The 57367-nt window shown below is 70.8% G+C and carries 51 protein-coding genes and 3 pseudogenes (2 of these 54 only partly in view); 28 read left to right on the top strand and 26 right to left on the bottom strand.

The features are described from left to right. On the top strand, positions 1-1543 hold the 3' portion of the coding sequence (locus tag AB0N17_RS21550; RefSeq protein ID WP_366013022.1) for an SWIM zinc finger family protein. The gene continues 344 nt to the left of window position 1, outside the view; only the last 1543 of its 1887 coding nucleotides appear in the window; the start codon falls outside the window, past its left edge; it ends in the stop codon at positions 1541-1543. 67 nt (positions 1544-1610) lie between these two features. On the opposite strand, the gene AB0N17_RS21555 is transcribed toward AB0N17_RS21550, so the two are convergent. Then, a complete protein-coding gene (locus AB0N17_RS21555; RefSeq protein ID WP_366013023.1) occupies positions 1611-2492 on the bottom strand; it encodes a DUF6424 family protein in 882 nt (293 codons plus the stop codon). 451 nt (positions 2493-2943) lie between these two features. Here AB0N17_RS21555 and AB0N17_RS21560 point away from each other — a divergent pair, with 451 nt between their 5' ends. Continuing rightward, the gene (locus tag AB0N17_RS21560; protein ID WP_366013024.1) at positions 2944-3555 is read left to right on the top strand and encodes a lasso peptide biosynthesis B2 protein; all 612 of its coding nucleotides are present in this window, start codon (positions 2944-2946) and stop codon (positions 3553-3555) included. A gap of 1 nt (position 3556) precedes the next feature. After that, positions 3557-5335 (top strand): asparagine synthase-related protein, encoded by a 1779-nt coding sequence (locus AB0N17_RS21565; protein ID WP_366013025.1) that lies wholly within the window; start codon positions 3557-3559, stop codon positions 5333-5335. Here the strand turns inward: AB0N17_RS21565 and AB0N17_RS21570 are convergent. From AB0N17_RS21570 to AB0N17_RS21590, 5 genes are all read right to left on the bottom strand, one after another. Next, positions 5319-6548: a hypothetical protein gene (locus AB0N17_RS21570; RefSeq protein ID WP_366013026.1), complete on the bottom strand. Its 1230-nt coding sequence runs from the start codon at positions 6546-6548 to the stop codon at positions 5319-5321. The two genes, AB0N17_RS21565 and AB0N17_RS21570, sit on opposite strands and share 17 nt — an antisense overlap. Positions 6549-6786: 238 nt before the next feature. Continuing rightward, positions 6787-7452, bottom strand: coding sequence for a peptidoglycan DD-metalloendopeptidase family protein (locus AB0N17_RS21575; RefSeq protein ID WP_366013027.1), 666 nt, complete (start codon positions 7450-7452; stop codon positions 6787-6789). 9 nt (positions 7453-7461) lie between these two features. Continuing rightward, the gene (locus tag AB0N17_RS21580; protein WP_366013028.1) at positions 7462-8175 is read right to left on the bottom strand and encodes a peptidoglycan-binding protein; all 714 of its coding nucleotides are present in this window, start codon (positions 8173-8175) and stop codon (positions 7462-7464) included. 38 nt (positions 8176-8213) lie between these two features. After that, on the bottom strand, positions 8214-9755 hold the full coding sequence (locus AB0N17_RS21585) for an alpha/beta fold hydrolase (protein ID WP_366013029.1): 1542 nt from the start codon (positions 9753-9755) through the stop codon (positions 8214-8216). Positions 9756-9798: 43 nt separating this feature from the next. After that, positions 9799-10515, bottom strand: a complete 717-nt coding sequence (locus AB0N17_RS21590; RefSeq protein WP_366013030.1) for a BTAD domain-containing putative transcriptional regulator — start codon at positions 10513-10515, stop codon at positions 9799-9801. Positions 10516-10689: 174 nt separating this feature from the next. On the opposite strand from AB0N17_RS21590, the gene AB0N17_RS21595 reads away from it, so the two are divergent. Beyond that, entirely contained in the window at positions 10690-11244 is a 555-nt protein-coding gene (locus AB0N17_RS21595; protein WP_366013031.1) for a PASTA domain-containing protein, read from the top strand. Positions 11245-11550: 306 nt separating this feature from the next. Continuing rightward, complete coding sequence (locus AB0N17_RS21600) at positions 11551-12486, top strand: SDR family oxidoreductase (RefSeq protein WP_366013032.1); 936 nt, start codon at positions 11551-11553, stop codon at positions 12484-12486. A gap of 131 nt (positions 12487-12617) precedes the next feature. Here AB0N17_RS21600 and AB0N17_RS21605 read toward each other — a convergent pair whose 3' ends face one another. The 3 genes from AB0N17_RS21605 to AB0N17_RS21615 form a co-directional block, all read right to left on the bottom strand. Beyond that, positions 12618-12983: a transglycosylase family protein gene (locus AB0N17_RS21605; RefSeq protein ID WP_366013033.1), complete on the bottom strand. Its 366-nt coding sequence runs from the start codon at positions 12981-12983 to the stop codon at positions 12618-12620. Between the two features lie 589 nt (positions 12984-13572). Then, positions 13573-15054 carry a HAMP domain-containing sensor histidine kinase gene (locus tag AB0N17_RS21610; RefSeq protein ID WP_366013034.1) on the bottom strand — a complete coding sequence of 494 codons (1482 nt, stop codon included), beginning with the start codon at positions 15052-15054 and terminating at the stop codon, positions 13573-13575. Beyond that, a complete protein-coding gene (locus tag AB0N17_RS21615) occupies positions 15051-15812 on the bottom strand; it encodes a response regulator transcription factor (RefSeq protein WP_366013035.1) in 762 nt (253 codons plus the stop codon). The genes AB0N17_RS21610 and AB0N17_RS21615 overlap by 4 nt, the downstream gene beginning before the upstream one ends. 409 nt (positions 15813-16221) lie before the next feature. Between AB0N17_RS21615 and AB0N17_RS21620 the strand changes: the two genes are divergently transcribed. The 4 genes from AB0N17_RS21620 to AB0N17_RS21635 are packed head-to-tail and all read left to right on the top strand — an operon-like array spanning position 16222 to position 22022. Beyond that, entirely contained in the window at positions 16222-17796 is a 1575-nt protein-coding gene (locus tag AB0N17_RS21620; RefSeq protein WP_366013036.1) for an IucA/IucC family protein, read from the top strand. Positions 17797-17833: 37 nt separating this feature from the next. Then, positions 17834-19543, top strand: a complete 1710-nt coding sequence (locus AB0N17_RS21625) for an IucA/IucC family protein (RefSeq protein WP_366013037.1) — start codon at positions 17834-17836, stop codon at positions 19541-19543. Further along, a complete protein-coding gene (locus AB0N17_RS21630; RefSeq protein WP_366013038.1) occupies positions 19540-20748 on the top strand; it encodes a type III PLP-dependent enzyme in 1209 nt (402 codons plus the stop codon). The genes AB0N17_RS21625 and AB0N17_RS21630 overlap by 4 nt, the downstream gene beginning before the upstream one ends. After that, a complete protein-coding gene (locus tag AB0N17_RS21635) occupies positions 20745-22022 on the top strand; it encodes an MFS transporter (protein WP_366013039.1) in 1278 nt (425 codons plus the stop codon). Before AB0N17_RS21630 ends, AB0N17_RS21635 begins: the two co-directional genes overlap by 4 nt. A gap of 26 nt (positions 22023-22048) precedes the next feature. On the opposite strand, the gene AB0N17_RS21640 is transcribed toward AB0N17_RS21635, so the two are convergent. Together AB0N17_RS21640 and AB0N17_RS21645 are read right to left on the bottom strand one after the other, a co-directional pair. Further along, the gene (locus AB0N17_RS21640; RefSeq protein WP_366013040.1) at positions 22049-22801 is read right to left on the bottom strand and encodes a polysaccharide deacetylase family protein; all 753 of its coding nucleotides are present in this window, start codon (positions 22799-22801) and stop codon (positions 22049-22051) included. Continuing rightward, positions 22798-24132, bottom strand: coding sequence for a glycosyltransferase (locus AB0N17_RS21645; protein WP_366013041.1), 1335 nt, complete (start codon positions 24130-24132; stop codon positions 22798-22800). Before AB0N17_RS21645 ends, AB0N17_RS21640 begins: the two co-directional genes overlap by 4 nt. A gap of 763 nt (positions 24133-24895) precedes the next feature. On the opposite strand from AB0N17_RS21645, the gene AB0N17_RS21650 reads away from it, so the two are divergent. Next, positions 24896-25573 carry a phosphatase PAP2 family protein gene (locus AB0N17_RS21650; protein WP_366013042.1) on the top strand — a complete coding sequence of 226 codons (678 nt, stop codon included), beginning with the start codon at positions 24896-24898 and terminating at the stop codon, positions 25571-25573. Positions 25574-25771: 198 nt separating this feature from the next. Here the strand turns inward: AB0N17_RS21650 and AB0N17_RS21655 are convergent, their stop codons facing one another. The 3 genes from AB0N17_RS21655 to AB0N17_RS21665 are packed head-to-tail and all read right to left on the bottom strand — an operon-like array spanning position 25772 to position 28069. Beyond that, positions 25772-26797 (bottom strand): M56 family metallopeptidase, encoded by a 1026-nt coding sequence (locus tag AB0N17_RS21655; protein WP_366013043.1) that lies wholly within the window; start codon positions 26795-26797, stop codon positions 25772-25774. A 4-nt stretch (positions 26798-26801) separates the two neighbouring features. Beyond that, positions 26802-27230 (bottom strand): BlaI/MecI/CopY family transcriptional regulator, encoded by a 429-nt coding sequence (locus AB0N17_RS21660; RefSeq protein ID WP_366013044.1) that lies wholly within the window; start codon positions 27228-27230, stop codon positions 26802-26804. Positions 27231-27283: 53 nt separating this feature from the next. Next, positions 27284-28069 (bottom strand): hypothetical protein, encoded by a 786-nt coding sequence (locus tag AB0N17_RS21665; protein ID WP_366013045.1) that lies wholly within the window; start codon positions 28067-28069, stop codon positions 27284-27286. Positions 28070-28573: 504 nt separating this feature from the next. On the opposite strand from AB0N17_RS21665, the gene AB0N17_RS21670 reads away from it, so the two are divergent. The 6 genes from AB0N17_RS21670 (at position 28574) to AB0N17_RS21695 (ending at position 34405) form a co-directional block, all read left to right on the top strand. Then, entirely contained in the window at positions 28574-29242 is a 669-nt protein-coding gene (locus tag AB0N17_RS21670) for a DedA family protein (RefSeq protein ID WP_366013046.1), read from the top strand. Positions 29243-29358: 116 nt separating this feature from the next. Further along, positions 29359-30012 carry a response regulator transcription factor gene (locus tag AB0N17_RS21675; protein WP_366013047.1) on the top strand — a complete coding sequence of 218 codons (654 nt, stop codon included), beginning with the start codon at positions 29359-29361 and terminating at the stop codon, positions 30010-30012. Then, complete coding sequence (locus tag AB0N17_RS21680; protein ID WP_366013048.1) at positions 30003-31271, top strand: HAMP domain-containing sensor histidine kinase; 1269 nt, start codon at positions 30003-30005, stop codon at positions 31269-31271. The genes AB0N17_RS21675 and AB0N17_RS21680 overlap by 10 nt, the downstream gene beginning before the upstream one ends. Before the next feature lie 38 nt (positions 31272-31309). Next, a complete protein-coding gene (locus AB0N17_RS21685) occupies positions 31310-32584 on the top strand; it encodes a hypothetical protein (RefSeq protein WP_366013049.1) in 1275 nt (424 codons plus the stop codon). 149 nt (positions 32585-32733) lie between these two features. After that, entirely contained in the window at positions 32734-33567 is an 834-nt protein-coding gene (locus AB0N17_RS21690; RefSeq protein WP_366013050.1) for a hypothetical protein, read from the top strand. Between the two features lie 127 nt (positions 33568-33694). Beyond that, positions 33695-34405: a lysylphosphatidylglycerol synthase domain-containing protein gene (locus AB0N17_RS21695; protein ID WP_366013051.1), complete on the top strand. Its 711-nt coding sequence runs from the start codon at positions 33695-33697 to the stop codon at positions 34403-34405. A gap of 31 nt (positions 34406-34436) precedes the next feature. Here the strand turns inward: AB0N17_RS21695 and AB0N17_RS21700 are convergent, their stop codons facing one another. From AB0N17_RS21700 to AB0N17_RS21720, 5 genes are read right to left on the bottom strand one after another with little or no spacing between them, the layout of a single operon-like run. After that, complete coding sequence (locus AB0N17_RS21700; protein ID WP_366013052.1) at positions 34437-35186, bottom strand: response regulator transcription factor; 750 nt, start codon at positions 35184-35186, stop codon at positions 34437-34439. A 56-nt stretch (positions 35187-35242) separates the two neighbouring features. Continuing rightward, positions 35243-37894 (bottom strand): ABC transporter permease, encoded by a 2652-nt coding sequence (locus AB0N17_RS21705; RefSeq protein ID WP_366013053.1) that lies wholly within the window; start codon positions 37892-37894, stop codon positions 35243-35245. Further along, positions 37891-38553 carry an ABC transporter ATP-binding protein gene (locus tag AB0N17_RS21710; RefSeq protein WP_366013054.1) on the bottom strand — a complete coding sequence of 221 codons (663 nt, stop codon included), beginning with the start codon at positions 38551-38553 and terminating at the stop codon, positions 37891-37893. The genes AB0N17_RS21705 and AB0N17_RS21710 overlap by 4 nt, the downstream gene beginning before the upstream one ends. Then, complete coding sequence (locus tag AB0N17_RS21715) at positions 38540-39274, bottom strand: ABC transporter ATP-binding protein (RefSeq protein WP_366013055.1); 735 nt, start codon at positions 39272-39274, stop codon at positions 38540-38542. Before AB0N17_RS21715 ends, AB0N17_RS21710 begins: the two co-directional genes overlap by 14 nt. 7 nt (positions 39275-39281) lie before the next feature. Further along, the gene (locus tag AB0N17_RS21720; protein ID WP_366013056.1) at positions 39282-39917 is read right to left on the bottom strand and encodes a hypothetical protein; all 636 of its coding nucleotides are present in this window, start codon (positions 39915-39917) and stop codon (positions 39282-39284) included. Positions 39918-40071: 154 nt separating this feature from the next. Here AB0N17_RS21720 and AB0N17_RS21725 point away from each other — a divergent pair, with 154 nt between their 5' ends. Beyond that, complete coding sequence (locus AB0N17_RS21725; RefSeq protein ID WP_366013057.1) at positions 40072-41394, top strand: HAMP domain-containing sensor histidine kinase; 1323 nt, start codon at positions 40072-40074, stop codon at positions 41392-41394. 204 nt (positions 41395-41598) lie between these two features. Then, complete coding sequence (locus tag AB0N17_RS21730) at positions 41599-42066, top strand: SRPBCC family protein (protein ID WP_366013058.1); 468 nt, start codon at positions 41599-41601, stop codon at positions 42064-42066. A gap of 36 nt (positions 42067-42102) precedes the next feature. On the opposite strand, the pseudogene AB0N17_RS21735 reads toward AB0N17_RS21730, so the two are convergent. Beyond that, positions 42103-42288, bottom strand: a pseudogene (locus AB0N17_RS21735) (IS256 family transposase); the annotation flags it as partial. A gap of 203 nt (positions 42289-42491) precedes the next feature. Between AB0N17_RS21735 and AB0N17_RS21740 the strand changes: the two are divergent. Next, the gene (locus AB0N17_RS21740) at positions 42492-42695 is read left to right on the top strand and encodes a cold-shock protein (RefSeq protein ID WP_266963435.1); all 204 of its coding nucleotides are present in this window, start codon (positions 42492-42494) and stop codon (positions 42693-42695) included. 258 nt (positions 42696-42953) lie between these two features. On the opposite strand, the pseudogene AB0N17_RS21745 reads toward AB0N17_RS21740, so the two are convergent. Further along, positions 42954-43115: pseudogene (locus AB0N17_RS21745) on the bottom strand (transposase); the annotation flags it as partial. Positions 43116-43730: 615 nt separating this feature from the next. On the opposite strand from AB0N17_RS21745, the gene AB0N17_RS21750 reads away from it, so the two are divergent. After that, positions 43731-44141 carry a hypothetical protein gene (locus AB0N17_RS21750; RefSeq protein WP_366013059.1) on the top strand — a complete coding sequence of 137 codons (411 nt, stop codon included), beginning with the start codon at positions 43731-43733 and terminating at the stop codon, positions 44139-44141. 163 nt (positions 44142-44304) lie between these two features. Here the strand turns inward: AB0N17_RS21750 and AB0N17_RS21755 are convergent, their stop codons facing one another. Continuing rightward, complete coding sequence (locus tag AB0N17_RS21755; RefSeq protein ID WP_366013060.1) at positions 44305-45423, bottom strand: acyl-CoA desaturase; 1119 nt, start codon at positions 45421-45423, stop codon at positions 44305-44307. Between the two features lie 7 nt (positions 45424-45430). Next, entirely contained in the window at positions 45431-46495 is a 1065-nt protein-coding gene (locus AB0N17_RS21760) for a ferredoxin reductase (RefSeq protein ID WP_366013061.1), read from the bottom strand. Positions 46496-46582: 87 nt separating this feature from the next. Between AB0N17_RS21760 and AB0N17_RS21765 the strand changes: the two genes are divergently transcribed. The 7 genes and pseudogenes from AB0N17_RS21765 to AB0N17_RS21795 all read left to right on the top strand — a co-directional run. Continuing rightward, positions 46583-47722 (top strand): helix-turn-helix domain-containing protein, encoded by a 1140-nt coding sequence (locus AB0N17_RS21765; protein WP_366013110.1) that lies wholly within the window; start codon positions 46583-46585, stop codon positions 47720-47722. Between the two features lie 715 nt (positions 47723-48437). Beyond that, positions 48438-48944: a transposase gene (locus AB0N17_RS21770; protein ID WP_366013062.1), complete on the top strand. Its 507-nt coding sequence runs from the start codon at positions 48438-48440 to the stop codon at positions 48942-48944. 32 nt (positions 48945-48976) lie between these two features. After that, a complete protein-coding gene (gene pcaC / locus AB0N17_RS21775) occupies positions 48977-50266 on the top strand; it encodes a 4-carboxymuconolactone decarboxylase (protein WP_366013063.1) in 1290 nt (429 codons plus the stop codon). Positions 50267-50321: 55 nt separating this feature from the next. Beyond that, a complete protein-coding gene (locus AB0N17_RS21780) occupies positions 50322-50957 on the top strand; it encodes an MBL fold metallo-hydrolase (RefSeq protein ID WP_366013064.1) in 636 nt (211 codons plus the stop codon). 45 nt (positions 50958-51002) lie between these two features. Continuing rightward, on the top strand, positions 51003-51782 hold the full coding sequence (locus AB0N17_RS21785) for an exodeoxyribonuclease III (protein WP_366013065.1): 780 nt from the start codon (positions 51003-51005) through the stop codon (positions 51780-51782). A gap of 15 nt (positions 51783-51797) precedes the next feature. Beyond that, the gene (locus AB0N17_RS21790) at positions 51798-52214 is read left to right on the top strand and encodes a DUF6278 family protein (RefSeq protein WP_366013066.1); all 417 of its coding nucleotides are present in this window, start codon (positions 51798-51800) and stop codon (positions 52212-52214) included. A gap of 258 nt (positions 52215-52472) precedes the next feature. Continuing rightward, positions 52473-52711: pseudogene (locus AB0N17_RS21795) on the top strand (amino acid ABC transporter permease); the annotation flags it as partial. Between the two features lie 78 nt (positions 52712-52789). On the opposite strand, the gene AB0N17_RS21800 reads toward AB0N17_RS21795, so the two are convergent. After that, positions 52790-54355, bottom strand: a complete 1566-nt coding sequence (locus tag AB0N17_RS21800) for an alpha/beta fold hydrolase (protein WP_366013067.1) — start codon at positions 54353-54355, stop codon at positions 52790-52792. A gap of 106 nt (positions 54356-54461) precedes the next feature. After that, a complete protein-coding gene (locus AB0N17_RS21805) occupies positions 54462-55211 on the bottom strand; it encodes a hypothetical protein (RefSeq protein WP_366013068.1) in 750 nt (249 codons plus the stop codon). 141 nt (positions 55212-55352) lie between these two features. Here AB0N17_RS21805 and ggt point away from each other — a divergent pair, with 141 nt between their 5' ends. Next, positions 55353-57155, top strand: coding sequence for a gamma-glutamyltransferase (gene ggt / locus AB0N17_RS21810; RefSeq protein WP_366013069.1), 1803 nt, complete (start codon positions 55353-55355; stop codon positions 57153-57155). Positions 57156-57195: 40 nt separating this feature from the next. Here the strand turns inward: ggt and AB0N17_RS21815 are convergent, their stop codons facing one another. Next, on the bottom strand, positions 57196-57367 hold the 3' end of the coding sequence (locus AB0N17_RS21815; RefSeq protein ID WP_366013070.1) for an ATP-dependent Clp protease ATP-binding subunit. 2393 nt of this gene lie beyond the right edge of the window; only the last 172 of its 2565 coding nucleotides appear in the window; the start codon falls outside the window, past its right edge; the stop codon is at positions 57196-57198.

Below are 57367 nucleotides of genomic sequence, written 5' to 3' on the forward strand. Positions count from 1 at the left end.
GGCCGCCCGGGTCAAGGCCGTCCACGACATGCGGCACTACCTGACGAACGCCTTCCGGATGCCCGCCTGGCCGGACACCCCGGAGTCGCACATCGTGGACTCGGACACCCCCGAGCCGGGGACCCCGCAGGAGGAGCCGCAGGCCGGCAGCACCGGCGACACCGCGGTCCCGTCCGCCGACCCGCAGCCCGCACCCACCACCACGGCCCCCGCCCCGCACTCCCGGGCGTTCCAGGCCCCCGCTTCGTCCTCCCCGCACGTGCCCACCACGATGGCCACCCCCCACCGTGACAGCGAACTCCGCCGCACCTTCCCGGCGTTCCCGCCCCGTGAGCCGGGCAGCGAGACCGCCGCGTTCGCCGGGACCTGGTGGGGGAACGCCTGGGTCGGCGCGCTGGAGCGGGGCGCGCTGGACGGCAAGCGGCTGACGCGCGGGCGGGGTTACGCGGACCAGGGGCATGTGGACGCCATCACCGTGACGCCGGGACTCGTGCTGGCCTACGTGCGCGGCAGCCGTCCGCGCCCCTATCGCGTACAGATGCGGGTCCGTACGCTCGCGGACGAGGACTGGGAGCGGTTCCTGGACGCCGCCGCCGACCGGCCGGGACACATCGCCGCACTGCTCGACAAGGAGCTGCCGCACTCCCTCGCCGACTGCGGGGTCCCCCTGCTGCCCGGCCCCGGCGACCTCGCCCCGCGCTGCAGCTGCCCCGACTCCGGGCACCCCTGCAAGCACGCCGCGGCCCTCTGCTACCAGACGGCACGCCTGCTCGACGCCGACCCGTTCGTCCTGCTCCTGCTGCGTGGCCGGGGCGAGAAGGAGCTGCTCGACGCGCTCTCCCGGCGCAGCGCCGCCCGCGCGGCCCGGGCCGCCCAGGAGCGGCAACCGCAGTCCCTGCCCGGCGTACGAGCCACCGACGCCCTCGCGCCTCGGCAACTCCCGCCGCTGCCCGCTCCGTTGCCGGCGCCGCCGCACCCCGAGCAGCCCCCGGTGTATCCGGCGGCCCCCGGCGGCCCCGATCCCTTCGCGCTGGACCAGCTCGCCACCGACGCCGCCGCCCGCGCGCACGCACTGCTCGGTACCGGACGCGACCCGGTCGGCGAGCTGACCCTGTGGCAGGACGCGGTCCGGCTGGCCGCCGCCCGCCCCGGTTCCGGGCTCACGGCCGCCACCCGCGCCCTGTACGCCACGCTCGCCACGGCCGTCGCCCGCACCCCGGCCGACCTCGCGCGCGCCGTCGCGGCCTGGCGGCAGGGCGGCCTGGAGGGGCTGGCCGTCCTGGAGGAGCCGTGGGACCCGCCGGCCGGCCGCTTCGACCGGGCCCGCCCGCTGCTGCTCGCCGCCGACCTCCCCGCGTTCCGCCCCTGGCGCAACCGCCTCACCCACCCGCGCGGCCACCTCCAGCTCCGCCTCGGCCGCGACGGCCTGTGGTACGCCTACGAGTCCGAGCCCGCCCAGGACGACTGGTGGCCCCGCGGCACCCCGGACCTGGACCCGGTGGGCGCCCTGACGGGCCTGGGCGCCCTGGACGACCTCGCGTGAACAACACCCGCCGCGAGGAGCGCCGTTGGGGTGTCACGACCGGCGGTGCGCCGGCGAGCGGCCCCCGCTAGGGGGAGCTGCGGCCCGCGCGCCGTGGTGCGTGGGACGACAGCGGACCGGACGCGGTGCGCCGGCCCGGGGCGACCTGCCGGGCGAAGGCCTGCAGGGCCACGTCGCTGTTCGCCGGGAGGACGGCCATCAGCCCCCGGTCCTGGGCCTCGGCGACCGCGGGGGCGGCGGCGCTTCCCTCCGGCACGAAGGTCAGGCGGACGTGCCCGTCACCGGAGCCGCGGCGGTCCACCGGCGCGACGGCGCCATGGGTGCCGTCGGGCAGGGTCACCCACAGCTGGAAGTCGTCGTACCGGACGAAGTCCGCGCCCTTCACCGGCCACGGGTAATGGTGTTCACCGGGCACGCTCGGAAGGATCCCCTGGTGATTGCCGTGACTCAGGGGCACGCACGAGTTGAACAGGGAGTCGGTCCACGCCTCCACGCCGTCGGCGTCCTTGATCGGCGTGCGCAGCAAGTCCTCGGCGTGGTCGTAGCCGAGGTCCGCCAGCGCGGGCAACGTGAGCGGGAAGGCGTCGACCAGTTCGGCGGCCTCCTGGCGGAGCCGGTCCACCTTCGCCGGGTCGGCGCAGAACTGCATGCTCCACTCGATGCCGACCCGGGCGCGGTACATGAGCCAGTCGCGGGCCCCCTTGACCCACAGGCTGCCGCCGTGGTGCATCTCCCAGCGCTCGGAATTCTGCGCCCCCTGCTGCCCGTCCACGGGTCTCGGCCCGTACGGCAGGTCGGCGTCCTCCATGGCGTGGAGGATCTTGTGGGCCGTCTCTTTGGCGGCCCGGAACTGTGACGATTCAAAGCGCTTCGGGTGCTCGACGAGGCGGATCTTCCACGGATGGTTCTCCGATTCGATGCCGCCCGGCCGGGGTTCGGGGTGGCCCATGACTGACCTCCTTGGCTCGGCCTCACGGGCCGGCCACCGGCTCGCGGGGCGGAATCCCCCTGCGTCCAGCGTGCGCCGCCGGCCGGCCGGACGCGACCTGGGCGGGCGACGGTGATCGTGAGCAACACCCCTGCTTCCACGTCTTGTTGACGGTGTGTGGCCCCGTGCGGCGCTCGGTTGTGCAAGGCCGGCCCGAGTGGCGTCGGCAGTCCGGTTGCGGGGCATTCCGGGCAGAGTAGCCTGGAGTTGATTCGGCCCTGCCTGATCTGGAGGTGGGCGATGTTTCTCCGATTCCTGCGGCGTCGTCAGCCGCATCGGCTGGTCCTTCTCGGTGACGGCCGTCTGATCCGGGGCTTCAGCGGCGGACTCTACGACGGTCACGGCTATCTGTCCTGACGCCGTTCACGGTTGAACTGTTGGAGGAAGTGCGGTGACGGAGGACACCTGTGCCATGGCTGCCATGGCAGCCATGGCGAGGATCCTGTCACCGCACTGCCGTGTGACCGGGATGTCCGACGGAGCGCTGATCGCGGACTGGAAGCGGACCCGCTTCCTCGGGATGGCGACGGCGGACCTCGTCAAGTTCGCCGACGGAACCCCTGAGGAACGCGCCGAGCTCGTCACCGTTCTCCTGCGCGCCGGGTGTGTCCGGGGCCGCCGGGAGCGGCACGCGGACGCCGGGGTCGGGCCCTGGTTGCGCGGAGTGCACCTGCTGATCCGGACCGTGGGATTCGGTCGGGTCCTGCGGCTGCTGTCCCTGGCCGCCCCGGAGTACGTCCGCGCGGACGTCCCCTGCGCGGAGGAGGTCCTGCGGCTGAAACGGGCGGTGCAGACACACAGCCGCGGCAGCTGGCTGGTCGACGGCGACTGCAAGTCCGAGGCGGTGACGGCCTTCGTCCTGCTGCGCCGGTCCGGTCTGGAGGCCGTACTCCACGTCGGTGTGCGCGAGCACCCGTTCGCCCTGCACGCCTGGACGGTCTCGGCCGGTCTGTGCATCCCGGACGCCGATCCGCAGGGGCACGCCTTCGACCCGGTGCTCTCGATCGACGGCGGGGGACGGTGACATGGACGCCCTCCGCCTCGCATGGGCGGGCGGCGCCCCGAGACTGCGGGCCGCCGACGCCATGGCGCGCCGGGGACTCGTGACGACGGTCTCCTCGCCCGCCGGTACCGCGGCCGTCGTCGGCTGGGTGGGCTCGGCCCGCGGTCGGGTGACGGGCGCACGCGCCCTCCTCGACGCCTGCGACCGGCACGGATCGGCCCCGCCGATGCCGGCCGGCGACTACGCGGCCGTACTGGTGTGCCGCGACCGCATCCTCCTGACCCGCGACGAGCAGGCACGCATCCCCCTGTTCTTCAGGGAGTCCGGGGGCCGCGTGAACGCCGTGAGTACCTCCGCCCGCGCCCTGGGCGGCGCCGGCGAGCTGGACCCCCGCTACTTCTGCCGGTACCTCACCGGGAACATGGCGCAGCCGCACACGGACCTCACCCCGTTCACCGGCGTGCACCGCGTCCTCGGCGGCGAGGTGGTCGAGCTCTCCCTCGCCGGGCAGCTGCGCGGCCGTACGCCGCAAAGCGCCCGTCCCGCCACCGGCGCGCCCGCGCCGGCAGCCGGCGGTCCCTGCCTCGACGAAGCCGCGCTGGACCTGCGCCTGGCCCTGGAGAACGCCGTCGGACGCCGTATGGGCGCGACGACGGCATGCCATGTCTCGGGCGGCACCGACTCCACCGGGGTCGCGCTGCTCGCCGCGCGCCTGCTGGCCTCGGGGACCGACGGCCCCGGGGAGCTGGTCCTGCTCGCCGGGCGCTTCTCCCAGGGGGAGCTGGCCACGGAGCAGCCGTACCTCGACGTCGCGCTGGAGGCGATCCGCCGCCACGCCCCCGCCGCCCGCCCGGTGATCGTCGACGCCGACGACGTGGCCGACTTCGACGACTTCCGGCACCACGCGGGAGACGCGGACGAACCTCATGCGCACGCGTTCCGTGCCCCGTTCTGGAGCAGACTCCACGGCGAGGCCGCGCACCTGGGCTGCGACACCCTCCTGACCGGCTGCGGGGCCGATCCGGTCGCCGACGCCAACCCGTTCCACCTGCACAGGCTCGCCCGCACGGGCCGGCTCCGGCAGATGACCCACCAGGCGCGCGCCTGGGCCGAGGGGAGCGAACGGGGCCTGCGGGACGTCGTCCACTCCTACGTGGTCCAGCCGACCCTCCCGCTCACGACCGAACGGATCACCGCGCTGTCCCGCGGCGGAACGCTGCTGGGCGGACTCGGCGCCTTCGCCCGCCCCCCATGGCTGCGGCCCGGATTCGCGCGGGCTCACGGGTTCCGGGAGGCCCGCGTCGCGGAGAGCCGCTTCGTGTTCGGGCGCAGACCGGAACAGTCGCTCTACGACGCCGCCAACTACCTCGCCGCCCCCGACCCGCTGTCCTGGCACCGGGCCGGACAGGACGGGTTCTTCCTCTCGCACCCCTTCCTCGACCCCGAGGTGGTCGCCACGATGAGCCGCCTCCCCACGGCGGCCGCCTTCCGCCCGGGCCGTCCGAAGGCGGTTCTCCGCACGGCTCTGGCGGACCTGCTCCCGGCCCCGATCCGCGGCAGGGCGGTCAAGGTCCCCTTCGACGACCTCTACGCCCGTGGCCTGCGCAGACACGGCGAGGAACTCATCACCCTGTGCCGCTGTGCCCGGCATCCGCTGGTCACGGAGATGTTCGACACCGAGACGCTGTGCAGGGCCGTGCGGGAGGCACAGCTCGGCATCGGCGACGCGCACGCCTGGGACCGGTTGAACAGCTCACTCGCGCTGGTGGCTTGGCTGGAGGGGCTCAGCGCTGGGTCTTGATGTCCCAGAGGTTCTGGACGTAGGGGCCCGTGGTCAGGTCGGTGAGGCCGTACCGGTTGTTCGTCTTGCGTTGCTCCGTCGAACTGGGGATGCGGCCCTCGTCGCCCAGGCGTGCAATGGACGACGCCACCGAGGCACCGTGCGCGCCGAATCTCCAGTAGACGGTGACGTACCGCGCATCCCTCGTGTACTCGTCGATCGCGTTGTCCTCGCGAACCCTGGCACGGTAGACAAGGAAATCGGAGTCCTTCTCCTTCTGTTGTTGTTTCTTCACCCATTCGGGGATATTTTTTCCGCCCCAGGATTTCGTCAAGAAGTTGAGCGGTGGCTCCAGCACGAGCCGGTCCTTGCGTGCCAGACTCGCGGTGGCATAGAACGTCACCTGGTCATACGGCGTGTTGAGAGGTAGTTGCGCCACCACTCGTGTGGTGAAGGTGTCGCTCGACTCGATCCACTGTCCGAAGTCGATCCACGGTTTCGCCTCCACCAGTTCGCCAGGCTGGTGGATCTCCCAACGGGAGAGTGGGTTCACTTCCGAGGGTTTGGTCCACTGGTCGGCATCCTTTCGCCACTGCTGGCGAAGCCGGCCCTTGGGGCTGACCGAAACCTGTTGCGCCATCGCATGGAATTCGGAGCCGAGTACATAGAAACTCCTGTCACCGCGGTTCTCCAGGGTGATGTCGACCGGTACGGCGAAGGCCTTGCGGTCCTTGCTGAGCACCGCTTTTCCCACGGATAAAGTGATGACAGGGCTGGTTTCGCGTTCGTTCGGGTGCCAGAGATTCTGGTAGCCGTAATTGGCGACCGCGATGACCGAGGGGATGATCACCGCGGCGGCCACGTGTTTGGGAGTGGGGACCATGACCGACGTCCGCCAGACGAAGTAGGTAGCCGCTGCGGAGCCCGCCGCGAGGACGCTGAACACCACCTTGTAGAAGGTGGAATCGCCGTCGTTCCACGTCGTGAGCAGGAGCATGACGTTGGCCAGCAAGGCCGTGAATGTGCCGACCAGCGCGACCAGGCCGGAGTAGGAGAAGCAGTGCCGGATCCAGTGGTCCAGGACGGCGGCGGCGCCCACCAGCGTAGTCAGTGAGACCGCGAGAAGAACGGCGCCGGTTAACCGACCCGGGAAGTTCAGGGCATGGAAGAAGTCCTCGCGGCCGAACCGGGCCAGCACCACCGTCGTCATGAGAAGGACCAGCTCGATCAGCACCAGGGCCACCCGTGACCGCCGGCTGTTCAACGTGGGCCGTACCACTTTCGGGCGCAAGCCGACCTGCGGCTTGGGAGGAGTCCGCACCCGATCACCTCCAGAGACCGAGACCGAGACCGTGCCGGGACACACGTGTGCGGCGCGGCCGCGGGGGGCTCCGCTGCCGTGCCGAGGGTTTCGTCACCATCGTCCGTCGTGATCCACGGGGGCGCCATCGGACGCCCCCGGACGTGGGACCTCACCAGGCGGGTTTCGCGACCTTGCCGTAGGACCAGTGGGAGCCCGTGGACATCTCGAAGTGCAGGTGCGGCCCCGTGGCGTTGCCCGTGGCCCCGACCCGGCCGAGCTGCTGACCGGCGGTCACCTTCTGACCGTCGTTCACCTGCCGCTGTGACAGGTGGCAGTAGGTGTAGACGTGACCGTTGTCGGCGCTCAGCCCGATCCACTGGCCGTACGCCCCGCCCTTGCCGTTGGACCAGGCGACGGTGCCGTTGCGGACGGCGACCACCGGGGCGCCCGCCGGCGCGGCGAAGTCCTCACCCGTGTGGCGGCCGACGCCGTCCGGCTTCCAGGCGTACGGGCCCCGCGAGAAGAACTCGAAGGTGACCATGTGCCCCGGCACGGGAGACGGCACCCGGCCGCCGCCGGAGGCCTTCACGGGGGTGACGGTGAAGCCGGCGTGTCTGCCGAGCGTGCTGAGGGAGGTGTAGCCGGGGATGCCGTCGGCATCGGCTCCCCTGTAGCCCTGGGCGAGTTGTTCGGCGCGGTAGGCGGCCCTGGTCTGGTCGCCGAAGAATCCGGTGGGGCCTTCGGGGATGGGGTGGCCCCGGGCGATCAGGGCCTTCTGCACGATGCGGACGTCGTCGTTGCGTGCGCCGGGGTGGACGTTGGCGAGGGAGACCATGACCGGCTCCTAGTATCCGTGCGGACGGCGGTGGGGGTCCGCCTGCTGCACCCGGGCCGCGAAGTCGGAACCGGAGTGGTTCACGTGGTAGCGGTCGCGGACGTAGTTGATCGTGGCGCACATGTCCGCCACGACGTCGTACGGGGTGGTCGCGGTACCCGCCTGGTGGTAGGTGGCGAAGGTGGTGGGAATGCACTGGGTGGCGCCCCGCGAGCAGTTCTGCGGATGGCCGTCGGGTGCTCTGCGGCCCCGCGCGTTGATGTCGTTGAGGTTCACCCGCCACTGCGGGGCGTTGTAGGCGGACTCGCGCTCGGTGATGGTGACCAGCGCCGGGACGCCGTACCGGGGGTCCATGCCGGTCAGGTCGCACGCCTTGCGCGCGTAGCGCCGCATCGCCTCCGGCCCGGAGTCGTCGTGCGGGTCGTTGTAGGTGACCTGGCCGAGGCCGAGCCGGCCGTTCCCCGTCGCGGTCGTGGAGCCGGTGACGGTGAAGCCGGCGTGTCTGCCGAGCGTGCTGAGGGAGGCGTAGCCGGGGATGCCGTCGGCGTCGGCTCCCCTGTAGCCCTGGGCGAGCTGTTCGGCGCGGTAGGCGGCCCTGGTCTGGTCGCCGAAGAGGCCGGTGGGGCCTTCGGGGATGGGGTGGCCCCGGGCGATCAGGGCCTTCTGCACGATGCGGACGTCGTCGTTGCGTGCGCCGGGGTGGACGTTGGCGAGGGAGACCATGACCGGTTCGCTTCCTTTCGTGTCGTCGGCTCGTGTCGTCAGCCCCAGGGGGTCACGGTGAGCCTGATCCGCGCGTCCTCGCCGAGGATCGGGGCGGCGGTGGCGGGCAGGGGGACGTGGCCGGTCCAGGAGCCGGGGGCGGGGTCGTCGTCGTGGAGGGCGTGGCCGTCGGGCCGGTAGGCGCTGATCGGTCCGGTGATGGCGGAGTTCCAGGTGGCCGAGACCGCGGGTACCGGGGCGGCGGGGTCGGGGCGGACGTCGATGACCAGAATGTCGTCGAAGTCGGCGGTCTGCTCCAGATGGTCGGCGAAGCGCAGCAGACCGGCACGGCGCCGCAGCGACAGGATCCGCAGGTGCAGCGCGTACCGCATGCTGCCCATGTCGTCCGGGCTGAGGCCGCTGCACAGGAACGTCTGCACCAGAGGGACCGTCACCCCGCCGTCCGTCCCGCCGTCCGTGCCGCCGTCCGGCAACTGCAGGGGGCACCAGTGGGCGCTCGTCCGCTCGTGCGTGACGATCTGCAGGCCGCGGACCGACAGCCGGACCTCGGCCTGCCACACCGTGTCGTCCCGCTGCGGCAGCCGGACACCGACGAGCGCGGCCTGCGCCCTGCAGTCCCCGAACAGGAAGCGCCGCAGATTCTGGTACCCCTCCTCGGAGTTGACGAGTCCGTAGCATCCGCTGTGACTGCGGTGGACGTACGCCTGGCAGGTGTCGGGAACGTAGGCGTTGTCGATCTGCACCAGTCCGTCGCTGCGCGGCCCGACCGTGGCCGCCGACAGGCCGTGCGCCACGTCGTAGTCGGTCGGGTCGGTGCCGATCAGGCAGAAGACACGGTCGCGGGGGTGGAACTCCCCCTCGTCGGGCATCGCGCGGGCGTCCCACCCCGGCGGCGGACCGTCGGGGTCCGTCCGCGCCTTCGGCGTGAGGTACTCGTACATGCGCTCACGCCCGAAGATGTCCGCGCCGTTGATGCCGGTGAGGTCACGCAGCCGCTCCAGCACGCCGAGGCCGACGTCGAACGCGATGCCGCCGTGCGGGGTGCCGTAGGTGAAGAGCTTGCCCACGCAGTCGGCCGGATCGCGGCCGAGGTCCGGGAGGATCTTCTGGATCAGGCAGCGGCACACCAGGCCGCCCATGGAGTGGGCGACCAGATGCACCCGCTCCGCCCCCGACTTGGCCCTGATCGTGTCGATCAGCCGCAGCAGGTCCTCGGCGGCCGTCTCCAGCCGGAACGCCTCGGGGCGGCCGCCCCAGGTGGTCGCGGACGCGTCGTAGAACCGGTGGATCCAGATGGTGTCCGGCGGGATGCTGTCGTGGCCGGCGAGGTAGAGCGCCTGGCCGCCCTCGACGAGGATCCGGTAGCCCTCGTCCAGGTGGAGACGGAGCAGAGGGCTCTCGAACTCGTAGAAGCACGGTGCGTCGTCCGGTCCGATACGGATGTGTGTGGAGCCCTGGTTGAACCCGTAGAAGGGGTCCGTCACCACCTTGTCGATGCCGGCGGTGTCACCGGCGTATCCCCGGACGTAGACGATCGGCGTTTTCGGGGTCGGTGCCATGCGGTCCTCCAGGATCGGCATGTCGAGGCTACGGACGTGCCGTCAGCCCGGCGTCAGCCCGGCGTCACCCGTCCGGAACGCGCCACCCGTGCCGGGCCAGCATCCGGGTGAAGCGGGGCGACGGGTCGACCCCCAGCTCCTCCCGCAGCAACCGCTGGAACGAGCGGTAGTGACGGACCGCCTCGATGAGATTGCCTTCCGCGAGATGCGCCGAGACGGCGGCCCGGTGCGCGCTCTCCCGCAGCGGCTCCGTGCGCACGCTCTCCCACGCCGCCTCCAGGGCGAGCGCCGGCCTGCCCTCGCGGACGAGCGCCTCGGCCAGCGCGTCGAGGGCGTGCAGCCGCAGCTGCCGCAGGCGTTCGCGCTCCAGCAGCACCCATTCCTCGTCCCAGCCAGGCAGCAGGTCCTCTCCCCGCAGCAGCCCGTGCGGGAGCTGGGTGGTGAGCGGCGGCCCGCCGCCCTGGACGACCCCGAGCGCCGTCTCGGTGAAGGCGTGGACGTCGACGTGCAGGGTGTCGGCGGTCACGAGCGAGTCCCCGGAGCACCGGATCAGCGGCTGCTCACCCCGCGGAAGCTTCCACAGGGTGGTGCGCAGGCTGCCCCTGGCGCGCTCCTCGGTCACCTCGGGCCACAGCGACCCGGCGAGGACCGTGCGGGACACGCGCCGGCGCAGTGCGACGAATGCCAGCAGGCGCTGCCCGTTGCGGCACAGCTCGACGGGCTCGGTATCGCATTCCAGCCGGAAATGGCCGAGCAGTCGCAGTTCGGGAGAGTAAGACACCGTGAGCCTCTCGACTTCAGTCTCGGCCGGTGCGGCCGGGCCGCGCAACTTCGCGGTTTGCGGACCCGTCGGCCGACGACCAGACTTGACCTGGGGGGTTGCGCGGGGGATTGCCACGGGGGTTTCCACAAGGGCACGGTCCGGCTTCCGGAGTGCCGGCGGGAGGACGGAACCATGGGCGTTCTCCGTTTGCAGACGAACGACCCGGCGACCATCGCGTGGGGGCACGTCCAGGTCCTGCTGTGGATCCTGCTGTCCGCCGTCCTGGCCATCGGGATCGTCCTGGTCGCCGCCCGGCGCATGGTGCCGGGCCGCACGGCGTCGTCGAGCAGCATCGTCCGCAGCTGGGTCGCCCTGGCCCTCGTCACCGGACTCGTGGTGTTCTGCGCGGTGGCCTTCGCCGTACGGGACACCAATCTGCGCAGCACCCTGATCGGGGCGCTCGCCGCGGCCGTCGGGTCGGCGGTGGCCTTCTACTTCTCGGGCAAGGGCGCCGAGGCCGCCCGCAAGGATGTGCTCAGCGCCGCGTTCGGGGGCGAGGAAGTGGTGCCCGACCTGATCAAGTGCACCAAGGACCAGGCCGCCCTGAAGCTGGGCGCGACCACGCTGAAGCTCGAACTGGCACCCGACTCGGGACCGTCCGCGCCGCCGGCCGCCATCTCCCGCCAGGACCCCGCCAAAGGGGCGACCGTTCCGAGGGGCACGGCGGTGAAGGTGACGTTCCCCTGAACGCGGTTTTCCCGACGGCTCGTCATATTTGGTTGAAGCGTCAGCTGTTGATGATGGAAATGCTCGCTGCCGCGTCGGGCTCCGGTGGAAGGAGGACGTCGCCGGGGTGAAAATCGGGGGAGGGGCGAGAGCGCACGGACGGCGCGGTTCGCTCGGCGGACGAGGCTGCCGGCACGGACGCCGACGCCGTCACCGCCCGCTGTCTTGCCGTCACCGAGCCGCCCCGATGCCTCGGCGCCGGAACACGTCCACCGGCAACGGCGGCGCCGCCTCGGCGCCCGCGCCCCGGGAAGAGCGAGGATCGCGATGGGCACCGACCTTGGCGGATCCGCACCCGCCGCAGTCCCCGACTCGCCCCTGCGGGGGCGGACCGCGGTCGTCACCGGCGCTGCCCGCGGGGTGGGCGAGGCCCTGGCGCGACGCCTGTCCGAGGCCGGTATGCGGGTTGCGCTGCTCGGCCGCGAAGGGCAGACGCTGCGCAGCGCCGCGGCCTCCCTCGTCTCCCCGAGCCTCTGCGTCGAGGCGGACGTCACCGACCGGGCGGCGCTCGACGGCGCCGCCCGGCAGGTGGAGGACCGACTCGGAAGCGCGTCCGTCGTCGTGGCGAACGCGGGGATCGCCGTCGGTGGCCCCTTCAGCCGTACCGACGCCGATCTGTGGCAACGGGTCATCGACGTCAACCTCGTCGGGGCGGCCAACACCGCCAGGGCCTTCCTGCCCCAGCTCACCCGTACCCGCGGCTACTTCCTGCAGATCGCGTCGACCGCGGCCTTCGGCTCGGCGCCCATGATGAGCGCGTACTGCGCGTCCAAGGCGGGAGCCGAGTCCTTCGCGCAGGCCCTGCGCGGCGAGGTCCAGCCCGACGGTGTCGCCGTCGGCATCGCCTACCTGCACTGGACCGGCACCGACATGATCACCGGCATCGACGACCACCCGGTCCTGCGCTCGCTGCGCGAGAACCAGCCCTGGTTCGCACGCCGCGTCCACACCCCCGCACAGGTGGCCGACTGGCTCGCGAGCGGCATCGCGCACCGCGCCCACCACGTCTACGCGCCGCCGTGGCTGCGCTGGTGCCAGCCCTTGCGCCCGCTGTTCCCGGCGCTGGTGGGCCGGGTGGCACGGCGCGAACTGCGCCGCACGTCCGCCGGCACGCTCGCTTCCGCCACCGGGGTCATGGGAGCGGGCGGGCGGGTCGACTGGGAGCTGTTCAGGTCCGCGGAACGTCGGCGGACCGACCCGTGACGCCCTGGCCGCCCCTCAAGCGGGCTCGTGGGCGGCGGCAACAGGAGGGAGGCCGGGGCCTGCTCCGGGCCGGCGTTCTGGGGGGGGCGGGTGAGCCGTGGGCCCCCGTGCCGGGCAGTGCGCGTCGCCGCTCAGGCGCAGCCCCAGGCGGACATCCCCTGGATGGCTGCCAGGCGTCTGGCCACGGCGATCTGTTCCCTGCGCGTGGCCCGGTCGGCCCGGCTCGCGTACTGCAGGCCGCCGGCCGCCACCCAGCTCGACTGCTTGAACTGCAGCCCGCCGAAGTACCCGTTGCCGGTGTTCGCCTTCCAGTTGCTCCCGGACTCGCACGCCGCGATGGTGTCCCAGTCGGCCTCGAGGCGGTCGGTGGTCAGGGCGGTCGCCGTCGGCCCGTTCGCGAGAGCCGCGACGGCGGTGAGGGTGAGCAGCGCGGCGCGCAGGGCCTGCGGAGAGGTGCGGCCACGCGCGGTCGTGCCGATGGAGTCTTGATGCGACATGCGCAAACCGTTACATAGTATGTACGTTTAGTAGTGCAGGCACGCCGTCCCGTGAAGGATCTCCGGCAGGCTCGAGGTCTTCGGCCTGGTCAGGCCGGTGTCCGGCGTCCCCCCCGTTGGAGGGGTGTCCGTGACACGTGAGAGGTTCTGGGGCGTGAGCGGGCGCGAAATCGCAGGTCAGGGCCTCCTGGTCTTTGGGGGATCGCCGCCCCGCCGGGCCCCTCCTGACGGGACCTCTGCACGGAGCCGTGAGACGACGAAGCCGCGCCGGAACGCTCCGGTGCGGCTTCGTCGTGAGATCGCCCGTGGATACGCGGCAACGGCACCCCCCCCACGCGGGGGCCGTCTCCCGCTGGGCCTACCGGCATAACGCCGCCCCAGCGTCGCGCCGAGCACTGGCACCCGCGCCCCAAGCCCCGCAAGATCGGGCAGAAGCCCTGCCTGCGCGACTTCATTCAGCACCGTCTCGGACCGTGCTGGAGCCCGGTGCAGATCCGCAACGCTCTACGACCGCCTTCGCCTTCCGGGCGAAGCAGGCTCAACCCGACATTGCTGCCCAGCACTCCACCGACCTGTAGCCAGGGTCGACCTATGAAGCGCCCGCGCTCCACCGTGCAGGTCTGGGTCGGGCTGCCGAGTCGACGTCCGCTGTGGTGACAGTGCGATCCTGCTGGGTGCGGCATTCGGCGTGCCGGAGGCGGACGACGGCGTCGAGTCCGCCGCCGGGAGCTGTCTCCAGGGTGACCTCGCCACCTCCGGCGCGGGTCAGATGCCGGACCAGTGGCAGACCGAGGCCGGTGCCGTCGTGGTCGGCATGGGGGGCTCGCCAGAAACGGTCGAAGGCCCTGTGCCGTTCGGCCTCTGTCATGCCGGGGCCCTGGTCGATCACATGCAGCTCGACCGTTGGCGGGGTGCGGGTGTCGTGTGCGGGGGTGGTGGTGAGGGCCAGCGTGACAGAGGTTCCTGGGGCGGACACGCGGAGCGCGTTGGAGAGCAGGTTGTCGATGATCTGCTCCAGAGCACCGGGGACTGCCAAGACCGGAACGGACGTGCCTCCGGACACGATGATGTCGACCTGCTGTTCTTCGGCGAAGGCGGTCCAGATGCCCGCGCGATCGGCGACGACGCTATTGAGGTCGGCTGTCTCTGCCCGGATCTCGGTGTTTTCCATCCGTGCGAGAGTGAGCAGCCCCTGCACCATGCGGCTGAGCCGCTCCAGCTCCCCGAGCGCCGTGTCGAGGCTGCCCTGCGCGCAGGGGGCGAGATGCGGCTCGAAGTTCTCCAGGCGCAGGCGTAGCGAGGTCAGGGGCGTCTTGAGCTGGTGTGACACGTCGGAGGCGAACGCTTGCTGAGCCCGGAGCAACTGCTGGAGCCGGGACGCGGTCCAGGTGAACGACGCGGCGAGCCGGCGCAGTTCCGGCGGCCCGCGGTCGGCGGCCGGTGGATCGGTGATCCGACCTTCGGCGAGTTGAGCGGTGGCGCGTTCCAGGGCCTGCACGGGTCGGGTGATCGAGCGTGCGAGAGCGAACCCGATCAGGGAGGCCGCGGCGAGGACTCCGAGCCCGGCCGCGGCGAGAACCAGCCAGGTGGTGTGCACCCTTGCCTTGAGCGGGCCCAGTGCGTACACCGTTCGCACCACACAGGCGACCGCGGCGTTGGACCCGCCGGGGACCGTGACGAAGAGGAATTCACCGTCTGTGGGCGGGGTCCTGCGCGTGCCGACGGCCGGGTGATCGTGCAGTGCCGTGGCGATGTCCGGCTCGGCGGACAGGTCCTTGCCGACCATGGCGTGAGCAGCGGTGTCGGTGAGGACGACGCCCCGGCGGTCGGCGACGAGCACGGTGCCGCCGGTCCGCTCCCCGTACGCGATGGCGAGTTCGGGCAGGTCAGCTGTCAGTCCGTGCTCCATCTTGTCCTCGCAGACTTCGGCGAGGGTCATCGCCCCTTGCTCCGCGGTATGGGAGAAGCGGGACAGCTCGCTGCGGGCGTAGAAGACTCCGAAGGGCACTTCGAGCGCGAGCAGGACGAGCAGTATCAGGCTCAGGTGGCTGAGCAGGAGGCGACGAGTCACCGGATCTCTCCGCCGCGCCCCTGCACCGCGGCGGACGTGGCGTCGAGGTCTGCCGGGAGGACGAGGCGGAAGCCGATTCCGCGGATGTTCTCGATCCAGGACGCGTCGCCGAGTTTACGGCGCAGCGCGGCGATGTGGACGTCCAGGGTCTTGGTGGGGCCGAAGAAGTTGGGCTCCCAGACCGTATCGAGAATCTGCCGGCGGGAGCAGACGGCGCCGGGGTCCCCGGCGAGGCAGGTGAGCAGGTCGAACTCCTTGGGCGCGAGGGCGATGGACGACTGGTGCAGGCGCACCTGCCGGGTGCGGCAGTCGATGGTCAGAGGGCCGATCCGCTGGATGTCGGGTGCGCCGGGATGCCTGAGGTCGTCCGAGGGCTTCGAAGAGCCGCACTGGGCGTCCGGAAATGCGGGGCGGGCGCGGCGGGTGACCGCACGGATCCGGGCGACGAGTTCACGTACGCCGAAGGGCTTGGAGACGTAGTCGTCCGCACCCAGTTCGAGCCCGAGCACACGGTCCACCTCGTCGTCTCTGGCTGTGATCATGATGATCGGCACTGACGAGCGGGATCTCAGCTCCCGGCAGACGTCGATGCCGTCCATATCGGGCAGCCCCAGGTCCAGCAGCACCATCGCCACTTCCGGCGCGGCGAGACCCTCGGCTCCCGTTCTGGCGTGGTCCACAGTGAACCCGAAACGGCGCAGCCCCTCCGTCAACGGCCCGGCCACCCGGTCGTCGTCCTCGATCAGCAAGACACGCATGCCAAGAGGCTCACAGACGCCGGCGACAGCGCGTGGCGCAAACGCCGCGAGCTCCCCCGAGCCAGTGATCTTCCACGATCGGCTCATTGGATCGGGTGCGGCGTGTTGACGACATCAAGGACGTGGTCAGCGTGGTGCAAGCCGAGAGTTAAGACGTAGGACGCCGGCACTCGGTCTCCCAGGTGGCGGGCGGAATCCGATCCAAGGCCGGCCCGCGGGCCCCGGCGTCCTACGTGGGCGGATCGGCCAGACACAGGTATGGCGAAACGTGGTCTCAGGGGAGTCAGAGACCTCCCGCTGTATTTGCTCTGGCAATTTGCTTGATCGTCTTCCCGTAGCGTCGGTTGCGCGGCAGGTGCCACCGGAGCACCACCGGACAACCCGCCACCGCAAGAACCAGGGACACCCCATGCCCATCGACGAACTACGCCGCCTCCGCCCGGACCTGGCGGAGCCCTTCGAGACCGCGCTCCCGGGCGCACGCGCCACCGTGCTGAGCCGTCTGTGGGGCGCCTTCGTACGAGAACCCCTGCCCGGTGTGACCGCGCGTCGACGCGTGTCCGACTCCCTGGTCGTCGAGTTGCGGCGGGGCGGAGGACTCTCGGCAGCCGAGGCCGGTGCGCGACCGTTCGCCGTGGTCCCCGATGACTTCGCGGTCTCGGGGCCGGAGGGGCCGGTCAACGGTCCGGCCGAGTTGCTGGCGCAGCTCGGCCTGCGTACCCCTGCGGCGGAGCGGTTGGCGGCCGAGCTCGACAACAGCGTCGTCAACCTGGCCTTGGCCAGGGCCGCGAACGCGGGCCGGCGAGTCCCTCCGGCCGACTCGGCGGATGCTGAGCAGGCGGTCGTCGACGGCCACCCGCAGCACCCCTGCTGCCGGACGCGCACCGGCATGTCCGTCGCCGACGTGCTCGCCTACGCGCCCGAGCACCACCCCGTCGTCCGGCTTGCGCTGATCCGGGTCCCGGCCGACCGCTGGCAGGGCGCCGGAGACTGGCCGCGGACACTGCGGGACGGCGATGCATACCTGCTGCCGGTGCACCCCTGGCAGCAGGACCATGTGCTCGGGCACCACCCCGACCTGGTCGTCGTGGAGGAGACGATCCCGGCCCGCCCGCTGTTGTCGCTGCGTACCCTCGCGCCGCTGGGTGTCCTGTCCGGCTGCCACGTCAAGACCGCGCTCGACGTTCAGGTCACCAACTACCGGCGCACCATCTCCCCGGCCGAGGCAGCCGACGGGCCCCCACTGTCCGACCTGGTCGCGGCCGTCATCGACAAGGCCGGACACAGCGGCAGCCTGCGGGTTCTGCGGGAGCTGGGCGGTGGCTCGGTGTGCGTGGAAGGACAGCCCTCCGCGAGCCTGACCGCCATGATCCGCGAATCGACCGAATGCCACCTCGACGCCGATGAGATCGCGGTACCGCTCACCGCCGTGCACGCGACCGGAGCCGCCACGGTGTCGGGGGACCCGGTGCGCTGGCTGGAGGACCTGGCCGGCCTCGTCCTGCCGCCGGCCCTGACCCTGCTGTCAATGGGCGTGGCACTGGAGGCGCACGGTCAGAACACCCTGGTCGTCCTGCGAAACGGGCGGCCGGAGCGGGTGCTGTACCGGGACTTGGACGGCGTACGGGTCAGCCCGCACCGCCTGGCCCGATACGGCTTCACGCTGCCGCCGCTGCTCGGCACCCGCGCCGGCGACGACGTGGGCGCCTTGCACACCAAGCTCTTCGGCGGCCTGATCAGTGGGGTCTTCAGCGAACTGGTGGACGTCCTCAGCCGGGCCCGGGCGGCTGATCCACGGGCGCTGTGGGGTGCGGTGGCCCAGGTCGGCCGCAGCGTTTTCGCCGGTTTGCCGGATCAGGAGGACGCGGCAGCGTTCTTCGCGGACACGATGCCGCTGAAGGCGACCATCGCCATGCGCCTGTCCGAGACCCCGGGCGTCGCGCAATGGACGTCCGTTCCCAATCCCTTGGCGCTGTGCCGTTGACCCCTGACACCGACCGCTGTCCCACTGGAGCGACCACATGACCACCAGCACAGCCCCCTACACCGACATCGCCGCCACCGTCCTTGCCCAGACCGCAGAGCCGTCGCGGACAGCCGACATCGTCACGACCCATACGCTGCTCAACTGCCTGATCCGCGAGGTGTCCGCCCCCGAGCACCAAGTGACGGTCGTCGACGACCACCTCCTGCTACGACTGCCCCGCCGGGGCCTCCTGCTGCGTACGGCGCTGCGTCGGGTCTCGCTGATCGGAGCGCACCGCTTTCAGGGCTCGGTGCAACGGCTCGACGGCGACGCCTGGGTGACCGTGGACTGGCGCGAGCTGGCCGGCCTCATCCGGGACGAACTGGAACAGCGCACGGGTCTCGGCAACGAGGAGTTCCTGAGCCAGGTGGCGGACAGCAGGGAGACGATCCGCGTCGTACTGGAAAAGCGGGCGGGCGCCCAGGCGCATGCGGACCCGTACGTGGCCTCGGAGCAGTCGCTGGTGTTCGGCCACCGCTTCCACCCCACTCCCAAGGCCCGTACCGGCGATCCGGCGGACTGGCTGGCATTCGGCCCGGAGACCGGCACCCGCTTCCGTCTGCGCTACCTGGCCGTACGCCGCCGCCTCGTGCGGGAGGAGGGCGAGCCGCACGCGCTGGACAAGCTGCATCCGTTGGCCGACCCGGAGTTCGCCGTCCTTCCGGTCCACCCCTGGCAGTACCGGCTGCTGAAGGACCACGACCGACTGCGCGAGGCGGTCGCAGCCGGAGATGTCGTGGACATGGGCCCGGGCGGCACGGAGCTGGTGCCGACCGCGTCGGTGCGGACTCTGTACGACCCTGAGACCGACGCGTTCCTGAAGTTCAGCCTCAACGTCCGTCTCACCAACTGCGTTCGCAAGCATGCCAGTTACGAATTGTCCGGCGCAGTCGCCCTCACGCGGCTGCTCCAGCCCGTCTTCGCCGAACTCGCCGGCCGTTTCCCGGGGTGCGCGCTCCTGGCCGAGCCCGGCTACCGGACTCTCGACTTGGCCGGCGAGACCTCCCTTCTGGAGGGTCTCGGCGTCATCGTCCGCTCCGGTCTGCGCCACCATGTGCGTCCCGGCGTCACCCCCCTGCTCGCCGCCGCGGTGGCGGACGAGTATCCGACCGGCGCGGCCCATGTCTCGCAACTCCTCGCCCGCGGCGACGGAGATGTCCTGGCTTGGTGGGACGCGTACCTCCGGCTGTTGCTGCCGCCGGTGCTGGCCGCCTACTTCGAGCACGGTGTCGTGCTCGAACCCCACCTGCAGAACGTCCTCGTCGGCGTAGAAACCGACGGCACGCCTACGCAGATGCTCTTCCGCGACCTGGAGGGCACCAAGCTCCTGCCCGGCCGCCACCGCCAGGCCCTCGCCGACCTCCCGGCCGACGTGCGAGATCCCCTCACCTACGATCCCGAACACGGCTGGAACCGGGTCGCGTACTGTCTCCTGGTCAACCACACCGCCGAAGTGCTCGGTGCCCTCGCCGACCTCGACCCGACACTGGAACCCGCCCTGTGGGGCCTGGTCCGCGACCACCTCGCCGCCTACGCCCGCACCGCCGCCGAACCGCCGCGCCTGTGTGCTCTGTTGTCCGGCGTACCGCTGCCGGCCAAGGCCAACCTTCTGCTTCGCTGGTCCCGTAAGGCCGATCGGCACGCGACCTACGTTCCCCTGCCCAGCCCGCTCGGTCAGGACTTCCCCCGCGAGGTGGTCCGGTGAGGCCCGAGACACTCGGCCTCGTCGCCGCACTGCCCGACGACGACCTGCCCGCCTACATCTATGACCTGCCCGAACTGCGCGAACACGTGCGTACGATCCGGGCAGCACTACCGGAACGCGTCGAGCTGCTGTACGCGGCCAAGGCCAACTCCGACCCGGCGGTCCTGCGAACCCTCGCCGAACACGTCCACGGCTTCGAGGTGGCCTCCGGCGGCGAACTGGACCACGTCCGCGCCATCGTCCCCGAAGCACGGATCGCCTTCGGCGGCCCAGGCAAGACACAGCCGGAGCTGACCCGCGCGCTGGACACAGGAACCGAGCGCCTGCACATCGAGAGCGAACACGAACTCCGCCTGCTCACCACCCTGCTGGGCGACCGGACCGTGGACATCCTGCTGCGCGTCAATCTGCCCGTCGACGTGGGCCGAGTCGCCCTGACCATGGGCGGCGGGGCGTTCGGCATGGACCCCGCTCAATTGGACCGCTGTCTAGAGGTGATGGATTCAGCGCCAGGCGTCCGACTACTCGGCCTCCACTTCCACCTTGCCAGCGGCCTCCAGGCCCCGTCCCATCTCCAACTCGTGGACAAGGTCTCCGCCTGGGCCGAGAACTGGGCGCGTGATCGCGGAGTCGACCTGCGCGAAGTCAACGTCGGCGGTGGGATGGGCGTCGACTACACACATCCGCCCAGAGTGTTCGACTGGGCCGCCCTTGGCGCCGGACTGCGCCGGATCCTCGACCGCCATCCCCGCCTCACCCTCCGGATCGAACCAGGCCGCTCGGTCACGGCGTACTGCGGCTGGTACGTCACCGAGGTACTGGACATCAAGTTCAGCCGAGGTCACGCGTTCGCCGTACTGCGCGGAGGCACCCACCACCTGCGTACCCCGGCAGCGAAACAGCACGACCAGCCTTTCGAGGTGATTGCCGACGACATCTGGCTCCGCCCCTGGAACCGTCCGGAGGTCCGAGACGAGCCGGTGACGCTGGTCGGTCAACTGTGTACGCCCAAGGACGTCCTCGCCAGCCGGATCATGGTCGAACGGCTGCGCGTCGGCGACCGGGTCGCCTTCGCCATGGCCGGCGCCTACGCATGGAACATCTCCCACCACGCGTTCCTCATGCACCCCCACCCAACCTTCCATCACCTCGACTACGCCGGCGCACCCGACGCATGCGACACCTATGCCCGCCAGACCTCATGAGCGCCGTCTTTCGCATGCCGGTGATGCACCCCCTGGCCGTCCGGAACTTCCGGCGCTACCTGCTCGGACAGCTGGTCTCCAACATCGGCACATGGATGCAGCGCGCCGCCCAGGACCTGCTCGTCCTCCACACCACCGGCAACAGCGGCAGCGCGGTCGGCATCGTGACCGCGCTGCAGTTCCTGCCGCAGACCCTGCTCGGCCTGACCGGAGGCGTTCTGGCCGACCGGTACCCCAAGCGAAGGACGCTGCTCCTGACCCAGACGGCGATGGCCGCCCAGTCACTTCTCCTGGGACTGCTCACGGTCACCGGGGCGGTGAACCTGCTGTCCGTCTACGCCCTGGCCTTCGCCCTCGGCACCGCCACCGCCGTGGACAGTCCCGCCCGCAACGCCTACATCTGCGAACTCGTCTCCCGAGAGCGCACCGCCGGTGCGGTCAGCCTGAACGCCGCCCAGTTCAACGTGGCCCGTGCCATCGGCCCGGCCCTCGCCGGCCTGACCGTCGCAGCCTTCGGCACTGGCCCGGTGTTCCTCCTGAACGCCGCCTCGTACCTGGCCGTCCTCTACGGGCTGATCACCATCCGTACCGACGCACCGGACGCCGCTGCCCGCCCGCGAGCAGGCCCCATCCGAGCGCGCGAGGCGCTCCGCCACATCGCCACCACCCCGGAACTGCTCCTGCCGATCAGCCTCATCGCCTTCGTCGGCACCTTCGGCCTCAACTTCCAGGTCACCATCTCGCTCGTCGCGATCACGGTGTTCCACACGGGCGCCGCTACCTTCGGCTACCTCTCCGCCGCCTACGCCGTGGGCAGTCTCCTCGGCGCGATCTACTGGGCCCACCACGGCCAGCCGCCCACCGCACGCCGTCTGACCTCCACCACGATCGGCTTCGGCGCACTGGAAGTAGCGCAGGGCCTCATGCCGAGCTACGGCTCGTTCCTGGCCCTGCTGTTCTTCACCGGGTGTGCCGCGGTGACCGTGACCACCACCGCCAACGCGCTGATCCAGCTTCATGCCGACCCACATGTGCGCGGCCGCGTCCTGTCCGTCTACTTCCTGGTCCTCCTCGGCGGCACCCCCGTCGGCGCCCCGCTGGTCGGCCTGGTCTCGGACACCCTCGGCTCCCGTTTCAGTCTGATCCTGGGCGGCCTCATATCGCTCATCACCGCGCTCGCGCTCTCCGTCTGGTGCACAAGCCGAAGCCGACCGCGTATCCGCATCACAGAACCGACACCTGTGACCAGCTCACCACCGCGACCTTCTCCGTAGCGACACCACCTCGCCGAGGGGCGAACTCACCGACCAGGCACGCCCGGGACGCCGTGTTCGCGCAGGGGGCCGACCTGCCAGCCGCGTTCCTGGCACGTGTCGAGGATGCGGGGCAGTGCGGCGAGGGTGGTGTGCCAGGAGCCGGTGGCGGAGGTGCAGTCGGAGTCGTGCAGCAGGATGGTGCCGCCACCGCGCAGGTCCCTCAGGACGGTGTGCTCGACGGACTGGGGGGTGGCCCGCCTGCGCCAGTCCTCGCCCCAGCAGGTCCACAGCACGGGGGTCAGGTCGAGGCGCCGGCAGGCCAGATGGGCGGCGGTGCTCATCACCCCGTAGGGCGGCCGGAAGAGCGCGGGTGACCTGCCGGTGACATCGGCCACGGCGTCGCGGGCACGGGCGAGGTCGTCGTAGGCGGCGCGGGGACCGCGGAGCAGCAGCGGGCGGTGGTGCCAGCCGTGGACGGCGATCTCGTGCCCGGCCGCGGCCATCTCCTTGGCCAGCCCCGGTGAGCGGGCCATCATCGAGCCGAGCAGGAAGAAGGTGGCACGCAGCCCGCGTGCGTCGAGGACGTCGAGGAACCGCGGGGTGGACAGGTGGTCCGGGCCGTCGTCGAAGGTGAGCGCGACGTGATCCGGCCGGCCTCGGCCTGCCAGACGCGGCATGACCGCGTTGCGCAGCGGCCCGAACGTGGAGATCACGGGTGCCGCGTGCAATGCCGCGAACGCGGGCACCGTCGCTGCCGAGGCGAGCGCCGTGGCACGGGCGAGACGGGCCGGGGTCATCGCCCGTCTCCGTCCAGGTAATGGGCGACGGCGGTGAAGCGGTCTGGCGTCTCGTTGTAGGCGTAGGCCAGCGGGGCGGCGACGCCCAGACCGGCCGTGGCCGCCACGGTGACAGCCGTCAGGGCGATCCGCCGTCGGCCGAGGAAGCGCCTTACCGCGGGCTGCGCGTCCGGTGTGGGCTGCGGCTCGGTTCTGGCCGCGACGGCGGTCACCGGTCCGGGAGCCAGGCGGTGCAGATCGAGTCCCGCCGCGCGCTGGACCCGACCGCGCGGTCCGTGGAGGAGGTCGGCCAGTACCGGGCCGAGGTCCGCCGGGTCGCGGATCCAGGCCGCCAGGCCCGCCTCTTCCAGGGCGTCCGCGTTGGTCTGGCCATGACCGGGGATACAGCGGTAGCTGGCCACCGGCAGCCCGGCGGCGAACGCCTCCAGCGAGGTCAGTCCGCCCGCGTTCTGCACCAGGACGTCGCAGGCATGCATCAGCGCGGGCATGTCGTCCACCCAGCCGAAGGCGTGCTCGATGCCGTCGCCGCGCAACTCCTTCACGAGGGCCTCGTTGCGTCCGCACACCACCACGGGCACCGCGACCCCGGTCTCCTTTATCTCGGCGGCGGCCCGTCGCACCGGCCCGACCCCCCACGACCCCGCGACCAGCAGGGCCAGGGGCGCGTCCGAGGGCAGGGCGAACCGCCCGCGGGCGGCGGTCCGTTGTCCGGTGGTGGCGGGGGTGAAGCGCGTACCCGTGACCGGACCGACGACGGTGGTGGCGGCCGCGCCCTGTACGTGGGCCTGGGCCGCGGGCACCGGGTGCACGGCCAGGTGAGCGTCGATGCCGGGGGCCACCCATAGGGCGTGGACGGAGAAGTCGGTGAGGTAGGTGAGGGCCGGCACCCTCAGCTTGCCGCGCCGGCGCAGGGCGCCGAGGACCTGGCTGGCGCCGGGGTAGGTCGAGACGACCGCGCGGGTGTCCGGCGCGAGCGCTCGCAGTGTGCGCTGCTCGGCTGCGCGGAACAGTGCCCGCCACAGCGCGCCAGGGCGTGTGGCCCGGTCGGTGGACGCGTACAGGCGTTGGTAGCCGTTCGGCATCCAGGTCAGCATGCGGTGGTAGGCACCGCAGAGCAGTCGGCCCGTACCGGTGGGCAGCAGGTCGAGGAAGTCGTGCCGGTCCACCAGATACCCGTGCTCGGCCAGCCGCTCGGCCAGTCCCGCGGCCGCACCGTCGTGTCCCGCGCCGACACCGGCCGAGATGATGGCTATCCGCCCGGCACCGCCCTGCGGCAGTGCGGCCGACAGCGAGGGCGCCGGCTCCGGCACCAGGTCGTCACGGTGGACCACGGTGGATCAGCCTCCTGATGGGTTACGGGGCACGCCGGGCATGCCCCGGACCAGACGGCGCTGCGGGCAGGCCGAGGCCGCGTCTGCGCGCGGGCCAGGGCCACGACTCGACCGCTGCGGTGCCGAGAAGCGAAACTACTACATGATGTAGAACTTGGGAACCGATCGCCGCGGGACGGGAATTCGCCGGCGGTCCGGGCTCCGGCATCTCGGCTGGTGCCGGTCAAATTACTACGAGATGTAGAACCACTGGTGGTTCGCTGAGGGGGCGCCGATGGCGTCAGGTCTCACGGTCATTGCGGCAGCGCTGGATCCGCAGGCGATGCTCACGAGGTTCGGAGCGTGGGCCGTACTGATCCTGGTCTTCGCCGAGACCGCCTTGCCCGCAGTGGGCGTCTTCCTGTCCGGTGACACTTTGCTGCTGCCGGCCGGACTGGCGTGCGCTGGGGCGGCGCGGCGGCCGGTTGATGCGGCTTCGCCTATCGGGGGGGCCGGGGTACGGCCCGCGCACGGCGGGCCGAGGCGCTGTTCACACGCTACGGCCCCCAGCGGGCGGTATTGCTGGGGCGGTTCGTCCCGGCCCAAACCCTAGGGTCTACAAGATGTAGTAGCTTTTACGGGCGGTCACACCCGCGTCGTCGCCATGTCATCCGAACGTCGCCTCACACGTGCGAGGCGGCCGGCGAAACAGCTCGAACGCCCATGCCGCTCGCTCATCCCATGAGCACTGAACCCGCTCATAAGGACGGAAGGACGTCTCCCTATGGCCGCGGCCGCCACCGCGCAACTGGCCTTCGACGGATCCGTCATCGACGGCTCGATGTTCGCCTCGGTGACCGATTTCGCCCGTGATACCAGGTGGCTCAACACACCTATGGAGGTGTGGACCAACCTCGGTCTCGGGGTCTTCGCGATCCTCATGATTGCGGGCTGGTGGACCGCACGGAGCCGTGGCCCGCAGGCGATGACCGCCGCGCTGGCCTCGCCGGTCGCCGTCCTGACCGCCTTCGCCGCCACCGAGGTCGTGAAGAAACTCGTCGCGGAGGTGCGGCCCTGTCGGTCGATGCCTCACACCTACCTCGTCGACACCTGCCCAGCACCTTCGGACTACGCCTTCCCCAGCGGGCACGCCACCGTCGCCGCCGCGACCGTCGCAGCGCTCTTCCTGCTCGACCGCCGGCTGAGCGCCGTCGCCGCCGTGTTCGCCGTACTGGAGGGCTTCAGCCGGGTCTATGTTGGCGCCCACTACCCCCACGACGTCCTCGGCTCCGCTGCCCTCGCCCTCCCCGTCGGCTTCCTGATCAGCTGGGCACTGCGCCGCTGGGCCGCCCCGCTGGTCGGCTCCCTGAGTCATGGCGCGTTGCGCCCCCTGCTGACGACCGAGCTCATCGCCACCACCCCGTCGGCCCGGCAAGCCGCTTCGACCGGGGATCCACTATGACCGCCCGTCCGACAGCGCAGCCGCACAACATTCGCCGCCAGGTAGGCCAGTCCGACTGCCGCGGACTGCGGCAGCGTTAGAGCGCGGACGCCCACCCGGCGTAGAAGGCTATCGGGGTCGCAGGCGCCGCCGATCAGGTTCACCGTGCTCCTGCCGGTCCGCCCGGGTGACCGCGGGGGAGCACCGGCGCCGGGGAGGTCAGAAGTGCCACTCTCCGTGCTTCGGACGACTGGGGTCGGCACAGCAGCCGTCCCGTCCGTGACCTGGGGCATCGTTGCGGTCGGTCGACGCCACGGGGGTGGTGTCGGGGTGTTCCGTGCACAGTGCCCACTGCGCGCTGTCCAGCAGGCGGTCGCTGTCCGAGGCGGCGTTGGCCAGGCTCGCGCAGCAGACCGCCAGCAGCAGACCGCCCACCAGCAAAGGCAGGCTCCGGCGGGCGGGCGGCGGCGCCAGCAGGGCCCGTACCCGCTGGGGCACCACCCCGCCGGTCGCGGCCAGCGCGGCGGGACGGGACGAGCCGGCGGATGCCAGGGCGGCGCGGCCCACGGCGTGAGCGACGACCCTACGGTCACCGACCCGCGCGGCGGCCTCCTCGTCGGCCCAGCGCTCCAGGACGAAGTTGCCCGCGACGGCCACCGGCCGCAGCAACGGGTTCAGAGCGGCCGTGAGCCGCCACACGCTCTGGAAGACGTGATGACGCCCGCGCAGGTGCGCCCGCTCGTGGGCGAGCAGCGCCTCGCGCTCGGCGTCACCGAGGTGGCGCAGCATCCCCCGGGAGACGACGATCCGGCCCGGCGTCCCAGGCAGCGCGAAGGCCAGCGGAACATCGTCATCGAGTACGGCCAGCTCCGTGTGCCCGGGCAGCTCGGCGCACTCCCGACGGGCCCGGAGCAGGTGGCGGCCCTGCCGGACGGCGGCCACGCCGAGGGAGACGACGCATACCGCGAGCACCAGGGTGCTGACGGCCGCGACCACGGCAGACACGGGGTCCTGGGAGCGCAGCGCGGACACGGACCAGCGGCCCTCCTCGGCGATCTGCGGGATCTGCGCCACTCCGGTGAAAGCCAGCAGGGCGAGTGATCCCGCCCAGCCTGCCGCGGTCACGAGCGCGGCGCAGGCCAGCGCCACGGCCGCTGGGCGCGGGGGCAGCCGGTGCGCCATGGGGGGCGCGAGCACGGCGAGTGCCACCGTGACGAGGAACGGGATGTAGACGCTGATCAGCACCGGCTCACCGGTTCCCAGGTGAGCGCCGGCTCTCGGGAGGCAGGTCGTCGTGCCCGGACAGCAGCCGCTGGAGCAGGTGCTCGTCCTGTTCCGACAGTTCCGAGACGAAGCGGGTCAGCACCGCCTGACGGTCGGCGCCGCCCTTCAGCAGGGAGTGCATGCGCTGGGCGGTGTGCGATGCCTCGTCGCGGGCCGGTTCGTAGGCATAGCCGCGCCCCTCGCGGTGCCGTACCAGCATGCCCTTGTCGTGCAGCCGGGACAGGATGGTCAGTACGGTCGTGTAGGCGAGGTCGCCCGAAAGCCGCTCCCGGACCTCCCGCGCGGTCAGCGGACCGTCGGCGGCCCAGAGCGCGGCGAGCACGTCGCTCTCCAGCTCGCCGCGCGCCCGCCTGCCGGTCGCCTCGTGGGCTTCCTCGTGTCCTCGGCCCGCCACCTCACCGTCCGCCTTCCCTCGCCGTCGTTGCGGACAGGCTACTCGCCCACGTCCTACTCGTCGTAGGACGTGTCCGTGCGCGAGACCGCCAGGTAGCCGACGAAGCAGGCGATGGCGACCGTCCACGCGAGGGTGACCGGACCGAGGCCGAACCCGAGGCCGCCACGGGCGTGCCCGAGTGCCATCCAGTCGGCGAGTGATGCGCCGAGGGGGCGGGTGATGACGTACGCCGTCCAGAAGGCGGGCACAGCGGCCAGGGCGCCGAAGCGGTGGGCGAGTGCGGGAACGCAGATCGCTGCCGCGAAGAGGACGGCCGAGCCGAGGTAGCCGAATCCGGCCGTCGCGGTGAGGTCGCCGGCGGCGGTGCCGAGGGCGAAGGTCGCCAGGACGGCCGCCCAGTAGAAGAGCTCGCGGCTGCGGCTGGTGATGCTGTGGATGGAAAGGGTGCGCTCGACGGCGTACCAGAGGGCGAAAACCGCAGCCAGCGCGACGAGGAAGAGCGGGGTGGACACGGTGTATGGCACGCCGAGACCGACGTGCAGCACGTCGGCGGCCATCGTGCCGAAGACGCTGACCATGACGACGGCCGTCCAGTAGACCCAGGCGACGTACCGGCGTACGGCGAACTGCACGGCCAGGGAGAGCGCCAGGGCGAGACCGCCGAGACCGACCGCCGGCACCGGGCCGAGGAGCTTGGCCAGCAGGTCCGACGCGGTCTCGCCCATCCCGGTGGTGAGCACCTTGATGATCCAGAAGTAGGCGGTCACTTCCGGCACCTTGTTCGCCATGGTGCGCAGGGGGTTGAGGGGGCGGTCGTCGAGGAGACGTTCTGTGGTCATGGTCCGCACCATGACATGACCGTCTCCCGCCGCCTCAGGCTCCTTTACCGTCGCTTGGGGGCTTCTGGTGCACGAATTTCACAACCGCGCGGTCAACCTGACCGCAACCTGAACGTCTGGCTGAAGTGCCTGGTCAGCATGGTTGCGAGGATGATACAAGCGGCACGCGGTCGGCGTGATCACGCCCAGGCCCTTGCTCGCGGCCCGAGCGAAGGCCGTCGGACGTGACGCCCCATTTCCGGTCTCGGCCGGTTGCGCGGCGGTATGTGAGATTTCGGACGATTGGCGAATTGCTACTACGGCATGTAGAGGCAGGGCGTATCGTGAGAGCGCCGCAGGGGTCGGCCCCTTCGGTCTGTGCCGACGGGCCTCGTGTCAGCCGCCTTGAGGTGTCGTGCGGGAACAGGTCTCCCCGGCGGACGTCTGGAGTTCCAGAAGGCGTCTACAAAGCTGTAGTCACATAGTTGTCTGTCCCATCTCATCCCTCCGAAAGGACCTTGCCCCATGACGGCACCGATTCCGGCGGCGTCCCAGCTGGCTGTGAACGTGCTCGACGCCCACTCCCTGCTGGCGGCCTTCGGGGTGCTGGGTGTCGCGGTGGTGATGTTCGCCGAGACTGGACTGCTGGTCGGATTCTTCCTGCCGGGGGACTCCCTGCTGTTCACCGCCGGCCTGCTGTGCACGGGGTCGGCGCAGGGGAGCCTGCATATGTCTCTCGGCCCCTTGCTCGTGGCGGCGGTGTCGGGGGCGCTGGTCGGGGCTCAGTGCGGATATCTGCTCGGGCGGAAGGCAGGCGGAGCGCTGCTGGCTCGCAGTCACTCCCCGCGACTGCACGAAGGAGCGAAACGCGCCGAGGAACTCCTGGAGCGCTACGGGTATGCCAAGGCGATCGTGCTGGCCCGCTTCGTGCCTGTGGTGCGCACGGTCCTCAACCCGGTGGCCGGCGCGCTGGAGGTGCCGGCACGGACGTTCACCCTGTGGCAGGTCGTGGGTGGGCTCGTGTGGAGTGTCGGCCTCACCCTCGCGGGGTACGCGCTCGGCTCGTCGATCCCGAACGTCGACCGGTATCTGCTTCCGATGGTGGCATTGATCGTCGTCGTGTCACTGGTCCCCCTCGTCGCCGAGATGTACCGCGGGCGCCGGGCCGCCAGGTCCGAGCAGGGCCGCGGGTGATCAGCGCCTGGGGACCGGTGCCCTCCACCGGTCGAAGCCGTTATGGATCTCGCGGACGACCCGGCGGCCGGCCAGGGACAATGGAGAACTCTTGCTGGAGTACCTAGGGTCAGCCTGTGGCTTTTATTGTGGTATGTGAGGATGACGCAGCGGTCCGTGACGTCCTCAAGCGTGCACTTGAGCAAGACGGCCATACGATCGCAGTCGCTCCTACGGCGGACAGTCTGCTGCGGCAACTTGAACCGGTCCCTCACCTCATCGTCCTGGATCTAGGGCTCCCGGACGCGGACGGCCGTGATGTCTGCATGGCGTTGCGGGCACGCGGTGTTGACGCCCCGGTACTGATGCTCACCGCTCTGGATGGCATGCATCACAAGGTGGGCGGCTTCGAGGCGGGAGCCGACGATTACATGACGAAACCCTTTGACATCCCGGAGTTGCTGGTGAGGGTCCGCGCCCTGCTACGCAGGACAACCGCGACGAGCCCCGCAAGCGGCGTCGTTCTCGATCCGGCGAAACATGTCGTGATCTACGGTTCGACAAGCGAGAGTCTGACGCCGACCGAGTTTCGGTTGCTGGGCAGGCTCATCGCCTCGCAGGGCGACGCTGTACGCCGCCACGCCCTCGTTGCTGCCGGTTGGCCGCATGGCGCGCAGGTCAGCGACAACACCCTTGACTCCTTCGTTCGCCGGCTACGGACCAAACTCGATGCACTGGGCGTGGCCGATCGCCTGGCGACGGTCCGCGGGGTGGGCTATCGATGGCAGTGACGGGCTTCCGTGGACGGGTCGTCGCGCTTGCGGTGCTGATCGCGACTGCGGTGGTTGCAGTGCTGGTGGTGGTCTCACACGTGTTGCTGAGCCAGGTGACCGACGCCGACGCGAACGCTCTGGCGCATACCCGTGCAGAGGCGGTGGCGGCGAACGTAGCCGTACGCGGTGGCCACGTCGTGCTGATCGAGAGCGGTAACGAAGCGCTGGACACGGTCTCATGGGTGTATGCCGATGGACGCCTCATCGACGGGATCGTGCCGGGCAGCGTCCTCGACCGCGTCGACGCGCTTGTCGGCTCCAGGCAGTCCCAAACCACCACGGTCGGCAGATACCTGCTGTATGCCCAGCCGATCCGGCTGAAAGGCCACCACGTCATGGCGGTCGTGAAAGTGGATCTGACGCCGTACGAGACGTCGGAGCAGCGCAGTCTGACGATGTCGCTCGTGTTGGGTGGCATCTCGATCCTGCTCGCAGGCGTCGTCGCACACCTCGTGGTGAGCCGTGCGTTGCGGGTGGTCCACGAAATGGCCGCTCTCGCCGACGACTGGGGCGATCACGAACCCGGGCGCCGATTCGACCTCGGCGTTCCTCGCGATGAATTCGGGGAGCTCGGGCGAACCCTCGATCGCCTACTTGACCGCGTGGACAACGCGCTCGCGGATGAGCGCCGGCTCACTGATGAGATCGCCCACGAGTTGCGGACGCCCTTGACGGCCCTGCGCGGCGAGGCACAATTGGCGCAACTTTCCGGTCACCATGTGGCACCGGAGACCGTTCTGACCGAGGTCGACCGCCTGAACACGGCGATCACGACGATTCTGAGTACCGCCCGGACACGGATCGACGGCGGTACCCGCTGCGATCTCAGGGCGGCGGCGCGACAGGCGATCGCCGGCCGCTCCATCGAACTCGCCGTCCCGGCCGACGTCGATGTCGCCGTGGCAACGGAACTCGTGGTGGCTGTGCTGTCACCCCTGCTGGAAAACGGCCTGCGGCATGCGAGTTCGCGTGTCTGGGTCACGGCGCGCATCCAGCCCCAGGGGGTCGTGATCGATGTCCTCGACGATGGCCCGGGGTTCGATCCGGCGGAGGTCGATCGGGTCTTCGAAGCGGGCGTGACCAGCGGCGACGGGCACGGGTTGGGGCTGGCCGTGGTAAGGCGTCTCGCCGCGTCCGCGGGAGTGGCCGTCCGTGCGATCGCGGAAGGTCACGGTCGCGTCGAGGTGACCTTCCCCGCGGCGGAGGCGATCGCGTAGTCAGGTTATGTGCAGGTTGGCCGAGCCAGCCTCGTCGCATGACAACGACAAGCGAAGCCCGCACAAGCCGCAGTGGGCGGCTGATGCTGAACAAGGTTCCCGAGGTCACCGTCTGGTTCTGGGTGATCAAGATCCTGTGCACGACCGTCGGTGAGAGTTTCGCCGACTGGATCAACATGAAGCTGGGCGTCGGCCTCGTGAACACTGCCTGGATCTTCACCGCGGTGTTCGTGGTGGTCCTGGGCGTCCAGCTGCGGCTGAAGCGGTACGTCCCGTTCCCGTACTGGCTGACCGTGGTCGTTGTCAGCGTCACGGGCACGTTGTACACCGACATCCTGACCGACCAGCTCAACGTGCCGTTGTGGATCAGCTCCGCCGTGTTCTCGGTCATGCTCGCCGTGGTCTTCGGCGTGTGGTGGCTGCGCGAGCGCACCCTCTCGATCCACTCGGTCACGACGCTGCCCCGTGAGTCGTTCTACTGGCTCGCCGTTCTCGTCACCTTCGCGCTCGGCACCGCGACCGGCGACTGGACCCTTGAGCTCACCGGCTGGAGCCCGGGAGTCTCGGTCCTGCTGCCGCTCGGCCTCATCGCGGCGATCACGCTGCTGTGGAAGTTCGGCGCCAACCCGGTGCTGTCCTTCTGGCTCGCCTACATCCTGACCCGCCCGCTCGGGGCGAACATCGGCGACTGGCTCGCCTCCCCGAAGGTCGCCCAGCCGGGCGAGCCGACCGGTCTCGCGCTGGGCACCTTCACCACCAGCCTGATCTTCCTCGGCCTGATCCTGGCGACCGTCGTCTACCTGACGGTGACGCGCTCCGACGTGACCGAGACCTACGACGCCACGCACACCCCGCAGGGCACCGCCAACCCGCAGAGGGAGCGCGTCGCGCTGGCGGGCTTCGGCCTCCTCGCTGTCTTCACCGGAAGCCTGTTGGTCTGGGCACACAGTCAGCCGCACGTCGGCCCGGCGCCGGAGACCGACGCCACCTCCACCGTTCAGCTCGCCCCTGGCCAGGCCGTGAAGAAGTTCCCGCCCGCCAAGGTCGACGCACTGAGGAAACTCGCATCGACCTCGCTCAAGGACGCACGGTCGGGCAACGCGACCGGGGCCCACGCCGCGGCCCAGTCCCTGCGCGATCTCTGGGATGCCGACCAAGCCTCGTTGCAGCCGCTGGACAACACCGGATGGACGTTCCTCGACGCCCAGATGGACCAGGTCCTGAAGACCTTCGGCATCGACCACCCGAACTCGCCGATGTCGCCGGCACGTCAGGAGGCTGAACTCAACACCCTTCTCACGGATATGCGCTGACCGACCTGATCGGCGGCGCCTCTCCTGAGGCCGCCGCCGATCACGCTCTCCCGGAGCACGGGACCGTGCCGCAATCGTCGTCGACGCGCCCGCGTATGCCGCACTGCAGTCAGGACGCGTTCAGGTGGTCCGTGGCACCGTCGGGCCTCATGGCATACGAGACATCAGAAACCTCGGTGGCCTCATCGGTCGTCGCCGCGGCGTCCTCGGACCGCAGGTTGCGCTGGAACAAAGTGCCCGAGGTCACCGTCTACTTCTGGATCATCACCGTGCTGTGCACGACGGTCGGCGAGACCGCTGCCGACCTGCTCGACGAGAAGGCCGGGCTCGGCCTGACCGGTGTGTCGGTGTTGATGAGCGCCCTGCTGGCGGTCGTCATGGTCGTGCAGTTCCGCACCAGCGCCTACCGCGCCGGCGTGTACTGGCCGGTCGTCACGCTGATCAGCGTCGTCGGCACACTGGCCAGCGACAATCTCGACAACATGGGTGTGCCGCCGGAGACCAGCACCACCGTCTTCGCGATCGTCCTCGCGGTCGTCTTCACGGTCTGGTACCGCCGCCAGCGGACGCTGTCCATCCGCAGCATCGACACCACGGGCCGCGAGTCCTCCTACTGGCTTGCCGTCCTGTTCATGGGCGCGCTCGGCACCGCCGCCGGTGACCTGGTCTCAGAGCGGATGTACTTCGGCCACTGGCTGTCCGCGGTCCTCTGCGGCCTGGTCATCGCCGCAGTCGCCCTCGCACACTTCGGGCTTGACCTGGACGCGGTGTGGAGCTTCTGGGCCGCCTACATCCTCACCCGTCCGCTCGGCGCGTCCATCGGCGACTACCTCTCCCAGCCGACCGGTGACGGCGGAGCGGGCCTGGGCACAGTCGTCACGAGCGCGCTGTTCCTCAGTGTCATCCTCGCTCTGGTGGTGTATCTGGCGGTGGCCCGGAAGGACGTCGCGCAGCCGCAGCAAACCGCCCGTCCCGCCGTATGAACACGGAAGGGGACGGGCTCAGGCCTCGGGAGCTGTGTGGCCGCCGCCGACGGAGAGTGGCTGGTGCTCGCCTGCCTCGCCGCCACGGCCACATGGGGTGTGCGCGGCTCTGGCGCAGCAAGGGGCGGTGACCGAACGGTCCCCCTGGGGGCGGCTGGTGGCGGCGCAGTTCGCGGCCGGCGCCGCCAATCACCTGCTTCCGGCAGGGGCCGGAGCGACGGTGGTCAACCTGCGGTTCCTGACACGGTGCGGGCTGTCCACTCGGCGCGCGGCGACCGCGCCGGCGGTGAAGGCGGCCGTCGGCGGGACGGTCCGGTGTGCGCTGGGTCTGGCCCTCCTGGCCGCCTCGCCCGGCACGGTCCGTCTCGCCGCGCGGGTCCCGCACGTGTCGCTCCTGCTGTCGGTGGCGGCCGGAGTCGTCGTCCTGGCGGTCGCGATCAGCGGCCGCCTCAGACGAGTAGTGGCCCGGGCCGTCGCCGACGTGCGTGACGTGCACCGGTACCGGGCACGGGCCTGTGCGCTGTGGGGCGGGTCGGTCGCGTTCGCTCTGCTGCACGCAGGGGTGGTCGTCGCCGTGGTCCACGCCATCGGTCTCGGCCTCCCCGTGAGCCGTGTGGTCATGGCCTACCTGGTCGCCGGCGGCGCGGCGGCACCACTGCCCACGCCGGGCGGACTGGGGTCGCTGGACGCCGCGCTCGCCCTCGCACTCACGGCGGCCGGAGCGCCGGGACCGGCGGCGGTGTCGACGGTCCTCGGCTACCGCCTGCTGACCGGATGGCTGCCGATGGCCCCCGGGCTCCTGGTGCCGGCGATCCTGGTCCGCCGCTCGGCGCTGTGAATCTGCGAGGTCCGGGGGCGCCGTGCGCGCGTCATCGATCCGGCGGCTCCGGTTGCCGTTCCAGCCGGTACCCGTGCCCCCGCAACGTGGTGATCCGGGGCAGCCGGGCCTGCCGCCCCTCCACCTGTGCCGCCTCGGTGAGTCGGCGGCGCAGGCCCGCCAACGTCACGTCGAGGGTCTTGGTCGAGCCGAACCAGTTCTCGTCCCACACCTCGGCCATCAGCGTCTCGCGCGAGACCGCCTCGCCGGCCCGCTCGGCCAGCACCGCGAGCAGATCGAACTCCTTGGCGCGCAGCGGGACGTCGACGCCGAGCAGTGCGCAGCGACGGGCCGTCACATCGACGACGAGATCGCCCAGCCGCACCGGATCCCGGGCCGGTACAGCCACCACGTGCCGTCTGAGGTGAGCCCGCAGCCGAGCGAGCAGCACGGTCAGGCTGAAGGGCTTGACCAGGTAGTCGTCGGCTCCGGCGTCCAGCCCGGCGATGATGTCGATGTCGTCGGTCCGGGCTGTCAGTACGACGATCAGCAGGTCGGGGAGGCGGGCGCGCAGCTGCCGGGCGACGTCCAGGCCGTCCATGTCCGGCAGCCCCAGGTCCAGCAGCAGTACCTCGTACGGTGCCTGCTCGGCCTCCGCCAGTGCGCCCGCTCCGGTGCGGCACCACGTCGGGGCGTAGTCGTTGCCGCGGAGACCGGTTTCAAGATGGCGGCCGATGGTGTCGTCGTCCTCGACGACGAGGACGCGGAGTCGGCTGCGTTCCGGAGCGGCGGGCGTGCGCATGGTCGACAGCCTAGAAGCCGCCGAGGCCACATGCCTGTCACGGGTGCACGCCGGGTTCACAGGTCGCGGAGCTCCTCCACGGCGGGGCGGTGGCTGCCGCGGACGCCGTTGAGGGCCGCGGCCATGATGGCGGCGACGGCGGCCGCCCCGGTGAGTGCCAGGTAGGCACCAGGGACCGACAGGGCGGCGGGTGGCGGATCGAAGACGCCGGTCAGGACCTTGACCAGCATCTCCGACAGGGCCCAACCGATGAGGGCGCCTCCCGCCAGGCCACAGACGGCCAGCAGCAGGGCCTCGGAGAGGACCATGCCGCGCAGGTGGCGTGGCCGCGCGCCGAGCACGGTGGCGATGGCGAAGGTGCGGCGGCGTTCGGCGAGTCCGAGGGCGAGGACGAGGCCACCGGCTCCGGCGGCGAGCAGAACGGCGAAGGCGAGCTCGATGCGGGTGAGGCCGGCCAGATCGACTGAGGTGAGGCTGGTGCCGACGGTGCCGCGGGTCTGGGTGAGGTCGGTGACGGCGGCCCGGGTACCGAGTTGCTTGCGCAGGTGGGCGGCGATCTGCTGCTGGTTCGTGCCGCCGGTGTCGAGGAGGAAGGCGCCGACCGAGTCGTCGCCGGTGGTCTTGGCGATGTAGGAGGCATTGGCGACGAAGAAGCTGTCCTTCGGGGCGGTCGGGAACTCCTTGGCGATGCCGGCGTAGTGGAAGGGGACCGTGCGCAGGGCCTTGGTGCGGGCGTCCTGGATGCGCAGGTTGACGGTGTCGCCGGGGGAGAGCTGGAAGTCGTTGACGGTCTCGACGCTGACGAGGAGGTTGTCCGGGCGTTGGGCGAGGCGGCGCATCAGCTGGTGGGCGGTGCCGCCGGCGAAGTAGGCGTCCTGGAGGGAAGTGGCCTTGGCGATGGTGTCGGGCCGGACGCCGTAGAGGTCCTGCAGGTCGGAGCCGACGTAGGCGAAGCGGTGCTGGAGGGGTTCGGCGTGCCGTACGCCGGAGATCTTCAGCGCTGTTCCGGCAGTGCGCGGGACTTGGGCGCCGGGTGGTTCGGTGACCGTCACGTCGGCGCCGTTGGTGAGCCGGGCGTCGGCCTCGGCCTGCTGGTGGTAGGTGGCGTTGAAGACGGCGGTGGAGATCGCGAAGGAGACGGCGAGGGCGAGCAGGACGACCGATCGGGCGAATGGGCGGCGGCGCCGAGCCAGGACGGCGGCGGTGGTGCCGGCCAGGGTCGCGGTCAGTGGCTGTACCAGCCGGGCCAGGGCGGGGCGGCCGTGGGTGAGGGCGAGCAGGGTAAGGCGCCACAGCAGCAGGGCCGCGCCGATCCACAGCAGGGCGGGGCCGAGGAAGGCCCAGTACGACACGGAGATGCTGGGGACGCCCTCGGGCGCGAGGACGAGCGCGTACTGGTTGCCCGAGGAGGCACGGAAGACGAGCCACGAGCCGATCAGCAGGGCGAAGTCCAGGCCGTACCGCATCCACCAGGGCGACCGGGAGCGTCGCACGTCCTCCTGTTTGCGGGTGTCGGCGACGGTGACCGTGTGCAGGTCTCGCAGGGCGGGGATGAGGACCGCACCTGCGGCCACTGCGGCTCCGAGCTCGAAGGCGACGGCGTACCAGACGGACCAGGTTCCCGCGCTCGCCCCGAAGGAGGCCGTGCCGAAGGCGAGACGGCCAGTGAGGGCGGCGATGCCCAGCCCGGCCAGACCTCCAGCGAGCCCGATCAGGGAGGCCTCCAGAGCGGCGAGTGCGGTGATCTGGCGCGGGCGCAGACCGCGCAGCCGAAGCAGCCCCTGTTCCTGCCGGCGCCGTTCGCCGCCGGCCGAAGCGACCGCCGCCGTCAGCGCGGCGGCCAGCACGGCGCCCGGCACACCGAGGAAGAGGAAGAGCATCTGGGCGTACAGGGCGTCCTGGCGGGCCGAGTCGAGCGCTGCGCCGACGTTGTTGCCGACCAGGGCGGTGCCTGCGGAGCGGGCTTCGAGATGGTGCGCGGCGCCGGTGACGGCGGAGTACGCGGAGGCCGGGTCGGAGGGCAGCCGGCTGGTGTCGCGGGCGGTGTGGATCTGAGTGGTGACACCGGTGGCTCCGCGAGTGAGGGCGGCGAACCGGGCGGCGGGCAGCAGGACGACGTTGTCCGGAGGTGCGGTCGGTTGGGACTGGCTCGGGGCACCGACGGTCTGGAAGAGGGAGTCGGCCTGCGGCAGGTCGACCACGCCGTCCACCTTCACCTGGCGCGGACCAGCACCGGGAAACCGGACACCGATGGTGTCTCCCGGAGCCGCGTGCAGGTTGGAGGCGGTCTGCTGGGCCAGCAGGACACCGGTGGACGAGCCGGAGAGCGTGCGGACGGCGTCGGGGAAGCGGGCACGGTAGCCGTCGGGCAGGCCGAGGGCCATGCCGGGACCGGTGGCCTGGGTGGTTCCCTGCACGCGGGCGGTGAAGCCGCTGGTATGCGCGAAGCCGACGGGCAGGGCGGCGTGGGTGCCCGGGGCCCTGGCCACCAGAGACAGGACGGAGTTCGGGTCGGCGCCGGGCTGTACCTGGACCTGCCAGTCCACGGAGACCGAGCGCACGGCGCGCTGGGTCATGGTCGCCTTCGACGCAGTGAGGAAGGAGCCGAGCGCGGCGACCAGGGCGACCGCGAGCGCGATGCCGGTCACGGCGGCCAGCAGCCGTCCCGTGCGGTGGCGGGCCAGCCCATTCGCCCAGGTGATGATCACGACACTTCCTCGGGTGTGAGCAGCCGTCCGTCGCGCATGCCACGGCGGATCGCGAGCCGGGCGGCGACGGTGGGGTCGTGGGTGGTGACGACGAGGGCCGCGCCGGTGTGGTCGGCGGCGGTAAGGAGGGCGTCCAGGACGCGGGCGCCGGTGGCGTGGTCGAGGCGCCCGGTGGGTTCGTCGGCAAGGATCAAGCGCGGCTCCTGGGCCAGGACCCGGGCGGCGGCCACCCGTTGGGCCTGGCCGCCGGAGATCTCCTCGGGGAGCCGGTCGGCCAGGTCGGCGGCGTCCACCAGAGCGAGTGCTGCGAGCGCGCACCGTCGCGCCTCGCCCTCCGGACGATCGGTGAGGACCAGGGGCAGAGCGGTGTTCTCTGCCACGTTCAGAGCGGGTATCAGGCTGTCGCCCTGGAAGACCAGACCGATGTCGTACGGCCCGAGCGAGGCGGCCCGGGTGACGGTACCGCTGGTGGGCCGTTCGAGCCCGGCGAGCAGGTGCAGCAGCGAGCTCTTGCCCGACCCCGACGGGCCGACGACCGCGAGCCGGTCCCCGGTCCGGATCTCCAGGTCGGCCCCGTGCACGGCCACGACCGCCTGAGGCCCCCGGCCGAAGGTCAGGGCCGCGTCCGCACAGCTGACAAGCACCTCATCCGACGGCATCGTGCGCCTCCTCGTGGTCCTGCCGCCTGGCATCGGCGGCCTTCCCGTCCGCCAGGGTGATCACCCGGTCCGCGATGCGGACTGCTTCCCGGCTGTGCGTGACGATCAGCACTGCGCACCCTTCCGCGGCCCGCTCCCGCAACAACGCCAGGACCAACTGCTCTGTCTCGCCGTCGAGTTCACCGGTCGGTTCGTCGGCGAGCAGGACGGTCGGCGAGTTGGCCAGCGCTACGGCGAGCCCGGCCCGCGCCAGTTCTCCGCCGGACAACTGGCGCGGCAGGGCCTGCGCCCGGTCGGCGAGCCCTACCCGGTCCAGCAGTTCCCCGGCCGGGACGGGGGCCCTGCGGCCCTGTGCCTGCTGGGGCAGGCGGACGTTGTCCCGCACACTCAGGTGCGGCAGTAGATTGCGGGTCTGCAGCAAGACGCCGATGTGCCGGCCCCGCAGCCGGGCCCGCTCGGTCTCGGGCCGGTGGCTGATCCGTACGCCGTCGACGTGGACCTCGCCGCCGGAGGGCTCGTCGAGTCCGGCCAGACACGCGAGCAGGGTTGACTTGCCGGCCCCGGACGGGCCCACGACCGCGACGGTCTCACCGCGCCGTACTCGCAGAGACACCCCGCGCAGCGCGAGTGTCTCCTCCTCCCCGGCCCGGTAGAAGCGGTAGAGCTCGCGAGCCGTCAGGACGTCGCCGACGGCGCCGCCGGTCCGTATGCCGTTGGACATGATGCGCTCACCGCCAGGTGAAGGAGTCGCTGACGATGCGCCACGGATCGACGTTGTCGGCCTTGACCGGCCCCGACAGGGTCAGGTCCACCTCGTGCCCCGCCCGGTAGAACGCGTACCGCTCGAAAGCGTCCCGCACCACCTTGCCGGTGACCGGATCCTTCGCCGAGTCGCCTTGATAGGTCAGCAGGACCACCCGGCCGGCGTGCCGGGTCACCTCACTTGCCCTGGGCGAGGCGAACTTCGGGACCTGGGCGCGGAGTCGGGGTATGACGGTTCTGGTGACCGAGCCGGCCGTGGGCGCGCCGGAGGCGGACACCGCGGTGATCTTCACGGTGTTGAGCTTGTCGGTGAACGTGGTGGTGCCGCCCTGGCTGGTGCGGGCCCAGCCCTCGGGCACCTTCAGGGTGAAGCCGGTGAAGATACCGTCGGTCGGCTGGAAGGAGACGTACACCTGGTTGTCGGGAATGTCTCCGGGTGGGTTGGACTCGGTGGGCGCCGGCTTGTTCTCCCCGCTGACGGCGGTTGAACCGGACCCAGGGCTGATGGAGCCGGAGTGCGACCCGGAACCGGAACAGCCGGCGGTGACCGCCGCCACGAGGGTGAGCCCGACCACCGCGTACGTCCTTGTGTGTGCTGCCATGGCCACTGCCCTCCAGGGGAGTCCTCGGACCGGACGGTCATGGCACAGACGCTAGGAAGCCGCCGGTTAACACCCCGCTCGCTGAGGGTTAGACGACGGCAAAACCGTGTGGCGCAGCCCATTCGCCCAGGTGAACGGCCCGCATGATGAGGGCATGAGACAGCGAGTGGTGCGAGTCGCCCTGACCGCCGCTCTGGTCGCCGTCGTCCTCCTCGCCGTCCCGCTGGCCCTGGCGATCAGGTCGTCCCTGTACGCCGACCAGCGCGACACCCTGGAACGGTCGGCCCTGGCCGCGGCCGTACACGTGAGCCCGGACTTCGTGACGGGCGACCCGGTGGAACTGCCCGCGCCCCCGTCCGGCGGGCGTCTGGGGCTGTACGACCCTCAATTGCGACTGCGTGCGGGCAGCGGCCCCCGGCCTGGCGATACCCCGGTCCGGCAAAGCCTTGGCGGTGAGGTGGTACGGGGCCGGGCGGGCCCGGACCTGGTGGTGGTCGTACCCGTCTCCCACGCCGAGAAGGTGATCGGCGCCGTACGGGCCTCATCGCCCGCCGTTGCCGTACGGACCCGGGTCGCCGTCGCCTGGCTGCTGTTGCTCGGCGTGGCCGCGGTCGCGCTGACCGTCGCTGTCCTCGTCGCCCGCCGTCAGGCCCGGGTGCTGGCTGCGCCGCTGGAGGACCTCTCTCGCCAGTGCCGGGCGGTGACCGAGGGCGATCTGAACGTGCGGGCCGCACCGAGCAGCGTCGTCGAGATCGACCAGGTCGCCCGCACTCACAACGAAATGCTGCACAGCCTCTCAGAGCTCCTGCGTCGCGAACGTGACTTCACCGCCAACGCCTCCCACCAGCTGCGCACCCCGCTCACCGGACTGCAACTCGCTCTGGAGGCGGGCCTCGCCCAGGACGACGACGCCCGGTTGCGGCCCGTGCTGGCCGAGGCGCTGGCCACCACGCAACGCCTGCATCACACGGTGGAAGAGGTGCTGCGCCTCTCCCGCTCGGGAGAGATGGCTCGCGCTAGCGCCGGGGTGATCGCCGTACGACAGTTGCTGCGGGAAACGGAGGAACGGTGGCACGGCCTTTTCGCTCAGGACGGCAGACGTCTGAAGTGCGCCACCGAGGAGACACCGGCCGACATCCGGGTTGCGGGCGCGTCCGTGTCGGAGGTGCTCGGCATCCTGCTGGACAACGCCCGGGTGCACGGGCGCGGTACGGTCCGCGTGACGGTGCGGGACCTGGAGGACGCCCTCGCCTTCGACGTGAGCGACGAGGGCGCCGTGACGGTCGAGCCGTCCCGGCTCTTCGACCGTGGGCGCACCGGCGACGGGGAGGGAACGGGCATCGGCCTGGCACTCGCCCGTGACCTGGCCGTCTCGCTCGGCGGCAGGCTCTCCCTGACCAACCGACACCCGACTACGTTCACCCTGCTCCTTCCCGTCGACCAGGATGAGACACAGGGGGCAGGGACACCGGGGTGAGACGGGCCGCGCAGAGCGGAGGGACGCTGGTCGGCGAAGCTTACGGCCGTGCCGCCGGAACGCGGTGCGGGTCCCCGTGTGGCTGTCACCTGAGCGGCCCTGTACGGCGGAGCTCAGCCGGTCGGTCCTGCCGGGGTGGTGGTCTTGAAGCCCTCGCACCGGCTTATCGGGCCAGCGGAACCTCGTTGGTCCTAGGATCGGGCCATGGGCAGGACCGACCGCGCCAGCCGGATGATCGCGGCACCACCGGCGACTGTCTACGGCGCCCTCCTCGACCGGGAGTCGCTCGAGGCCTGGCTGCCGCCGGACGGCATGCGCGGGCGGGTCGAACGGTGGGATCCCCGGCCTGGGGGCGGATTCCGGATGGTCCTCACCTACCTCGACCGCACCGACAGTCCCGGCAAGACCTCAGACGCGACGGATGTCGTCGACGTCGGGTTCACCGACCTGTTGCCACCGGAGCGCGTGGTGCAGCAAGCGGTGTTCGAGTCGGACGACCCGTTGTACGCGGGCACCATGACGATGACCTGGCACCTCGCCGCTGCCGGTGACGGGACCGAGGTGACCGTCACCGCCACGGATGTGCCACCCGGCATCGTCCAAGCGGACCACGAAGCCGGAATCGCCTCCTCGCTGGCCAACCTGGCGTCGTACGTGGAAGCGGTCGGCTGACTCAAGTCGGCTGCGCCCGGGAGCCCGGCCGCGGTGCATCGCGAGGGCCGCGGCCGGGCTGCCGGCGCCGCAGGTGACCTCGGTGCGGAGCCTGACGGTGGAGAACGTCGACTCGATGGGGATCGTGGTCCGCAGGTGGATTCACCACTCGGCCGGGAAGTCGTGGAAAGCCAGCAGTTCCTCGGGGTCATCGGTGACCTGCGCGACGGCCTTGGGCCTTCGATCCGGGCCGGATGCCGGCGCGTTTCCGCTAGCGGCTTCCATCATGCCGTTATAGCGTTGTGATCAGCAGTCGTGGTTCCGAAGTTCCGTTCGCCCGTGATCGCCATCACGGGCGTTCTTGCTGTTCAGCGCCTCTCCGGACCAGGGCGATCACCTCCCGGTCGCGCAGGGTGCGTGCCCGGTTTCCCTCAAAGGAGACAGTTATGGCCAAGGGCACAGTGAAGTGGTTCAACAGCGAGAAGGGCTTCGGGTTCATCGAGCAGGAGGGCGGCGGCCCCGACGTCTTCGCCCACTACTCCAACATCGCCAGCCAGGGCTACCGCGAGCTGCAGGAGGGCCAGAAGGTCGAGTTCGACATCACACAAGGTCAGAAGGGCCCGCAGGCGGAGAACATCCGCCCCGCCTGATCGCGCGCCTCGGTAAGGGCCCGGCATCCCGGCTTCGGGACGCCGGGCCCTCACCGTCTGCCGCAGTGGTCAGCGGACCAGAGCCGATCGGTTTCTCGCGTGCCCCAACGAGCCATTGGCAGGACCAGTGCGCGGAACTGCCGGTACGACGGCGTCAGGCAGGTGACAGGGCAGTTCCGGACGGAGGTGGACTGCGGCGGATCGACCGTCGACAGCGAAACGTGGTGGCGGAGTCGGGCCTAGGTCGTGTCCGCAAAGTCAGGTGAGCCAGAGTCGTAGGCAGGCGAGGGTGACCAGGGCCTGGTAGTGGCGGGCTCGTTTGTCGTAGCGGGTGGCCAGGGCTTTGTTGTGTTTGAGCCGGTTGAAGCGGCGTTCGACGACGTTGCGGCGGCGGTAGGCCGCCCGGTCGAGGCGGCAGCGGCTCTCGCAGCGCCGGATAAAACACTCCCGTTCTCTGGCAAAGCCCGGATCCTGCCTCGCTTCCTGCCCCCATCTTTCCTACCTGGGCAACGACGCAACCGGCTGGGATCCAGGTCGAGCGCCAGCCCGCGATTCGCTCCGTACGCACTGCCCTCGGTCTGTCCGTCTCGACAGCGGCACCCGGTGAGATCACCTCACACACACGGCAGCGTTCGTGGCGCGGGCCGAAGGCTGGGAGACGGATGTGGCTAGCCTGAAAACGCGCGACCGAGGCGCCGTGGCGCCTCGCCCTGGCGGTTCGTTGCCGCCGGATCGGAGACGGCGACGACTCCCGCGCGGCCATCATCCCCCTCGATGGGACCGCCCAAGCCCTTCCAGGGTTTCGACTCGCCGAGCTGCAACATTGCCTTCCTCACCCCCTACTGAAGGTATGCGCGGCCGCACAGACGACGGTTCGCCGACCCGCTGAGTTCGCCCTCGTCGCAGTCCCACGACCGGTGGTCCTCGGCCCTTCCCGCTGAGCCGGCTGACAACGGCAACGTCTCGCACTTCCGGCGCGAACGGTCATCAGCGCGCCTATCGTGCTGTCCCACCAAGGCATCACCATCCGGGGCGGTGCACCGGCTGTCCGTCCGCAGCGAAGACGAGCTTCTTCCTGGCCACCGGCAGGCGGCATACCCCACAGCGCTTGAGCGCGGGCTTGGGCCTGAACGTGTCGGACACGATCCCCCCGCCTGCCAGTCGGCCACGGACCGCTCGCCGACCCGTTCGGCGGCTCCGCCCGGTCGCACCCGGGCGCCGAAAGACATCAGCCGCGCCGAACTCCTCAAAAAGATCGAAGCGTTGCGGAAGCGCGACGCGAAATTGAAGCCGGGGGCCGCGAAGGTGCAGCCCGCCGACCGCCCCAAGCAGCCGACAGCGCCACACCGCGGCAAGCGGCCGGTCCCCCCGCCCCAGCCGTTCTACGGTGTGGAGATGAAGTTCATCAACGGCCGGTGGGTGCAGATGCACCCTGATTCCGAATAGTGGCTGCTCGTCATGTCGGCCCGGTCCGGGGCACGGCCTGCGTCCGGCTCTCCCTGCCTCCCGACGTGTTTTCGATGACGCATCACGTGGAGTGCGTGGCGATTCTGGAGCCTGCGGACAAGGGCGCCTGACCTCGGGTTCGTGAGCCAGGCGCTTGTAACCATCAGGCGGCGACGAGCTCCTGCTCACGGTCCGGCGTCTTGACCTCGGGCTTCTTGTTCGGCAGCGAGAGCCGGAAGACCTTGCGCCACGCGGACAACACCTGTTTGGGCAGCGGTCCGGTGACGTACTCCAGCTCGTACTTCTCGAACAGCGCGCGCACCATCACGGCGACCTCGGCGTACCGGTTGCTCGGCAGGTCCGGGAACAGGTGGTGCTCGATCTGATGCGACAGGTTGCCCGTCATGAAGTGCATGGCCCTGCTGCCGCTGATGTTCGCCGAGCCCATCATCTGGCGCAGGTACCACTGGCCGCGCGTCTCTCCCTTGATCGACCGGCGCTCGAAGACCTGCACGCCCTCGGGGAAGTGCCCGCACATGATCACCGAGTGGGACCAGATGTTGCGGACCAGGTTCGCGGTGAACGTGGCGGCGAGCGTGGGGAGGAACGACGGGCCCGACAGCAGCGGGTGGATCACGTAGTCCTTGAGCACCTGCTTGCGGATCTTGCGGCCCACGGCCTTGGCCCGCGCGCGGAACTCCGGGTTCTTGCGGCGGCGCTTGTTCAGGTTCTTGCCGAGCTCCAGGTCGTACGCTGCGATGCCGTACTCGAAGAAGCAGGCGTTGATGAAGTTCCACAGCGGCTGACCGAGGTGGAACGGGTGCCACTTCTGGTCCTCGTCGACGCGCATGATGCCGTAGCCGAGGTCGTTGTCCTTACCCATCACGTTGGTGTACGTGTGGTGCAGCTCGTTGTGCGAGTGCTTCCACTGGTCGGCCGGCGAGACGTGATCCCATTCCCAGGTGGTGGAGTGGATCTTCGGGTCCCGCATCCAGTCCCACTGGCCGTGCAGGACGTTGTGGCCGATCTCCATGTTGTCCATGATCTTCGCCACGGACAGACCGGCGGTGCCGAGCAGCCACGCGGGCGGGAAGATCGAGAACAGCAGCACGCCCCTGCTGACCAGCTCGAGCTTGCGCTGCGCCGAGATGACCCTACGGATGTAGGCGGCGTCTTTCTCCCCGCGGCCGGCGATCACCTCGTCGCGGATCGCGTCCAGCTCACGGCCGAGCTCCTCGATCTGCTCCGCCGTCAGGTGGGCGGTGGGGTCGATGGCGGTCAAAGTGCTCCTACCGTTCGATGTCGCAAGGGCCCGCCGCGGCGGACACACAGGTCTGGATGAGGACGCCCGGCTCGGCCTCGGTGATCTCGCCGGTGCGCAGGTCGCGGACGGCGCCCGCCTTGAGCGGCGTGACGCAGCCGAAGCAGATGCCCATACGGCACCCGGACGGCATGAGCACGCCGGCCTCCTCGCCGACCTCCAGCAACGGCGTAGCGCCGTCCGCGTCGACGGTCTTGCCGGTGGCGCGGAACGTGACCTCGCCGCCGCCGCATCCGTCGTCGGCGACGACGATGCCGGGGCGGAAGCGTTCGGTGTGCAGGCGCTCTTGGACGCCGTGCCCGCTCCAGTGCTCTTCGGCGGCGTCGAGCAGGCCCGCGGGCCCGCAAGCCCAGGTCTCGCGCTCGGCCCAGTCGGGCACGAGTTCATCGAGACGGGCGATGTCGAGCATGCCGTCGGTGTCGGTGTGCACCTCGATGAGCCGCAGCTTGTTGTCCGCGACCAGATCGTGCAGTTCGTTGCGGAAGATCACGTCCTGCGGCCGTGGCGCGCAGTGGACCATGACGACGTCGTCGAACTCGATGTCGCGCAGCATGCCCATCACGGGCGTGATGCCGCTGCCGGCCGTCAGGTAGAGCACCTTGGCGGGCTTGGCCTGCGGCAGCACGAAGTCACCGGTCGCCTGGTCGAGCTGGATCAACGTGCCCGATTTCGCCCTGCGGACCAGGTGGTTGCTGACCTTGCCGTCCGGGATCGCCTTCACGGTGATCGTGACGCGGCCGTCCTGGCGGTTCGTCGGCGAGGTGATGGAGTAGGCACGCCACAGGCGCACCCCGTCGACGTCGACCCCGATCCGCACGTACTGACCGGCTGTGTGGCCGCGCCAGCCCCGTCCCGGCCTGATCACGACAGTCGCGGCGTCATCCGTCTCGGGGTGCACGGCCTCGATGCGCCCCCGCAGGTCAGCGCCCGCACGCAGTGGGCTGACCAGGTCGAGGTAGTCGGACGGCAGCAGTGGCGTCGTGACCATCTCCAGCAGTTTCCACGCCCTGCTGCGAAGGGCTGCACTCGTCATGACTCCAGCTTGCTGCGTCTCAGGGCGTAAAGTCCTGACCGTAGGACGTGAATCTGGTGGGTGGAATTGTTCGCAGGGAATAAAAACGTGAGTCGTGTAACCCAGAGGGCCAGCGAACTGGGCCTGGATGAGACGACGGTCACCGCACTTCGGGCCGCGCTGAAGACCACCGCCGACGAGGTCGTCCAGGCGATCATCGACGAGGTCCCTCCCTACGCCAACGCCCTTTCGGGCAGCATGGGCGGCACCATCCGCCGAGCCGTTCGCACCGCCCTGGGGCACTACCTGGACCTCGCGAGCGGGAACGCCGCGGGCGGAGACGGCGGTGACGCGGCCTACGAGCTGGGCCGCGGCGAGGTGCGCGACGGCCGTTCGATGGACGCTCTGCTCAGCGCCTACCGCGTCGGCGCCCGCGTGGCTTGGCGATGCCTGGCAGTGGGCGCCGTGTCCGCAGGTCTGCCCGCCGCCGAGGTCGCCAAGTTCGCCGAGCTGACCTTCGCCTACATCGACGAGCTCTCCGCCGCGAGCGCCGCGGGCCACGCCGACGAACTGGCCGCCCGGGGCAGGGCCCACGAGCGCCACCTGGAACACCTGGCGCGCGACCTCCTCGCCGGCGCGAGCCCCGACGTGCTGCTGGCCTCTGCTCAACGAGCCGGATGGCAGCCTCCGGATTCGCTGACGGCGGTCCTGCTGCCCGCCGCCCAGATCCGGCCTGCCTTCCGCGCGCTCGACCCGGGCACCCTCGTCCTCGACGATCTGCCGGACGCCACCGGTGTGCTGCTCGTCCCCGATGCCGACCGATCACATCTCTTGCGGCAGCTGACCGACCGCACCGCCGTGGTCGGCCCGGCCCGGCCATGGACTCGTGCGTCGGCCTCGTACGCACGAGCCGTACGCGCGCGCTCCCTCTCCTCTGATATTCGCGACACCGAGGACCACCTGCCCGAGCTGGTGCTGAGCGCCGACGTGGACGCGTTCGCAGACCTGCGTGTCCGAGCCCTCGCACCGTTGCGCACCTTGCCTGTCGCGACCGCACGGCGGCTGGAGGAGACGTTGCGGGCGTGGCTGCTACACCAGGGCAGGCGGGACGAGGTGGCGGCGGCTTTGTTCGTCCATCCCCAGACAGTCCGGTACCGGATGTCGCAGCTGCGGGAGCTGTTTCCGGATCTCGCATCGCCACACCGGGTCCTTGAACTGACGCTGGCGGTCGGTCTTCGGGCCAGTTGACGCGTACTTCGACCGTCCACGAACTCCCGGCGGATCCCGGCATCGTGCTCGGTGTCCCAGCCGGGACGGTTCGGGTGAACGACGCGATCAAGGTGCAGCAGGTCGGCTGACACGGAGCGTTCCACCACGAGTCGCCCACCTGCCGATCCGTCAGGCCCGCGTCTCGCACGACCAGCCACACCCGGTCGCGACTGAGCGGGAGGTGGCCGAGGAGGACGCCGGTCGCGTCGAGCAGGGTGTTGGCGAAGGCTGGAGCGACCGGGTTGAAAGGGCGGGCTGTCGGCCGTGACGCCCGTTGGACTCCCGGGGGCACCCACATGCATGGCGAAGCGCCAGAAAATAGGATCTGACCTCGGGTCTTCCGAAGATCGCTCAGGTCGACATCTTTCCGATGACCCACCAGGTCGGTGTGCCGCGATTGAACCGGTCGCGAAGAGCTCCTGAACTGCGGTTGTGGGCGCACAATGTGCGGTGCGGGCGTTCAGTAGGTGGGACCGTAAGGGCTTCAGTGCCCGAGGAAGGGTTTCAGTGGCCGCTGCCCAGCTGATCCATTCCTCGGTGACGGTTCTGGCCTGGCCCGGACGCATGTCCTCGACTCGCGTGCGTACGGCGCTCACGTATTGGGTCAGTCGGGTGGCGTGGCGCCATGCCGCTCAGCTCAAGGCCGTCCCGGTCATCGTCGACCCTGCTCTGCGGGAGCGGCTGTCTGTCCAGCTTGGGCAACGCCGAGTTGTTCCGCGCCTGCGCGCGCCTCGCCTTGCACGACGGTGAGGAAGACGGGGACGCGGTGACTCAGGCCACCCACCTGACGTTGCGCATGCTCGCCGAGCGCATCGAACAGCTCACCGCTCAGATCGATGAGCTGAACCAACGCCTGGCCGGGCTCGTCGAACGCCACGCCCCACAGCTGCTCGAAACGGTGGGCATCGGTCCGGACAGCGCCGTCATTCTCCTGATCACCATGGGAGACAACCCCGTCGAGTACTCCTCTGGCCGTCGGAGCACGCGCCGGCTCAACCACGGCGGCGACCGCCAGGCCAACGCGGCCCTGCACCGCATCGTCTTCACCCGTCTGCGCCACGACCCGCGCACCCTGGCGTACTACGAACGCCGCACCCAGGAGGGCAAGACCCGACGCGAGATCATCGGATGCCTCAAGCGATATGCCGCCCGCGAGGTATTCAACCTGGTCAGACCGGTTGCCCGCACACCCGCGTTATAGGGGCGTCCGTGAGACGTGAGAGGGTCTGGGGCGTGAGTGAGACACCCCCGAACACCCTGCAATACCGCTTTGACGGGCCAGAAGACGCTCCGGTCCTGATCTTGGGTCCCTCACTGGGTACCACATGGCACATGTGGGACCGCCAGGTGCCCGAGCTGGCCAAGCAGTGGCGGATCTTCCGCTTCGACCTGCCCGGGCACGGCGGCGCCCCCGCCCGGCCGGCCGGTTCGGTCGCCGAGCTGACGGCGCGACTGCTGGCCACGCTGGACTCGGTCGGCGTGCAGCGGTTCGGATACGCGGGCTGTGCGCTGGGCGGGGCGATCGGCATCGAGCTGTCCCTGCGGCACCCCGAGCGGCTCGCCTCCCTCGCCGTGGTCGCCGCCTCGCCCCGGTTCGGCACCGCCGACGAGTTCCGCCAGCGCGGCGTGATCGTCCGGACGAACGGGCTGGACCCGATCGCCCGGACCGCCCCGGACCGCTGGTTCACCGGCGGGTTCGCCGCCGCCCAGCCCGCGATCACCGAGTGGGCGGTGCAGATGGTCCGCACCACCGACCCGGGCTGCTACATCGCCGCCTGCGAGGCCCTCGCCGCGTTCGACGTACGGCCCGAGCTGGGCCGGGTCGGGGTGCCGACGCTCGTGCTGGTCGGCTCCGACGACCAGGTCACCGGCCCCGCCGAGGCCCGCACCCTGGTCGCCGGCATACCGGACGCCCGGCTCGCCGTCGTCCCCGGCGCCTCCCACCTCGTCCCCGTGGAGCAGCCCGCCGCCGTCACCGACCTGCTCGTGCATCACTTCTCCACCGCCTGGCAGATGCCCTTCGACACCGGCCAGACGGCGCTGCCGAGCACCCCGGCCGTCCCGGTGCCGGCCGCGCCGCCGCAGGCCGTGCCGGTCGCCGAGATCGCCCCGGCCGCCGTGCCCGCGCAGCTCGCCGCCGCACCGGACCGGTACCAGAGAGGGCTGAAGATCCGCCGCGAGGTGCTCGGCGACGCGCACGTGGACCGGGCGCTGGCCCAGGCCGACGACTTCGCCGGGGACTTCCAGGAGTTCGTCACCCGCTACTCGTGGGGCGAGATCTGGGACCGGCCCGGCCTGGACCGCCGTACCCGCAGCTGCGTCACGCTCACCGCGCTGGTCGCGGGCGGCCACCTGGAGGAGCTGGCCCTGCACACCCGGGCGGCGCTGCGCAACGGCCTCACCCCGGACGAGATCAAGGAGGTCCTGCTGCAGACGGCCGTGTACTGCGGGGTGCCGGCCGCGAACAGCGCGTTCCGGGTGGCCCAGCAGGTCATCCGCGAGGAGACCACACCGGCGGAGTGATCCCGCCGGGGCGGTCATGGGCGGCGGGCCGCCGCGTCCGGCAGGATGCGGGGGCATGAGGCTGACGAAGAAGTCCCACGCCTGCGTCCGGCTGGAGAAGGACGGGCAGACCCTCGTGATCGACCCGGGAGGGTTCAGCGAGGACGACGCCGCGGTCGGCGCGGACGCGATCCTGATCACGCACGAGCACCCCGACCACTTCGACGAGTCCCGGCTCCGGGCCGCCATGGAGCACAACCCGGCGGCCCGGATCTGGACGCTGCGGTCGGTCGCCGGGCAGATCTCCGCGGCCTTCCCGGGCCGGGTGCACACCGTCGGCCACGGCGACGCCTTCACCGCCGCCGGCTTCGAGGTGCAGGTCCACGGCGAACTGCACGCCGTGATCCACCCGGACATCCCGCGCATCACCAACGTCGGCTATCTGATCGACGACGGCGTGGTCTTCCACCCCGGCGACGCGCTCACCGTCCCCGGCCGGCCGGTGCGGACGCTGATGCTCCCGGTGATGGCGCCCTGGAACAAGATCTCCGAGGTCATCGACTACGTCCGCGAGGTCCGGCCGCAGCGCGCCTACGACGTCCACGACGCCCTGCTCACCGACCTGGCCCGGCCGATCTACGACCGCCAGATCGGCGCCCTGGGCGGCACGGACCACCAGCGGCTGACGCCCGGGGCGTCGGCGGAGGTCTGAGCGCGGGGAACGGCGTTGTCACACCCTCCGGGTAGGTTGTGAGGCATGCGCATCGCTACCTGGAACGTGAACTCGATCACCGCCCGCCTCCCGCGGCTGCTGGCCTGGCTGGAGAGCAGCGGCACCGACGTGCTCTGCCTCCAGGAGGCCAAGATCGCCGAGGAGCAGTTCCCGTTCGACCAGCTGCGCGAGCTGGGCTACGAGGCGGCGGTCCACGCGACCGGCCGGTGGAACGGGGTGGCGGTGCTCTCCCGAGTCGGCCTGGCGGACGTGGTCAAGGGCCTGCCCGGCGACCCCGGCTACGAGGGCGTGACCGAGCCGCGCGCCGTGTCGGCGACCTGCGGCCCGGTCCGCGTCTGGTCGGTGTACGTGCCCAACGGCCGCGAGGTGGAGCACCCGCACTACGCCTACAAGCTCCAGTGGTTCGAGGCCCTGAAGGCCGCCGTCGCCGGGGACGCCTCGGGCAGCCGCCCGTTCGCGGTCCTGGGCGACTACAACGTGGCACCGACCGACGACGACGTCTTCGACGTGGCGGCCTTCGAGGGCTCCACGCACGTCACCCCGGCCGAGCGCGCCGCCCTGGCCTCCCTGCGCGGGGCCGGTCTGAGCGACGTCGTGCCCCGCCCGCTGAAGTACGACCACCCCTTCACCTACTGGGACTACCGCCAGCTCTGCTTCCCCAAGAACCGCGGCATGCGCATCGACCTGGTGTACGGCAACGAGCCGTTCGCCCAGGCCGTCAAGGACGCCTACGTCGACCGTGAGGAGCGCAAGGGCAAGGGTGCCTCCGATCACGCGCCCGTGGTGGTCGACCTCGACGTCTGATGCCACGCTGGGCCCATGAACCTTCCGTTCCTGGGCCACCGGCACAAGAAGAGGGGCGCGTCCCTCCCCGCCGACCCCGAGGGGGTCGCCGCACTGCTGTCCGAGTGCGAACTGCTCCGCTCGCAGGCGGCCCGGGCCGGCGTCCGTCTCGACGACACCCCGGCCTCGCTGGAGGCCCTGGACCAGCTCGTCCCGCGCTGGCGCGACGACGCCGAGACGCTGCCCTGGCTGGGCAACGACGCCGGGCTGTACCTGGGCACGGTCGTGGTGCGCACGGTGCCGGGCGCCGCCTGGCGGATCCGCTCCGACGGCGAACTCGTCGTCCGTCTCGCCTCCGGCCGCGAGGTCGAGGTCGTGGACGCCGGGCAGGGGTGGGCGGCGAGCGGCGTGCCCGAGCTGTCCCAGCTGTACGGGGAGATCGCCGAGACCTGAGCCGCCCCTGGACCGGGACACCACTCCAGGCTTAAATACGGCTTATGCCCGAAAGGTGCGTGTCGTTCCTCAACTCCGTCGACACCTGGATAGTTTGCGGCGACCACGACACGGCGGAGAGTGAGTAGGGCTGCGGATGGCCGTCGATCTGCTGATCGAACTGCACAACGTCACCACGTACTCGTCGGCACCGGGCGGTTCACGTCCGCCGAGGGCGCGCGGCCGCTGCCCGCGCCGGCCGCGGAACTCCCCTTCTGCAACGGCTCGGTGCTCGCCGGGGTCCTCCGCTCCGGCGTGAGCGCGGTCGAACGCGGCCGGGGCGAGGCCGCGTTCGACCGCGGCGTGCGCAGGACCCGGGTCATGGCACGCCCGCTCGGCTTTCTCGTCACCTACGAGGAGTTCCTCCACACCGGGAAGCCCACCACCTCCGACCTCGACTACGATTTGCCGTTCATCCCTATGGGATGTGCATGCTGCCTTCGTGGTGCGCCGGCTGGGGAGCCCCCCCCATGGCCCCGGAACCCCAGGGGGGCGGCAGTTCACACGGGCCAGGCTCGTCCGGCGGCAGCCGGAGATCACTGCTCGCCGAGCGGGACGGACACGTATGACGGGTCGTCCGAAGGCGAGGAGAAGGTCAGCTGCGCGCCGGACGGGTTGTGCTCGATGTAGAGCGGGTCGACCGTGTCGGCCACCAGCGCGAGGCGGTGTCCGGCGGGGACGTCGTAGGCCGTGGAGAACAGGTCCAGGTCGACGTCGAACGGCTCACCGGGCGTCCGCCCGTGCCAGGTGTACGGCGCGTGCGTGATCAGCTTGCCGATGCCGAGCGGGCCCACGTCGTACAGGTAGGCGACGAGGGTGCCGCTCTCGGCGGTCGGGGTGAGCGTGGTGTGCAGGGCGGCGGTGCCGCGCACCCGCTGGGCCGTGCCGTACCGCTCCGACTGCCACACGGCCGCCCAACGGCGCGGCAGCAGCGGCATCGAGGCCATCGGCGGCAGCTGGGCCACCTGGTCGAGGATGCTGGAGAGGAAGACGATCCCGCCGTCCGCCCCGGAGTCGACATTGGCGTGGATGGTGGTGGAGCCCGCGAGCGCGATCTTCCGCCGGGTCGCGCCGACCGACTTCCAGTCCGGGTAGCCCTCGTATCCCCCCGCGCTACGGGACTTCAGCTGGACCGGCTGCTCGTGGTCGACGCCGTTGTCGCTGCCCTTCAGATAGTGGTCGAGCCAGCGTTCGGTGTCCGTCCAGACGTCGTTGGGCAGCCCGAACAGGCCGGTGAGTTCGGCCGTCGCGTGGTCGCCGGGGCGCAGCTCCAGCCGCTTGGGCACGGTGAGCTTCTGGTAGAAGTCCGCGTACTGGTTGGCGGGGAAGACCGTGTCGCCCCAGGCGTTGGCGAGCATCACGGCGGGGCCGTTCGCGTTCAACTGGTCGACATAGGTGGCGGCGGACCGCTTCCGCCCCCAGTCGATCATCTCCTGTTCCTTGCCCAGGTTCGAGGAGTACAGGTTGTCGAAGATCTGGCGCAGTTCGGGGCTCTCGCGCCCGGTCAGGGTGGCCGCGCCGTCGAGCACGCCGAGGGCCTGCACGTGCTGGGTGCGGCCCGAGTAGATCGAGCCGACCAGATCGGCCCAGCCGCTGAGCGCGGCCACCGCCTTGATGCGCTTGTCGTGCGCGGCGGCGAGGAGGCTGATCCCGGCGCCGTACGAGACGCCCGCCATGCCGATGTGCCGCGGGTCGGCGGGGGTGTGGGCGAGGGCCCAGTCGATGACCTTGGAGGCGTCCGCTATGTCCGGCGGACCGGCCACTTCTATCTGTCCGCCGGACTGCCAGAAGCCGCGCACGTTGTAGGTGAGCACCACGTAGCCGGCGTCGGCGAGCTTCTGGGCCTGGGCGAGGTACTCCACCTGGGGCAGGCTCCAGCTCGTGGGCAGCACGACCAGCGGGTAGCTGTGTGAGCCGTCGGCGCCGGCGGGCGTGACGACGTTCGCCTTCAGCACGGTGCCGCCGTCACCGGTGATGTCCACGAAGCGCACGGACGACGCGGCCTGGGCGGCGGGGGCGAGCCCGACGACGGTCCCGGCGAGCAGTGCCGCCGAGACGGCTCCGACGGCGGAGGTGCGCAGCGCGGTGCGACCGGTTCCCATGGGTCACTCCTTCATGTGTCGGTGCAAAGTGACCCGACGGTAACCTCCGCCCTTTACCGCAAGTAACCCGTCGGTAAGTTACGTACCAGTAAAGATTGTTGAACCGCTAAGCGGCCGTATCGGCGGACGCCGTATCGGGAACGGGCGTGCGCGCCGCCCGCGTCACGTCCGCCACCAGCTCCACCACATCGGGGCCGTACGCCTGCGAGTTGAGCACCTTCAGCAGCAACACGAAGGACCCGGTGCCGTACTTGCGGTGCAGCCGCTCGTGGTGGCGGGCGAGATAGCGGGTGGCGGCCTGGTTGGTGATGGCGCGCTGACCGCAGAAAAGGAACACCGGCCGGCCCGCGCCGTGCCCGTCCGCGCTGAGCCGGGCGAGCAGCACGTACTCGCTGCGGCCCCCCTCCATGCGGTAGTGCTCCCCGCCGATCCGGAAGGCGCCCAGTTCCGCGCCGGCGTCGGTCTCCACGTTCATCCACACACCCGGCAGCAGCGAGGAGAGATGGGCGGCCATCCGGCGGTTCGAGTAGGGACCGCCGACGCAGAACTCCGTCCGCTCGCCGAAGCCCTGTTGGGTGGCGTCGTGCGCCACCACCTGGGCGTGCGCGTGGCAGTCCTTGATCAGGCCGGCGAGTTCCAGCAGGGCGAACACGTCGTACCGCATCACCGACAGCTCCGGACCGCCCGCGTTGCGGTTGACCACCAGCAGCGACTCGGAATGGTCCGGCAACCCGAAGAACGCCTGCTTGCGCCGGAGTCGGCGGCGCCACAGATACGTACGGGCGAGCCAGCCGAGCGAGGCGGATATCCCGGTGGCCGCCAGGCCCAGGACGATGTTGCGCACGTCGTCGTTCATGGCCGCGCATGCTAGCGGGCCCCGGGAACGGCACGCACCGGTGTTCGATCCATGACGGTCGTGGGGCAGGGCACGCAGGCGTACTGTCGGTGGTACGGCAATCTCGTTAGGCTGCGCGGACTGTCCCGACGGGAGGTACGGATGGGTCGTCCTGGCACGCGGAAACTGGCGGTTCTGGCGGTCTCGGCCGCCATGGTGTCGGTGGGAGCGGCGGCGCCGCCCGACGCGAAGACGAGCGAGACGGTCACCAAGGTCCCCGTCGCCGTGGGCTACGGCGGCGCGGTCGCCAGCGTCGACGCGGACGCCTCGGCCGCCGGCATCGAGGTCCTCAGGCACGGCGGCAACGCGGTCGACGCGGCCGTCGCCACCGCGGCCGCGCTCGGGGTCACCGAGCCCTACTCCGCCGGCGTCGGCGGAGGCGGCTACTTCGTCTACTACGACGCCAGGACCCGCACCGTGCACACCGTCGACGGCCGGGAGACCGCGCCGCAGAGTGCCGACGCCGGCCTGTTCACGGAGAACGGTAAGCCGCTCGCCTTCAACGACGCCGTCAGCAGCGGCCTCAGCGTGGGCACGCCGGGCACGCCCGCCACCTGGCAGACGGCCCTGGACGAGTGGGGCACCCGACGACTCGGCACGGTCCTGCGGCCGGCCGAGCGCATCGCCCGCGACGGCTTCACCGTGGACGACACCTTCCGCTCGCAGACCGCGTCGAACGAGACCCGGTTCCGCTACTTCCCCGACACCGCCAAGCTGTTCCTGCCGAACGGGCGGCTGCCCGTCGTCGGCTCCACGTTCAAGAACCCCGAACTCGCCCGCACCTACGAGGAACTGGGCCGCAGGGGAACGGACGCCCTCTACCGAGGGGACATCGGCGACGACATCGTCAACACGGTCGAACACCCGCCCGTGGACCCGGCCTCCGGCTGGAACGCGCGCCCCGGCAAGCTGGCCGAGAAGGACCTCGCCGTCTACCGCGCCAAGCTCCAGGCGCCCACCAGGACGTCGTACCGGGGCCTGAACGTGTACTCCATCGCCCCGTCCTCCTCGGGCGGCACCACGGTCGGCGAGGCGCTCAACATCCTGGAGCGGACCGACCTCTCCAAGGCGAGCGAGGTGCAGTACCTGCACCACTTCATCGAGGCGAGCCGCATCTCCTTCGCCGACCGCGGACGCTGGGTCGGCGACCCCGCCTTCGAGGACGTCCCCACCCGGCAGCTGCTGTCGCAGGAGTACGCCGACTCGCGGGCCTGCCTGATCAAGGACGACGCGGTCCTCACCAGCCCGCTCGCCCCCGGCGACCCGCGCCACCCGGCGGCCTGCGGCAAGGGCGGTACGGCGGCCCCCACGACGTACGAGGGTGAGAACACCACCCATCTGACCGTCGCCGACAAGTGGGGCGACGTCGTCTCCTACACGCTCACCATCGAGCAGACCGGCGGCAGCGGCATCACCGTGCCCGGCCGGGGCTTCCTGCTCAACAACGAGCTGACCGACTTCTCCTTCGCCCCGGCCAACCCGGCCGTGCACGACCCGAACCTGCCGGGCCCGGGCAAGCGGCCCCGCTCGTCCATCTCGCCGACCATCGTGCTCGACCGGCACAACCGGCCGGTGGTGGCGCTCGGTTCACCGGGCGGCGCGACCATCATCACCACCGTGCTGCAGACCCTGACCGGGTTCCTCGACCGGCGTCTGCCGCTGGTCGACGCCATCGCCGCCCCCCGCGCCAGCCAGCGCAACGCGGCGAAGACGGAACTCGAACCGGCGCTCTACGACTCCGGCCTGAGGAAGCAGCTGGAGGCCATCGGGCACTCCTTCTCGCTCAACCCGGAGATCGGCGCGGCGACCGGGGTGCAGCGGCTGCCGGGCGGGAAGTGGCTGGCCGCCGCCGAGAAGGTACGGCGCGGCGGCGGCTCGGCCATGGTGGTGGACCCGGCGCCGTAGGACCCGCCGCCCCGCCGTCGTCACGCAGGACCCGTCGGCGTCACAACTCCGTTGCGGGCGGCCGGGTTTCCTCCGGCGCGGGCGGCCGGGTTTCCGCAGGGCGGAAGTCCAGCCGCCCGTCCGCGACGTCCACCGTCACCCGGCTGCCCTCGGAGATCGTGCCGTTCAGCAGCAGCCGGGACAGCTGGTTGTCCACCTCGCGCTGGATGGTG

Source organism: Streptomyces sp. NPDC051133, assembly GCF_040682635.1.
Taxonomy (GTDB): domain Bacteria; phylum Actinomycetota; class Actinomycetes; order Streptomycetales; family Streptomycetaceae; genus Streptomyces.

Coding starts and splice junctions, on each gene's coding strand:
- AB0N17_RS21650 (WP_366013042.1), top strand. CDS start 24,896: ATGGCCGCGGCCGCCACCGCGCAACTGGCCTTCGACGGATCCGTCATC.
- ggt (WP_366013069.1), top strand. CDS start 55,353: ATGGGTCGTCCTGGCACGCGGAAACTGGCGGTTCTGGCGGTCTCGGCC.
- AB0N17_RS21620 (WP_366013036.1), top strand. CDS start 16,222: ATGCCCATCGACGAACTACGCCGCCTCCGCCCGGACCTGGCGGAGCCC.
- AB0N17_RS21600 (WP_366013032.1), top strand. CDS start 11,551: ATGGGCACCGACCTTGGCGGATCCGCACCCGCCGCAGTCCCCGACTCG.
- AB0N17_RS21615 (WP_366013035.1), bottom strand. CDS start 15,812: ATGCGTGTCTTGCTGATCGAGGACGACGACCGGGTGGCCGGGCCGTTG.
- AB0N17_RS21720 (WP_366013056.1), bottom strand. CDS start 39,917: ATGGCAGCACACACAAGGACGTACGCGGTGGTCGGGCTCACCCTCGTG.
- AB0N17_RS21710 (WP_366013054.1), bottom strand. CDS start 38,553: ATGCCGTCGGATGAGGTGCTTGTCAGCTGTGCGGACGCGGCCCTGACC.
- AB0N17_RS21725 (WP_366013057.1), top strand. CDS start 40,072: ATGAGACAGCGAGTGGTGCGAGTCGCCCTGACCGCCGCTCTGGTCGCC.
- AB0N17_RS21730 (WP_366013058.1), top strand. CDS start 41,599: ATGGGCAGGACCGACCGCGCCAGCCGGATGATCGCGGCACCACCGGCG.
- AB0N17_RS21700 (WP_366013052.1), bottom strand. CDS start 35,186: ATGCGCACGCCCGCCGCTCCGGAACGCAGCCGACTCCGCGTCCTCGTC.
- AB0N17_RS21595 (WP_366013031.1), top strand. CDS start 10,690: ATGGGCGTTCTCCGTTTGCAGACGAACGACCCGGCGACCATCGCGTGG.
- AB0N17_RS21690 (WP_366013050.1), top strand. CDS start 32,734: ATGGCATACGAGACATCAGAAACCTCGGTGGCCTCATCGGTCGTCGCC.
- AB0N17_RS21740 (WP_266963435.1), top strand. CDS start 42,492: ATGGCCAAGGGCACAGTGAAGTGGTTCAACAGCGAGAAGGGCTTCGGG.
- AB0N17_RS21555 (WP_366013023.1), bottom strand. CDS start 2,492: ATGGGCCACCCCGAACCCCGGCCGGGCGGCATCGAATCGGAGAACCAT.
- AB0N17_RS21785 (WP_366013065.1), top strand. CDS start 51,003: ATGCGCATCGCTACCTGGAACGTGAACTCGATCACCGCCCGCCTCCCG.
- AB0N17_RS21790 (WP_366013066.1), top strand. CDS start 51,798: ATGAACCTTCCGTTCCTGGGCCACCGGCACAAGAAGAGGGGCGCGTCC.
- AB0N17_RS21800 (WP_366013067.1), bottom strand. CDS start 54,355: ATGGGAACCGGTCGCACCGCGCTGCGCACCTCCGCCGTCGGAGCCGTC.
- AB0N17_RS21780 (WP_366013064.1), top strand. CDS start 50,322: ATGAGGCTGACGAAGAAGTCCCACGCCTGCGTCCGGCTGGAGAAGGAC.
- AB0N17_RS21565 (WP_366013025.1), top strand. CDS start 3,557: ATGGACGCCCTCCGCCTCGCATGGGCGGGCGGCGCCCCGAGACTGCGG.
- AB0N17_RS21625 (WP_366013037.1), top strand. CDS start 17,834: ATGACCACCAGCACAGCCCCCTACACCGACATCGCCGCCACCGTCCTT.
- AB0N17_RS21605 (WP_366013033.1), bottom strand. CDS start 12,983: ATGTCGCATCAAGACTCCATCGGCACGACCGCGCGTGGCCGCACCTCT.
- AB0N17_RS21575 (WP_366013027.1), bottom strand. CDS start 7,452: ATGGTCTCCCTCGCCAACGTCCACCCCGGCGCACGCAACGACGACGTC.
- AB0N17_RS21635 (WP_366013039.1), top strand. CDS start 20,745: ATGAGCGCCGTCTTTCGCATGCCGGTGATGCACCCCCTGGCCGTCCGG.
- AB0N17_RS21580 (WP_366013028.1), bottom strand. CDS start 8,175: ATGGTCTCCCTCGCCAACGTCCACCCCGGCGCACGCAACGACGACGTC.
- AB0N17_RS21560 (WP_366013024.1), top strand. CDS start 2,944: ATGGCTGCCATGGCAGCCATGGCGAGGATCCTGTCACCGCACTGCCGT.
- AB0N17_RS21715 (WP_366013055.1), bottom strand. CDS start 39,274: ATGTCCAACGGCATACGGACCGGCGGCGCCGTCGGCGACGTCCTGACG.
- AB0N17_RS21680 (WP_366013048.1), top strand. CDS start 30,003: ATGGCAGTGACGGGCTTCCGTGGACGGGTCGTCGCGCTTGCGGTGCTG.
- AB0N17_RS21640 (WP_366013040.1), bottom strand. CDS start 22,801: ATGACCCCGGCCCGTCTCGCCCGTGCCACGGCGCTCGCCTCGGCAGCG.
- AB0N17_RS21665 (WP_366013045.1), bottom strand. CDS start 28,069: ATGACCACAGAACGTCTCCTCGACGACCGCCCCCTCAACCCCCTGCGC.
- AB0N17_RS21585 (WP_366013029.1), bottom strand. CDS start 9,755: ATGCCGATCCTGGAGGACCGCATGGCACCGACCCCGAAAACGCCGATC.
- AB0N17_RS21805 (WP_366013068.1), bottom strand. CDS start 55,211: ATGAACGACGACGTGCGCAACATCGTCCTGGGCCTGGCGGCCACCGGG.
- AB0N17_RS21670 (WP_366013046.1), top strand. CDS start 28,574: ATGACGGCACCGATTCCGGCGGCGTCCCAGCTGGCTGTGAACGTGCTC.
- AB0N17_RS21685 (WP_366013049.1), top strand. CDS start 31,310: ATGACAACGACAAGCGAAGCCCGCACAAGCCGCAGTGGGCGGCTGATG.
- AB0N17_RS21760 (WP_366013061.1), bottom strand. CDS start 46,495: ATGACGAGTGCAGCCCTTCGCAGCAGGGCGTGGAAACTGCTGGAGATG.